This is a genomic window from bacterium (assembly GCA_022763185.1).
GTDB lineage: Bacteria > Bdellovibrionota_G > JALEGL01 > JALEGL01 > JALEGL01 > JALEGL01.
The window spans coordinates 1-57671 of the sequence record JALEGL010000005.1; the positions used below are offsets into that span (position 1 = coordinate 1).

The following is a 57671-nucleotide window of genomic DNA, read 5'->3' on the forward strand; positions in this document are numbered from 1 at the left end:
AATCGTCGTTTTTGTTTTATCATCCCCGTGACATCTCAACTCCACTTCCTATAAACCATCATCAATCTAAAACTGGCTAATTTTTACTTTTTAATCTAATAGTAATTTACTGATGATTAAGTTTTTTCAGTTGGCTGTTGGGGCTGTTGTTTTTGTTGTAGGCTTATGGCTGTTGCAACTTATTTATTTATCTCCTCGTCACAACAAAAGTCAAACTGTTATTGTTCCTAAAAATGCCTCTGCTAAAAGTATTAGCTACTTATTGGCTGAAAAAAACATTACAGCTTATCCAAAGCTATTGTATGCCTATCTACGTCTAAACAATGTTGCAACAAAGCTTAAACCCGGTGAATACGAGCTCAAAGAACGTGAAAGCTTTCAAAAACTAAAACTCACTTTACTAAAAGGCTCGGTAAAGCTTTACAGTGTAACCATTACAGAAGGTCTTAATATTTATGAAATTGCAGATATTTTAGAAAAAAAAGACATTGTTAATAAAAAAGATTTTTTAATGTCAGCTCTTGATCCTGATTTATGTAAAATCTTTTCCATCCCTGCTCAAAGTTTTGAAGGTTTCTTATTCCCAGACACCTATTTGTTTGAAAAACATACCCCTGTCAACAAAGTCCTGCATACCATGCATGAGCAATTTAAACTCAACTTACCCATACCTTCACAAGTTAAGGCCAAACGGCTGGGCTTATCACTTTTAGAATGGATTACCTTAGCCTCAATTATTGAAAAAGAATCCAGCAACATTCCTGAACAGCCCATCATTTCATCAGTTTTTCATAATCGGCTCAAAAAAGACATGCGTTTGCAAACTGATCCTACCGTCATCTATGGCATTAAGAATTTTGATGGTAACTTAACCCGAAAGCATTTAAGGACTTTAACCCCTTACAACACTTATATGATTAAAGGTTTACCTCCTGGTCCCATTGCCAACCCAGGGCTAACTGCCATCAAGGCCGCAGTGAACCCAGCAAAAACTGACTACCTGTACTTTGTAGCCATGGGCAATCAAAACCAGCACTATTTTTCAAAAACTTACCAACAACATCTTCAAGCTGTAAAATACTATCAACTGAAAAAAGGAGACCCTCCACCACCCCAACAGTACCCATAGGTATGACATACCTATAGGTACTAACTGTGAATAAGATATTTTGGTATACGGATTGCTTACATTATCTTTATGCCAAAAAGACCATTAATCAGAACAGATGTTTTCCCTTACCATATTTATGCTAGAAGCAATAATAAAGATCCTTTTCCTATCCCCCTCAACCAAGTATGGGAAATATGCTTAAAATATTTTGAAAAAACACATGAACAGTACAAACATAAGACTTATGCTTTTGTATTAATGCCCAATCACTTTCATTTACTAATAAAAACACCTTATGCAAACATAGATAAAATCATGCATTACTGGATGCGAGAAGTTAGTAAATCCATCACGTATCGTGCACAGAGAATCAACCATATTTTTGGTAGTTCATATAAGTGGTGTATTATTCAAGACAGTATTTATTATTCTAATATATATCGCTACATTTATAGAAATCCAGTCAAAGCAAATTTATGCCCCAATGTAGAAATGTATCCCTACTCTTCACTAAAATATCTCCTGGCTCCTGAAATAAAACCTCACTTTTACCTTTTTGATGATGAATATATTGAGCTGTCAGAAATAATACCTCGCAACATACAAAAAAGACTATCTTGGTTAAATACTTGTTTTTCAGCAAAGGAAAGTGAGTTAATTAAAAAAGGATTAAATAGAACTGTATTTGCTTATTCAAAAAGTAGGCGTTTTTATAAAGTAAGAGATCATTTAATTAAATACCCTTTGGGTTTATCTACAACTAAGTACCCAAAGGTATGACATACCTTTGGGTACTTATGCGTACAAATCGTATTCACTGACAGCTTCTACATCTACTTCTACAAAACTGCCAATAGGATGACGTTGGCTGACAAAAACTTCACCATCAATATCCAAAGCCTGGCTCTCTGCTCTGCCAACAGACAAATGCATGCTTTCTTGTGGTAAATGCTTGTCAATCAAGACTTTAACTGTTTTCCCCAGCATGGCTTCATTTTTTTTAGCTGAAATACCTTGTTGCAAAGTCATGAGTTGATGCTTGCGCTCTTGCTTGATGGCTTCATCTATTTGATTTTTCATTAAATAGGCGCCAGTATTTTCTTCTAAAGAATAAGTAAATACGCCCAAACGATCAAATTCAAACTCTTCTACAAAATCATACAGTTTTTGAAATTGAGCTTGAGTCTCACCAGGGAAGCCAACAATCAGGGTTGTTCTAAGTGTTAAATTGGGAATACGATCCTGCAACTTTTTAAGTAAATCACGCGTGGCTTGTTCATCCACTTTACGGCGCATGGTGGCCAGCAGCTCTGAATCAATGTGTTGCAAGGGCATATCCAAATAATTACAAATACGCTTTGAACCTGCAATTAAATCAATGAGCTCATCGGATATATGTTGAGGATAAGCGTACATTAGACGAATCCACTCTAAACCATCAATTTGATCCAACTCTTTAAGTAAACCATACAAACTGGTTCCATCATTTCTATCAATGCCATAGGCCGTGAGATCCTGCGCTAAGAGATGAATTTCTTTGGTTCCTCGTTCTACCAAGCCTTGAACTTCTTTTACCACTGAATCAATAGAACGGCTTTGTCCAGGGCCACGAAGCCTTGGAATAATACAGAAACTGCAGGTGCGTGAACAGCCTTCAGCAATTTTCACATATGCCGTATGCTTGGGTAAAACTGCAACCCTGGGGGTTGCATAATCATAGGTAAATTTTGGTTTTGTGACCAAAGATCTGGCCATGGGCAACTCATCATCAGTGGACTTTATTTTTTGGGCGGAACCCACAAAGCTGGCAATACTTTCAAACTCGCCAGTGCCTAAAAAGTGATCCACCTCTGGCATACTTTGCTCAAGGTCTTTGGCATAACGTTGTGACAAACAGCCAGCAACCACCAACTTTTTGAGCTTTCCTTTTTCTTTCAGTTGCGCAACATCTAAAATGGTGTCAATGGATTCTTGTTTGGAATCTTCAATAAACGAACAGGTGTTGACCACCATGACATCAGCGTCATCTTGATTATCGGTGATTTCCCAACCCTGATTTTTTAGATGCCCTAACATGACTTCTGAATCCACAAGATTCTTTGGGCAACCCAAGCTGATCATGCCTACTTTTTTAGTCTCTTTACTCACAGCTCGCTTCTACTTGATTTAAAAGACATTTGCAATGCTTGTTTGTATGCATAAATTACAGTGAGAAATTATCTGTACTGACAATTTTTGCATTTTTGGGTTTTTTAAATTTAAAAACGCTAGCACTGAGTTTTATATTGTTTTTTATATTGTTAAAGCGCAGGGTGTTTTCTCCACCAAAAACATCAATCACTTTACTTTCTTTAATGCTGTACACTGAAGCTTTTTCCAAAACCATCTGGATTTGCTCAATATTAGGAACAGCCTCTTTGGGTGTTAATTTTAAAGTGACCGTTTTTTTATCTTCTTTAACCATTTCTATATGAAACATGCTGCTGGCTTTTTTTTGCCCAAAAAGCAGAGCTAAACCAATGGGGGCTTGATCAGGGCTGGCTTGATCACTTTGCATCACCTGGCCAAAAGCCGGGTCATACAAACTTAAATGCTCACCGTCCGCTAAAAAAAACTTACCTTTTGGGCTGGCATAGTCCCATTTCATTTTTCCAGGTCGGGATATGTATACTTTTCCTTTGGCTGACTTTTCTTTTAAACCGGCAATGTATTCTTGTACAAAGTCAGCTTGCATGGTTTTAACTTGACTGTAGGCTTGATCCAGTTTTTTTGCATAGAATATGTCTTTCTGATTTTGTTGCTTATTCACTGACGCTTGCGGCTTTTTATCTGTTGTTTTATCAGCTGTTTTTTTTTGAAGCCCACCACTTTTAATCAACAACTCTGTTTTCTTTTTTTGAGTTTCTTCATCTTCACTACATTGCACTTGTTTAGAGTCAATAGAGCATTTGGGCAGCTGTTCAGCTCCAGCCAACATCACAAAAACAACACTGCTTAGCAACACACAAAAAATACATCTTAAAACCATTGTTTCATTCCTTTTCTTTGTTTAATATTCTTCCAAACCATACGATCTAACTTAATCATCAAACCATTCCTTCAAAGCGGTTCATGTTCAATTCTTTGGGTTTGCCCGTGTCACCGGCAATCAAATACCCTTCATCTTCCATACGTTCCACCAAACGAGCCGCTCTATTGTAGCCTATTCTTAAGCGCCTTTGTATCATAGAGATTGAACCTGAACCGTGCCTTAATACCAGCTCCAAGGCTTTGGGATACAATTCATCATCTGGATCACTGCCTTCATTTTCTGACTGCATCACACTTTCTTCAGCCGCTTGCAAGATCTCTTCTTTGTATTGAGGTTGTGCTTGCGCTTTCCAAAAATTGGTAACACGTTCCACTTCTTTATCTGAAACAAACGCACCATGAATCCGCTCCAATTTGGATGTCCCAGGTGGCAAATACAACATGTCGCCAGCGCCCAACAACATCTCAGCACCGTTGGTATCAATGATGGTTCTTGAATCAATCTTTGAAGACACTTGAAAGGATATGCGTGATGGCATGTTGGCCTTGATCACCCCGGTAATCACATCAACAGACGGACGTTGGGTGGCCAGTAACAGGTGAATCCCGGCAGCACGCGCCATCTGTGCCAAACGTATAATAGACTCTTCCACTTCACGGCTGGATACCATCATCAAATCTGCAAGTTCATCAATAACAATCACAATAAAGGGCAAAGTCCCAGTGTGCTCTTGTTCTTTTTTTTCATAAACATTGTGATTGCTTTCATCTGCATCTTGATAGGCTTGTTTTTCTTGTTCAATCCGTTTTTGCTCTTCAATCACATCCCAAACCTTTGCATTGTAACCTTCTAGGTTACGCACACCAATATCGGCCATGAGTCTGTAGCGCCTTTCCATTTCGGCTACCGCCCAACGTAAGGCGGCTGAAGCTTTCCTTGGATCGGTCACCACCGGCAACAACAAGTGTGGAATTTTATCGTACAAAGACAACTCCAGCATTTTTGGATCCACCAAGATCATTCTTACTTGGTCTGGCGTTGCTTTATACAATATAGAGGTAATCATAGAGTTAACGGCAACAGATTTACCTGAGCCGGTGGCGCCGGCCACCAACAAGTGCGGCATTTTTCTTAAATCTGCGGTAAATGCATTCCCGGAAATATCTTTACCCAAGGTCATGGTGAGCAAACTTTTATTTTTTTGAAAAACATCTTCTTTAACAATGTCTTTTAAATAGACGGTTTGTCTTTTGGCATTGGCCACTTCAATCCCAACCGCAGCTTTGCCTGGTAGCATTGTGATTCTTACGGAAAGCGCTTTTAAGGCTAGAGTGAGATCATCATTCAAGCGAACAATTTGATTCACCTTAACCCCTGGCGCTGGCTCAAATTCATACATGGTCACCACAGGACCAGGCTGAACCTCAATCACTTTACCCTTAACACCAAAGTCATTGAGCTTTGCTTCTAGCACTTTGGCATTGTTTAATAGTTCTTGTTTATCAATAACCAGCTCTTGATCCTCATCTTTAGGTGCCTCAAGTAAATCAAGTTCTGGCAAGGTGTATTGAATAGGGTCTTCCGTTGCTTTAAACATAACCGTCCCTTTATCACCAAACACATCTTCTTCACTCGTCTCTTGATCTTTTGTTTGCTCTGCATCTTGATTGAATTGTTTAATAACAATAGGAATATCTTCATCTAAAGCATTCGTATCAGTTTCAGCAGGCTGGTTTGCAACATCCTTTAAAGTAACTTTTTTGCCCATTAATTTATTTTGGTCAAAACGCTCTTTGTATTGAGGTTTTTGTTTCAACTTTTGCTGCCCACTTTTAAAAAGCCTCCCTAAGCTAGACAAAGACTTTTGTACCGCCGACATCGTTGTCTGGACTAAAACAATAAGCCCAGCCCTGCATTGCATGAAAAACTGTCTCACACTGAGTCCAGTCATAAAAAACAGAGATGCAAAAAAGACAACACCCACCAACAAAGCAGTACCGGCAACTCCCAACCAAGATTGTCCATACTGTGCTGCCCAAAAGCCTAAAGCCCCGCCCCATGATGACGGGTAGCTCACATTTTGATCAAAAAGACTTAAACATACTGCTATGGCTAACAACAAACCACAAGCAGAAAAAAACCTTCTTTTTTGAACAACTTTTTTCTCAGAAAACACCAACAACACTGCTGCTGTTAAGAGTAAGGCTATTAAGACATACGATGCATAACCCAAGGCCTGAACATATAAATCAGCCAAATAACTACCAAGCAAGCCTCCAAAGTTATGGATACGATGCTGACCTTCAACGATTGTTGTAAATGAAGGGTCAACTGGATTGTAACTAATCAATGCTAAAAAAGAAAAAACTGCAAATGTGAATAAAATAAAGGCCCAAAATTCTCTTACCGCCCACTGATGCGCTTGATCATCTTTGGTCACTGATTTTACCGTTTTAATCTTAGTATTCTTGGTCTTTTTCTTGGGCATATCCGTGCAAGTATAGCGTGTGATTCGCAATGCAGCAAGCCATGTTTTGATAAATAAAAAAAGCTTACATTTAATCTAAGTAAAAACTTTTTGATTTCTGTACATTTTTCAAAATAGTGTTTACTTTATTGAAGTGGACCATAATAGAATAAGAAAAAAACTCAAAATTTTAGCTGATGCCGCCAAGTATGATGCTTCTTGCGCCAGCAGTGGTTCAAATAGAGCTAAAAAACCTGATAAAAATGCTATTGGTGATACGCAAAGCATGGGCATTTGTCATAGCTATACCCCAGATGGTCGCTGTATTTCTTTATTGAAAATTTTAATGACCAACTACTGTATTTATGACTGTAAGTTTTGCATCAATAGAGTTTCCAGCAATGTTCAACGAGCTCGATTTACCCCCCAAGAAGTTGTGGACCTCACTCTATCCTTTTACAAACGCAACTACATTGAAGGGCTTTTTTTAAGCTCTGGCATTATTAGAAGTTCAGATTACACCATGGAATGTTTACTTAACATTGTCAAAGCTTTACGCACCCAGCACCACTTCAATGGCTATATTCACCTTAAAGTTATTCCTGAAGCTTCACAAACTTTAATTCATCAAGCTGGACTTTATGCAGACCGACTTAGTGCCAACATTGAGCTTCCCAGCAAACAAGACATCAAACAATTGGCCCCTGAAAAAAGTATTACAACATTAAAAAGTCAAATGCTGGGGATACGCAATGATATCATTGAATCTAAACACGATTACAAAACCAAAAAAAAATACAAACTTCCCATGTTTGCTCCGGGTGGCCAAAGCACACAAATGATTGTTGGCGCAACTCAAAGCCATGATCGATCCATACTCAAAACTTCTTCTTCCATGTATAAAAATTATAATATGCGAAGAGTGTATTACTCTGCCTTTAGTCCTATTCCGGATGCGCATAGTCTATTAAGTTTAAAAAAGCCTCCCCTGATACGTGAACATAGGCTATACCAAGCCGACTGGTTATTGCGGTTTTATGGTTTTGATGTGGATGAAATTGTCCCAGAAGATGTCCCTGATTTAGACCTTAATCTTGACCCAAAAACGGCTTGGGCTTTAAATCGAAGGGATCTATTTCCTATTGATATCAACACGGCTGACAAAGAACTTTTGCTTAGAATTCCAGGCATTGGTTTAAGAAGTGTCCAAAAGATCCTACATATTCGTAAGTATCATCAACTTCAACACCATGATTTAAAAAAGCTTGGCCTTGCTTACAATAGAGCAAAACACTTTATCAAAGCAAAAGACCACCTAAAGTCTAGCTTGCTTGACCATGAGCAGCTCAAACAACACTTGAGTTCAGAGTCTAAGCAAATGGAGCTTTGGTAAGATGTATTATGTTGATACCATTGAAAGTTTTGAACATTGGCAAAAACTTGCTCGTAGCTTCATATTCAATCAAATTTCTCCCCGCGATATTCTATGGAATCACAATGGGCAACAATCGCTGTGGGCCAATTCAAACTTATTGGAACCAGCACAAAAAATTTCAGTCTCCAGACAGTTTATTCACTTAGCCAAGACGGTTGCTTGTCATCAAGATAATGAAAAGTGGGAACTGTTGTATCGTGTACTCTACCGCATTCAATTTGAAAAAAAACACCTTTTACACATGCACCATGACCCAGATGTAAAAAAGCTTCTTCTTATGAGCAAGGCTATTGCTAGGGACTGTCATAAAATGAAGGCTTTTGTAAGGTTTAAAGAAGTCAAAAAAAAATCCGATTGTTTCATCAGCTGGTACGAACCGGATCATTGTATTTTAGATCGTGTGACACCTTTTTTTAAAAACCGCTTTGCTAGTATGCATTGGGTAATTTTAACACCTTATAAAAGTGTTGCCTGGAACACAAAAACTCTTACTTGGGGAGGTCCAGGAAACTCATCTATATATACTCAATTGACTGACCAAACAGAGGAGCTGTGGGATATTTTTTACTGTTCTATTTTTAACCCCAACAGACTAAAAGTAAAAATGATGAAATCAGAAATGCCAGTACGATTTTGGAAAAATCTACCTGAAAGTAAAAATATTCAGTCTCTTATCCGTAACGCTCAACATGAAAGTTTTAAAATGCTTGAGCAATCAAAAAAAACCAAAACTTAAGCCAATTTAATTTATCCCATCAGACCTGCAAAATTATAGGGATGACCTGAGGTTTTCTGCCCAGATTTAAGTCTACAAATTTTCTGGCTGCTCTTTCTATACTTTGCATACCATTGAATCGTTTTTGTTTTTTTAAATCATCAAAGTAGCGATTCTCGATATAAACGGCCATTTTAGATAGCATCTCTTTTTCTTGTTCTTTAAAAAAGACACCTGGAGCCTGAATATCCAAATCACTTTTCCACATCCAATTTTTTTGATCCACCACCAAGGACAAGACAATCATTCCGCAATAGGCCATTTTACGCCGTGTTCTACAAAAACTTTCTCCCACTTGACTGAGCTGTTTATTCATAACCACAATAGGCTCTAATGACTCTATCCTCTCAACATGACCCTTATCTTGCGTAACATGCGCACACTCACCGTTTTCTACAAGCAAGACACTTTTAACGCCTTGTTCATTGGCCAAGTCAGCATGTTTGAGCAAATGTCTATACTCCCCATGAATGGGAATAAAATGTTGCGGTTTAATCAAATCAAGGGCCAAACGTAAATCTTCTTTATAGGCATGTCCAGAAACATGAATGTCTGAACCTTGATTGGTATAGACCTTGGCACCGGTTCTGTGCAACTCATTGATAATTTGATAAATCGCTTTTTCATTACCTGGAATAAAACGAGAAGACATCACCACATCATCTTTTTCTTGTAAAAGATAACTTCGATGTTCATCATAAGCCATTCTTGCCAATGCTGCTCTGGGTTCACCTTGTGTTCCAGTCGATAGTAAGGTCAATTTTTTTCGAGGCAAAAGAACCGCTTCATCTTCATCAATCAAAGTATTGTCTTCAAACTGCAAATAACCTAAGTCTTTAGCCAAATGCACATTATGCACCATAGACCTGCCCATAACGGCAACCTTGCGACCATGTTTTTCGCTTAGGTCAATAACTTGCTGTATCCTTGGAATATGCGAAGCAAAAGAAGCCACAACAAACCAGCCTTCACACTCTTGCATCAAGCTACCTAAGCCGTCTTTAACACTACTCTCCGACTTGCTCTTTCCAGGAACTTCTACATTGGTGCTGTCCGATAGCATGAGTAAAACATTGTCTTTACCCAGCTGCCCAAAACGTTCAATATTGGTTTTTGACCGAGGGTCTGATTCATCAATTTTAAAATCACCTGTATGAACAACCTTGCCTATGGGAGTATCAATGGCCAGAGCAAAGGCATCAACAATAGAGTGACTGACTTCAATAAACTCAATATTGAACGGGCCCAAATCATAAAACTCGCCATTTTTGACCTGATGCAGCTTGTGTTGTTTTAAATCTAAACCGTGCTCAAGATATTTTTTCTTAAGTAACTCTAATGTAAAACGAGATCCAATAACGGGTAAATTGATATTTTTCTGAACATAAGGAATGGCTCCAATGTGATCTTCATGACCATGGGTTGCAATAATACCATGCACTTTAACATCACTTTTAAACAAGGGTAAAAACGGGGGTAAAATCAAATCTATTCCGGGGTAATATTCATCAGGGAACATAACTCCAGCATCAATAATAATTGCATCTTGCTCATGCTGTAAAACCAGCATGTTCATACCAATTTGCCCTAAGCCGCCTAAAGCATAAATCTGAATTGCTGATGATCTTTTATTTTTTTTCATTGTTGTGCCTTCATGCATCGAGTCCAATGGTTTTTATTCAGTAAAATTTTCTGCATGTCGTAACTTAAACATTCTGGTGTACTCTCTTTACATCGATCATAAAAACGGCAATGCTCTGGATAATCTTTTAAGGAAGGAACTGTACCAGAAATAAAGGGAAGTTTCTTGCCTTTATGTTCATTCTCTAAGTTTAATACAGAAGCAATCAACGCTTGGGTATAAGGATGCTTAGGGGTTTTCATTATGGTTTGAATATCTGCATACTCAACCATTTGACCAGCATACATCACAGCAACATCATCAGCCATCTCACAAACAACTCCAAAATCATGGGTAATAAACAATATGGCCATGCCATGTTCTTTTTGCATTGCTTTTAACAAATCTAAAATTTGCGCTTGGATGGTAACATCTAAGGCTGTCGTAGGTTCATCTGCTATAAGCACATCCGGCTCACATATCAATGCATGAGCAATTAACACCCTTTGCAACATACCTCCACTTAACTCATGAGGGTATGCATCGTAACGTTTCTCAGGTGCAGATAAACCTACTTTTTCAAAAAAACTGATGACACGCTCTTTAGCCTTAAGTTTATTTTGTGGAAAATGCAAAAGATACGCTTCTTCTACTTGTTTCCCTACTTTAAGAACAGGGTTCAGTGCCTCAAAGGGGTCTTGAGGGATAAAGCCAATATGTTTACCCCTAATTTTAGATTTATCTTGATCACTTAAGCTTAGTATATTTTTATTTTTAAAAAAAACTTCTCCTGATCCATACTTAAACTGTGCCAATTTTTGCTGAGCAAGAATACTTTGAGCAGTTACGGATTTACCTGAACCGGACTCACCCACCAAACATAATGTTTTGTTAGGTCTCAACTCAAAATCAATATTCTCACAAGCAAGTTGAAACACTCGGCTTACATTGAAGCCTACACTTAAATTTTTAATCTCCAAAACATGGTCTTTTTGCATATTCTCTCCAATTAAAAGGATTCAATAACTCAAATATACACAAAACGAATTTGATTTACGCCTTTAATTCTTACATGAATTGTCATTCAATTGACATAGGTTTTTTTTCTAATGTTTTTAAAAAACTTTTCTTAAATTTTTCCCATTTTTTATCATTCAATGCTTGTTCAAAAACTTGATTAAGAGTCAGCTGCACCTTTTTATCTTGATAATTAAGATCAATTAACTTTGGCAACATTTTTTTTGACGGTAATTTTATATATTTTTTTATATGTATAACCAAGTCATCTTTGTATATTTCTGACTGATACAAAGCACATGTTTTTTTTGAGACCCAATGCTTTACTGAGCCAACTTCAAATGAAATATATTTTCTATGGTCATAAATATTGGATACCTCTTCACTATCCCAATCTATGTAAAAAAACTGCACTATATCCTTCATGCTCAAGGGCACCGTCAAAATTTGCCCAAGCCCTTCTGAAACCAAACCTTGCCAAAAATTCTGTTGTTTAGACTGCCAAAGATACATATACTCTTGGTTGATAATAGCCAAAGCAATATTAAAGCCTAGTTTATCTACACTCAACATCATTTTACCCTGCTGATTGAGTTGAAAACCTGCTAACAAATTAATTTTTTCATTGTCCTGCGTCGGTAAACTGACTTTTAATTCACCGTGTAGATCAGAATATTTTTTTTGTGAGTTTAAGGCATGTGCAATACATTGCTGCTGACTAAAATTCTTATAAGGGTTTATTTTTTTTGAACACCCATACAAGAATAAGCTAATAAGGCCTGCCCATAAAAAACTACAGCTCTGCCAATTTACTTTCAATTCTTTTCTGATCTTCTGCATTTGGATTCATTTTAAGTATTTTTTTATACCATACCTTAGCTTTAGATTTTTGCTCCATCTTGGCATAAGTATCTGCAATATGTTCTTTAATGATTGACTCATCTGATCTATTACCATGCGCCATTTTTAAATATTTCATTGCCTGTGTATATTCACCTTTTTTATAATACGCCCAACCTAAACTATCCATAATATAAGCATTATCAGGAGCTATACGGTGTGCTCTTTGAACATAAACAAAAGCATCTTCAATGTTTCTATCTCTTTCTAACATAGAATAACCAAGGTAGTTCAATGCTCTAGCATGATCTGGGTTTTTTTCTATCACTGAATATAAAATTTTTTCCATTTCATTGAATTTTTTTTGCTCTTCTAAAACCTGAGCATAACTGAACAAATACTGTATGTTATCGCCTTCTTTAGATAAATGCTTTTTTAAAACTTCTTCAGCTTCTTCAATCTTACCTTCACTGATGTAAAACCTTCCTAATGCTCTAATAAAACGGTCACTATAATGTTTTTTATTTACTTCTTGCAGATGTTGTTCTGCTTTTTTCTTTTTATCCTGATCAAATAAAATTTGTGCCAAGACCAAATTTGCATCAACATAATATTCATTTTTTTCTTTTACTTTTGAAAAACTTATTAATGCTTGGTCATATTCACGGGTTTTTTCTTGTAGCAAACCAAGATAATAATAAGCAACATCATACTGGGGGTGGTGCTTAAGCAATTCATTCAAGTAAGATTTACTTTGATCATACTCATCTAAGTAATAATGATTGATTGACAACTTACTCAAGTATGTTGCATTTTTATTTTCTTTTTCATAGAGCTTGAAAAAATGTTTTTTTGATTTTTTGTATTGTTTTTTATTCAAATAAAGTTCAGCTAAATGCAAACGCATCAAATCATCATCCTTATCTAGCTTTAAAACTTTTTCATAATGTTTGTAGGCTTGATCATAATTGCCTTCATACTCTTCCAAATAACCCAAAGCTTTTATATTGGGTAAATACTTAGGATTATATTTCTTTGCTTTAACAAAATATGTTCTAGCCTTAGCATAATCTTGCTGCTCAGAGTATACCCGTGCTTTGTAAAAATAAATAATATGTTTTTCTTTAAATTGTTTCTGGGCACTATCTAAAACATACAAAGCTTCTGGATAGTTTTTTTCTAACATATAAACATGACTCAGAGACATGGCATCTTCAATGGTTGCTGTATCTTTCTGATCAAAAAGTTCTTTGTATATTTTTATAGATTTATCTGTATTACCTTTAGATAAATATAAGCTTGCCAGTAACCTTTTTGCAGTATCATTTTTAGTTTCAAGCTTATCTATTTGTTCCAGTTTTTTTTGTGCTTGATCTATTTTTTGTGCTTGAAGATATAAAATAGCCTGTTTCAACATCACTGTATCATCTGTTTTATCTTTTTTATGCTCTTGGGCATAGTGTTCTTGCGCTTTTTTAATATCTCCAGAAAATTTTTCATTTACTTCATCGATTAAACTCGCTTGTAGAATTGCTATTGTATTTGGTTTTTTTTCATGTTTTTTTACAGAAAAATCACCCCGCTTTTTACCTGCACAGGCTCCTATTGCTAAGGTTAGCATTAATGCAATTATATGTAGTCTGTTTTGTTTGTTTAACATAGCTTCCTTATCTCTTGATTCATTACAAAAAAATGTTCGATAGGTTTCATTGGCTCTTTATAACACTTAATTCAATACCAATTTGGCCATTCTAGTACAGTTTTCTAATTTATTCTATAACTTAATCCTCACCACTCAAGATAAGCTAATGATTAATGAGCTTCTTTTATCATCCAAAGTCACAAAAAGTTAAAGCTTGCGCTGCCGCTACAATTGCGGCTGTCTCTGCCCTCAAAACATTAGGCCCTAAAGATACTGACTCAAAATCATGTTGCAGAAACAGCTCTTTTTCAGATACATCCCAGGAAGCTTCAGGTCCAACAGATATTATAACTCTTTGCCTACTATTCAATTTAGGTAAGAACATACTGTTCTTTGTCTCATTTTCATTGAGGAAAACTTTTTTTTCTGCTTTTTGAGAATTCTTTAATAAACTTAATAAATTGTCTTGAAAATAAATATTAGGCAAATAAGGGTTCCCACACTGTTTTATTGACTCTATTGCCTTAACATGCAGTTTTTCATGGTGCTTTTTTTTATCTAATATTTTATGACTTCTTTTACTTTTTACAAAGTAAATAGACGACACACCTATTTCTGTTAATTTTTCTACAATTAATTTTGCTTTATCTAAAGACAGCATGGCAATATAAAATTCAATCGTACATATTTTTTTTAATTCTTGCTTAAAAGCAATGACTTCGCATTTATCTTTACACAACTTAACTTGTGCAACACCACCCGTGCCATTGAGTGCCGTAAAAACATCACCATCTTTTTTTCTTAAGACTCGCTTGAGCCAATGACTTTGGTTTTTATCCAGTACCAAGTCAGAGCTGTTCTCATTCAAACTTTCAAAAAACAATCTAAAAACCTGTGCATCCATATAGCTGCTATATGTTTCTTTGACTGACAATATTCACCCGCTCTCGCTTACAAGCCTCTTGTAAAAAACCAAAAGCATTATTCAGCATTGAAGCCGAGTCATATATACAATCATTTTGAGTGCTGCTGATCCCTAAATTAATACGGATAGGAGCATCACCGTACTGTTTAAAATTATTTTGCAATCGATGCGCAAAGATTAAGGCATTATCCAAAGCTGTATTTTTTAATAGTATACAGAAAATATTATCTTGATAACGACACAAAATATCGTAACGTCTTGAACTTTTTTTTATTAACTCTACATGGTGTTTGGTGTCTTTTTGAGCTGATTCGGTCTCAACACTTAACATAACACAGCTCAAACTTTGTCCTGTCTTTTGGGCATAGTCCAACTCTTTGCTAAAGCGTTGTTCAAAAAAATCTTTCTTCAACACCCCATAAGAGTCCAACATGTTTTTCTTAAAATTAAACTCATTTAAACTAAGTTCATCGTAACTTTTATAAACAAACTTTAGTTGAAGCTCACCAATTTGAATACAGTCATTTTCCTTAATGCTAGTTTGATAAATACTCTGACCATTAATCATCGTAGGATAAACTTTAGAGTAATGACTGATTGTAATGTTTTTTTTATCCACAATATCTAAACGTGCGTGCAACTCATCAATACCTTGCCCACGTAAAGCAATAGCATTATTTTTTGTTGAACCCATATTCATGGATTGTTGATCTATATGAATCATTGATCCAGCATCAAATCCATTCAATACGAGTAAGCACGGTTGTAGATCAAAGTCTGCCTTACGTTGAGGTGATTTTTTACTTTTATTTAACACTGTTTTTTGCATTTATCGACATAGTATAGCATGTTCTATACGCGAATGAAGTCTTTTGTAACAATTGGATTAATGTCTGGAACCTCAATGGACGGAATGGATGCTGTTTTATTTTCCTATCAAAGCAATGAAGAAAACAGTTCTCCCCATTTAGAAATCATAGCCTCACACCAAGTACCTTATAGTCAAGCATTTAGACAGCGTTTATTGGATTGCATTGATGCACGTAATTTAGAAGAAAGCTGTGAATTAAGCTCTTACTGGGCACAGCTGGCTATTGAAACCATCCATGACCTTTTAAAAAAATCCAAACGCCGTCCGCATGATGTTGATGTTATCGCGAGCCATGGACAGACTCTGCTTCATCACCCCTCAAAATTACCACATCTTAATTTTGGCTATACTTTACAAATTGGCTCACCCAGCTTTATTGCTCAACACACTGGAATTACCTGTGTTGGCAATTTTAGACAAAGCGATATAGCCCAAGGGGGTCAAGGAGCACCACTTTTACCTACAGGTCACGCTATATTGTTTAAGCCGGATTCAGGATACAGAAGCATTCATAATTTAGGAGGGATCAGTAACTTAACTTTACTCTCAAACAAAGGGGTTATCATGGCCTATGATACTGGCCCAGCCAATATGTGGATAGATGCTGCCTGCAGACATTACAGTAAAAATGAATACAGTTATGACCCGCATGGACAACTGGCCCAAAAAGGAACCGTTAACCCAAACATGGTCAAAGCCTTACTCAAACACCCTTACTTTAAAGAAAAAGCCCCAAAATCTACTGGTTATGAAACATTTGGAAAACATCACCTTGAAGCAATCTTTAAAAAATTTAATGCTTTAAGCTTAGAAGATGCTTTGGCCAGTGTCACCGATGCCACCGCAATCAGCATTGCTCAAGCCTACCAAAAAGATATATTTCCTAATTTTGACCCTCTTCATGAAATTGTATTCAGTGGTGGTGGCTGTTACAATTTTAGTTTAATTAAAAATATACAGCGTCATTTAGGTAAAAAAGTAACTCTCCAGTCTACTCAAGATTATGGCTGTGCACCTAATTTAACTGAAGCTGTTGGCTTTGGGGTCTTGGCAGTTGAATTTTTACGAGGCAAGCCCAACATTGACCAAGTCGTAACTGGGGCACAAAAAAACTCGATCGGCGGCGAGCTGGCTTGGGGATCTGATCCAAAACATATTGACAGATTAAAAAACAAGTTGTTAATCTAATACTTGCATTGACATGATTGAATATCCCCATGTTTAAAGAACTCATCACGCAAATAAAAAAAAGAAAATTGGTCGGTATTTTTATTGTCGGTGTTTTTTTATTGTTATGCTTTACGCGGTTTTATCAATTGGGAGACAAACCCTACCACCACGATGAATCACTGTATGCAAAATACTCTTATGATTATGCCACACAAAATTTTTACCGCTTTAACCCTATTCTTCATGGACCCATGCTTTTTACAGTACAAGCTTTGTGCTTCAAAGTTTTTGGCGACTCAGATTTTACCGGCAGACTTGGCAGTGCCTTATCAGGAATAATCCTGATTTATTTATCGTGTTTTTTATTGTTTTTACTTTTTAAAAGCCTCAAGCCAGTTTTGGCTTTTCTGACCTTAACAACACTCTCTCCTACCCTAAGTTATTTTTCCAGGTTTTTAGGCATGGATATGCTGCTGAGTATGTTGTTTGTTGCCTGCCTTGCAGCTCTTTATCAGTTTTTACACAGCAAAAAATCGTTTTATCTATTCAACAGCTTTATCTTTGCCTCATTCATGGTTTGCACAAAACTCAACTACTTATTTTATTTTTTCTTTTTATTCAGTTTTCTTCTTGTTTTATACTGCTACAAACGTGAAAGTTTCAGCAATATTCATCAGACTCTGAAATCTTATTTTACTGAGCACAGGTATATTAAAATAAGCTTTCTCATTGCCATACCGATTGTGATTTTTTCCCTCCTTTACTCTGGTTTTGGTCAACACTGGCCAGGTGTTTTAGATGGGCTTTACCGAGAAATGCTACCATACTGGATCAATCAACATAAAATTCAACGTATTCGAGGCCCCTTTCATTACTACCTACCTTTGCTTTTACAATACGAATTGCCTGTTGTTTTGGGAATGGTGTACTATTTTATCAAAATCATCACTTCTTCTAAAGCCTCTATACGTCAAAGTCTTTGGGTTTTTCTGATTTGCAGCATTGTTTTCGTTTTAATTAAGGTGTTTTGGGAAACAACTTTTTCTTCTCTTTTGAGTATCTTTCACTTTAGTCAAGCCTACCATTTTCTTATTTTAGCTTTTTATATTTTTGCTGGGTTTTCCATGACCCTTTACCACTTAAAAAACAAGCAACACTTTTATGCGTTTTGTATCTTTTGGTTTTGGGTTTCTTTAAGCCTATACAGTTACGCAGGAGAAAAAGTGCCTTGGCTGCTGGTTCATATTCTTGTTCCAGGATTTTTATACCTAGCTCCACAGATCAGCAAGACTGTTAACAACAGCTTAAACCATGTTCTTCAAAAAAGACTCTTAGGCTTAGGTCTGGTTATCCTTATCAGTTGGCAATTGTTTAATGTATATCGAGCTAATTTTATTTTTAGCGCGCACCCAAAAAATTTACTGGCCTTTACCCATACCTCCTGGGAAACTAAAACCATGGTCAACAAACTGTTGGCGTGCAAAAAAACCAATCCAGATATAAAAATTGAAACCCTAAATGCCGCATCAAGTATATGGCCCTTATCTTGGTATCTAAGACATTATCATGGCTGGTATACGGTCAATCAAAATCCAAGTTTGGATAGCCGTATTTTTATTCAAGACTGGAGCAGACGAGAAACCCTTCAACATCCACAATTGAGTCAATATACACCCTATCGATATAAACTTAGAGAATGGATGGTCCCTCATCAAACCTACAGTGACTTCAGTGCATATTTAAAGTATCTGTTTTTTTGGCAAGCCAAAGACCCAGAAGGTTCACTGGATAGCGTTGTTTATGTTCACCCCAATGCTTTAGACTGTTGGATTAACCATGGCAAACAACGCTGAGCCCTTAAGTATTTATATTCATATTCCTTTTTGTCGATACAAATGCCCTTATTGCGACTTTTTTGTTCTAGCCAACAAAACAGAAGATCATCATCACAACTATATTCACTCTATTGAAAAAGAAATTAAACTTTACCGACTATTACCTTTTAGCGAATCGCCTTCTATCCAAAGCGTTTATTTTGGCGGTGGAACACCAAGCTTAATTGACCCTCAATTGATCCATCGCTTATTAAAATCATTGCATCATCAATTTAAATTTGATTTTGAAAACGTTGAAATTTCTCTAGAAGCCAACCCAGAAGACATCACCTTGGACAAAGCCAAAGCTTGGAAAACAATGGGCATTAACCGAATAACTTTAGGTGTTCAGAGTTTAAAAGCTCAAGAACTCACCTTCCTAGGTCGAGAACATCAATGCCAACAAGCTCTAAACGCAATAGATCTTCTTAATCAAGTTGGTCTTAACAATATTGGAATTGACTTGATCTATCAATTGCCCCAGCAAAGTTTAAATGATTTCAAAAGCACTCTTGATTTATTATTTAGCCACCAATTCACTCACCTATCTTTGTATGGCCTAACCATAGAGCCTAAAACCCCCTTTGCAAAACAGGTCAATGCAAAACAATGGCTGCCCTTAGCCGAAGAGCCGTGCGAACAATTATTTTTTCTAGCCAAAGACTATTTATCCAAAAAAAAATTTCAACAGTATGAGATTTCTAATTTTGCGCAAGTTGGTTACAGGTCAAAACACAATCAATGTTACTGGCAGCATCAAGCATACTGGGGACTAGGAGCATCGGCTCATTCATATATACCCAAAAACAATCAAACTCATCAATCCGCCAAACGTTGGTGGAACCCAAAAAATTTAACACAGTATTATCAAGCCGTTGATCAGCAACATTACCCCTACGAACATGAAATTCTAAATGAAAAGCAAAACTTAATAGAATATATTTATACCCACTTAAGAACCCGTGGAATTGAGCTTATTTATATCAAGCAATATCTAAATACAAATCAACAACAGGCCGCTTGGCAAAGCCTTGTTCAAGATTTGATCAAGCAACATTACGCTGAACAAAACGCAAGCCATTTATTCCTAACTGCACAGGGTCAAATTCGCTCAGATTGGATTTGCCAAGAGCTTATTAGTATCTTAACTTAAGATAATTAATCTGATTAATATTTTTCTAAAAATAATTTATTTAAATAATTTTTAATCGCATGTTATGCAAATTTTATGTTGGGGAGAAGTTTACTGTTCATTGCTGTTTCACTGTATTTTTTTTCTAACTTTGCTCATGCCCAAACTGACTACAATCACTATCCAAGTTATCTAGAAGATATCGATACTGATGGGAGTGTCAAGCGCTGCTTTGATGTCCTTCCAATCCAAGATTCCTCTCCCCAGCAAGCTCGTATTTTAGATTTTTCATGCCCCAAAGAACTGCACTGCTATGAATGTTCTTTTGAAGGAGCTTTATTTGGTATTGAGTCACTGGCTTATTACAATGGGTACAGTAAGACTATTTCTTATCTCGATGGTGAATTACGCATGAATAAGGAAGGTTTTTGGGACTACGTTATTTTACCACCCTACGATGATGAGCCTATGTATTACGATCCTACATATCAAGAAGAGTACAGCAAAAATTTCTATCGAAGTCGACATTGACTGTTGAACCCAAAAAAGGTTTAAAAACCATAGCTGTATTTTTTTTAAGCATAATTTTAAATAATGTTGAGGTTAAAAATGTTAATTTTTACGCGCTGCAAAACAGTGTTATTGTCGATGCATGTTAAATACCAATAAAAAACTGCAACTGTTGTTTACGCTTACTTTTTTATACGCCCACTGGGCTTGTGCACAACAAAGATCAGCCTACCAAGAGTATCTTAAGGATGTTCGGATAGCTTCAGGTATGTCTGAAAAAAGCTCTCCCAAGCGTTGTTTTGACATTGAAGAGTTAGAGGCCAATACAGGATCAAATAAGGTAGTAATGATTTACGATTACTATTGCCCGCTGATTAATTCATGTTTACAAGAATGCAGTAGAGACCATGCACTAGAACTATTTAGTTCAATGTTTGAAGTAAACGCTTCTGACTATCCTAAGGATTATAAAACACTGCGTATTCCATATTTCTTCTCTGGGACCTTATATTATTCATATGTTTCAAACCAATGGCATTTAGAAAAAAATAATGCCGCAGCAAGCTTTAGTTATAAGGATTACAATTAGTCCCATTTATTTCTAAAAAAATTTAGTGAACAGTGCTAATCAAGCGTATCAATTGCAAAAAAACTGACTTAAATTGACTTAATGTATATAATTGGAGCCATGCTTTTAAAAATTGACCCAAAAATTATTGCTCTGGCTGTGTTTGCCATATTCATTGTGACCGTGTATTCCTTGATCAATAGATTCTTCCCCATTTTTTAGACATGAAAAAAGCCAAAGAAAAACGCAGTAAACCCCGCATAGAAGCCAAAGTACAAGTTATTTTGCAAGGGGAAGATCACATTCACACCGTAACTGGCGATTTGAGTAAAACGGGTATTTTTCTAAAAACCTTATTTCCTTTTGCCAAAGTGGGAGAAAAATTAAGCTTAAAGATAGCTCTTGCTGATGATGATCATTTCTTTAAACTTAAAGGTAGCGTTGTTAGAGTCAACCCCATGAATCAAGTAGATAAGCCAGCAGGATTAGCGGTTGCATTCAATAAGATTGATCCCCGTTACTCTAGAAACTTTGAAAATATGCTCTTACAGCTCTTTAAAGGCAAAGGCCTGGGCTGTCGCAAGTATCCCAGAGCACAAGTTGACCTAGACATTGAACTGAGTTCAAAGGATCACTCTCACCAAGCTTTAACCCATAATATTAGTATGGGAGGCTTATTTATAAAAACAGAACACCTCAATGATTTCAAATTGGGAGATAAGGTAAAAATCAATATCATCCACCCCTCTACCAAAAGAAAATTTTTGGTTCATGGTGAAGTTGTCCATCTCAAGCAGTCTGAGCACTTAAAAGGGGTAGGTATAAAGCTGGTTAAATTGTCGAATAAGCGCAAAGAAGATTTACTGATCTATTTTAAGAGTATTCTTAGTTATCAAAAAAGAAAATAGTTCAAAGCATCTCAGCAAAAAAGTTATCTTTGGGCGGTGTCAATCATGTTTTTTTGTGGTACATAGCCCATCATGGCTTTACGAGAAGTATTAACCTTTCCTAACCCTATTTTATTAAAACGCTCACAAGATGTTGAGGTTTTTGATGATGACCTACAAACCCTTGTAGAAGACATGCATGAGACTATGCTCCATGAAAATGGTATTGGTCTGGCAGCTCCGCAAATTGGTATTTTGAAACGACTTATTGTTATTCAAATCCCCGAAAGCGAAGACGATGAGGGAGAGTTTTTTGCTTTTTGCAATCCCGTCATCAAAGAAAAACGTGGAGAGGCTAAAATAGAAGAAGGCTGCCTGAGTTTACCTGAATTTTATGTTGAAGTTGATCGAGCCAAAGAAATCACGCTTGAAGCTTATACGCCAAAAGGTAAAAAAATCAGGCTTGAAGCCGATGGGCTGTTAGCCATTTGTATTCAACATGAAATTGATCACTTGGATGGTAAACTTTTGGTCAATTATGTCAGCTCGATGAAACGTGACCTCTACAAAAAACAAGTTTCCCATAAGGTATAGTTTTCTTTGCACCCTAAAACTCAACGCATTGTATTTTTTGGAACGCCTGAGTTTGCAGTACCCTGCCTACAAGCCATTATTGACTCTGGTAGAGATGTTGTTCAGGTCATTACCCAGCCTGACAAACCCAAAGGTAGAGGTAAGCAATTGGCAGCTCCAGCAGTTAAAATATATTGCCAACAACAAAACATCCCTTATCTTCAACCCAAAAAAATAAAAACCGAAGCTTTTTACACTCAATTGGAGCAATTCAGTGCTGACATCTTTGTTGTGGTTGCTTTTGGCAGAATTTTTACACCTCGTCATTTAAACATTTGTCCTTATACACTGAATGTTCATGCCTCTTTATTACCCAAATGGCGCGGGGCTTCCCCTATTCAGAGATCTTTACAATATGGCGACAAACAGACTGGCATCTCTATCATGCAATTGGTAGAAGAATTGGATGCCGGAGATGTTATGTACCAAGCTGCAATAAACATCACCCCCAACATGCGTTTTGAAGATTTATCACAGAAGCTATCCTTACTAGGTGCAGATTCCATCGTTAAAGCGTTAGATTTGATTGATCAAGACAAATCACACTTTAAACAACAGGATCATGATCAAGCCAGCTTTTGCCCGCCTATCAAGGTGGAAGAAGCACATATTGATTGGCAACAAAACAGTTTGGACATTCACAACCTCATTCGCGCTTTCCATCTTTGGCCCGGTGCTTTTTGCTTTGATGGCCAGAATAGAATTAAAATCTTACACAGTCAGTTATCTGACCCACCTGAGCATTGGCGAAATGAAAATAATTACAGCTGCGGTCAACTTGTTTATGGGAAAAAGCAACTTTGGGTCAAAACGGCTGATGCTTGGTTAGAAGTCTTGGAAGTTCAAATGCCCGGTAAAAAGCAAGTGCCTACACCGGCCTTTCTTGCTGGATATAAAAATAAAAATATCCAGTCTTGGCAATGATTCTTTCCTTTAGAATGCTTGGCTATGGGGAAAGCTTTTGTTTTTTTCAGCTTCGTAGTATGTATGGCCCATGTCAAAAAATGTTCTTATAGCTCCCTCTATATTATCTGCTGATTTTTCAATTCTTGGCCAAGAAATTAAAGCCGTGGAACAAGCTGGCGCTGATTGGCTGCATATCGATGTGATGGATGGCCACTTTGTACCTAATTTAACCATGGGCCCCATGATTCTTGATTCCATTAAACAATGCAGTGACCTGTATTTGGATGTGCATTTGATGGTCAGCCATCCTGAACAGTGGCTTGAACCTTTTGCTAAAGCCGGGGCCAGTGGACTCACCATCCATGCTGAAGCTACTCCTCATATTCAACGTTGTTTAAGTGCCATTAAAGACCTGGGCCTAAAAGCTGGCCTGTCCTTAACACCGTCTACACCTTTATCTTTTATTGAGCACATTATGGATGATTTAGATTTACTGTTATTGATGACGGTTAATCCTGGCTTTGGTGGTCAGAGTTACATTTCTGCCATGACTCAAAAAATTGCAGCTGCCGCCGAGCGAATACAACACAGTGGTAAAAATATTATTTTACAAGTTGATGGTGGTGTGAACCGTGAAACGGTTGATGCAATAAAAAAAGCCGGCGCCCGATGTCTGGTAGCCGGCTCAGCTGTGTTTAAAAGTGATAATTACACATCCATTATTAAACAATTAAAACAATAAACAACAGTATCGACCGTTTTAAGCTCTAGGACCTTTTGTGCAAAGCAAAGTATCTAAGTTTTGAGATATAGAGCTTAAATTCATAAAATCTTGTTGATCTATTTCATATTCAGGGAATGCTTGGCCACCATTAATATGATTGCCAACTTCATGCGTATCATCCATCACAACCGATACCTTTTTAGATCCCATCTTTACAAATAAAGCATCTTGTCCATATGCAGCACTTAATGGAATTTCATTTTCTAAAACAAAATAAATCGCTTTTTTTTCAGACTCAGTTTTTTGCATATTGTTAAGAGAGTTAACACTGTTTTGTAAACATTTATCCAAAGTTGCTATTTGTAAACTATAAAACTGAGAAGCATCATTTTTCATAATATTTTTTGCTCTTCGTAAAATATGGTTTACACCTCCAGAACAGTAATACTCAACTCCTGCATCAAAATTGTGTTTATCAATCGCATCCTGAAGATTGTATTCATAAATCAAGCTCTGATTGCATTCACTATAATTCTGGGCTTGAGCAAAACTCACACAAAACACCCCTAAAAAAAACACTAAATATTTAAATTTATTCATTTTTCCCCTTTCACTCCATCGTTATACAATTTTTATTCGATGCTTACAAGTCGCAACTTTTAATCTAGAACCGCTGTTTAAAGCCTATATAATAGATAGAACGATCGTAATTCAACTGTTGTGAGCTTAAGTCATTGGAAAAACTGGTGTATTTTAGCTCTAAATGCTGTTTAGGCGACATGTGGTAACTGACTTTGGCCGCATAGGAGTTAAAGGTTTGCCCCTCTGACTCTGTGAGTAGAAAACGTTGGCCTTCATCATCAAAGTCAAAAACACTGGGAAATTTGTTCCATTGAACAGTACCAGACAGGTAAATACTGACATAGGGAATTCCACTGGGACGTTCACCTAAATCATAAAACAAACGAAACATCATTTGATGTTTCACAAAGGAAAAACGGTCAATGGAAGAGTTTGAATCGGCATAGGTATAGCTTAATCTAACATTGGGCTTAAATGGGTAAGCAATAAAAAAGCCAATGTCATGATTGCTATCCTGACGGTTAACATCTAAAAACTGCTCCAATGAAAAAATATAGTTGGCTCCTAATTCAAGGTATTGATTTAAACGATGTTCTACGGCAAACCGCAACCATTCACTGATATTGCTAAAATCATCGTTGGCATAAAACTGAAAAAGTCTAAGGCCTGGTTCAAAAATATAACGGGTATTGTTGTGTTTATACATCGCTCGCATATGTAAGGCTGGCATGACATAGTTTTCTTCAATATCAAAATTGCTCGATAATTCTGATTTACGCTCAATTAAGACTTTTAATGAAGGCCGCCATTCAAACGTGAACTTATTTTTTTTGTATTGTGTTGATAAACTGAAAGATTGTATGAGCTGATCCTGGTTGTTTTCCTGAATAAATTTTTTAACCCCTTGCTGATAATGGAAGTAGCCTTGAAAGTTTTCTTTATTGAAAACTTGTTTTTTAGACATGTAATGCCCTCTTAAAACAAAGTCATCCTTTTTTGTTCCAAAATTTTTATAGACATTGGAGTCGTATTCAATGCCAAGCTGAACAAACTGCTCTTGAGCTACACCATTGCTTTGCCAGATAAAAAAGCTTAAACAGTAAATACCCCAGAAAATGTATTTTGTTTTATTGTTGATTAAGCTCATTAAGAATTTTCAAACGTTCTGCTTGTAAAAAAATCAACCTGGCTTCTAGGGTTTCAATGCTTTGATCCAATAAAGCTTCGTTCTGAGAAAAGCTTTGTTTTTGTGCGATCCGCTTTGCTTCAATGCTACTGATATCTCTTTGCGCATTCTCACCCAACAGTCTGTCTGTAGTTTCAGGAATGTTATCCCCAGGGTTTTGTTGATTATTACCGGAACCATTCAACGCATTCACAGCAAAGTCATCTGATCGATTACGGTTGCCTGAATGAATGAATTGACTTTCTGAAAAAAAAGACTCTTCTTCCAGTGTATCCATCAGAGATGTATTGATAAATTGTTTTCGGCGAATATTTTTTAAGCTACTTTCAACCATGGCAATTTTCTTGTTCATGCCTGCCAATAAATCTTCAAGCGCTAAAATAGTTTCTGGATCTAGGTCTTTAGGGATGGCAATTGGCTCTTCCTGCTTAATACTAAAGTCACTTCTACTATAACGCTCATAAAGTGCTGTTAACGCTTTTACTTGTGGCTTTGATAAAGCTTTAGTTTTTATTGAAGCATTTTTTGTATTACTGAGTTGCTCATCAATACTTTGTAACAACACCTCATTTTGTTCTTCTACAGCTCGCTTTGCTAATTTCTTTTTATTCCTCAATCGCTCTAAATTCTTAGCTTGGGCTTGAAATATTTGATATTGGTGATTGAGCTTGATGGTAGATACAATATCTTGTGCATCTTTAAGTTTTTTAATCTCTCGATGATAGTGTTTAAATACTTTTTCTTCATCCTCCAAAACCAGAAGATGCTGCTCATATTTTTTCTGTTTCGCGTCTAATGCGGCTAACTCAACTTTAACCGACTGAGGAAGGTGTTCCATAACAACAGTATCACCTTGTGCCAAAGCAAGTGTGATGGCAAAAATACTCGTCCATAAGGTGATTTTGTAAAAGTGAAACATATGCTTAATTCCTACTTGTATTTTACCATAAAAAAGCCTAAAGCTACAGGTTCATTCGCATTAAACATAAATTGAAAAAAATAAATATTTTCAATATTTTAGAGTTATTTTTGTGTGTACTCGAGCGCCTTTTCACGTAAAAGTTTGGGTGTAAAGGGCTTAGGAATAAAATCATAAGCCCCTTTTTTAATACATTCTACAGCAAGCTCAATATTGCCAAAAGCAGTAATAAATACAAACTTTGCCTTACTTTGAATACTTTGATGTTCTGCCAACACCTCAAGACCGCTGATATCTGTTAAGCGCATATCACAAAATATTAAATCATAGTGGCTGCGCTTAAGTAAGGTTATTCCCTGTTGCCCTTTATACGCCAAGTCTACAACATACCCTTCTTTTTGCAGAATTTCTAACATGCCTTCACCCATGGTGGCATTGTCTTCTATAATTAATATCTTAGCCATATTTAGGTAACCCCACCTTTACAACAGTGCCCTCTTCATAAACAGACTGCACCTCTATAATGCCACCATGCTTTTCAACAATTTTTTTACAAAAAGCTAACCCTAAGCCCATACCTTGGGCCTTACTGGTGTAAAAAGCTTTGTATATTTCTTTCATATTTTGCTTCAAAATCCCTTGTCCATTGTCTTCAATAATAAAATAAAGCATGTTTTTTTCTACTCTGTAATCAATCTCAATTTTACCTTTCTCAGCTTCAACCGCATCAATGGCATTTCTCATTAAATTTAACACCACGCGCTTGATATAATGCTCATCAAAAGTCCATTTTTGCTCATGTGACTTAACTTGCATGATCACTTTTTTTTCTTTTAACTCACGTTCAAAAGACTCGCTGCATCTGAGCAAAAAATCATCAACATCATGCTCTGCCACATCCAAAACAATGCCTCTGGCAAAATCTAAAAACTCATCTACGACGCGTTTCATGGCCGCTGTTTCTTTACCTATTTTTTCCACGGACTTTAAATTATCTGCGTTTTTTAGATCGCTGGATAAAATATCGACATACAAATCAATACCGCCTATGGGATTTTTAATTTCATGTGCAATACCTTTGAGCATCATATCTCTTTCTTGATCTCTTTGTTTTATTTTACAGCGCATGTCTTCTAAGGCATTGGCTAAATACTGTAACTCGCCATCAGCTTTTATTTTAATTGGGTTACTCAATATACCTTCACCAATTTCCTTCGCCTTTTTAACCAGAGCTTCAATAGGTTTAACAATACTGGATGAAATAACTGTGCTAACCACAATAATTAGCAACAAACAAACCATTGCAAAATAACTTAAACTTCGTCTTAAATTATTTAAACTTGCAAAAAACAAGGCATCTGCCTTGAGTACGATCACTGACTGAACAACATTTTGATTCAAAACAGGAACAAAGGCATATTTTTGCATGGTTCCCAATTCAGAAACGTATAAATTTTCAGTCCTGGCTTGTCCAGCCATGGCCTGGAACAAGCTCTTTTGAAAAATATCCAGACCTGCATATTTTACTCCTGGCTTATAGCCCAACCTTGAATCAACCAAACTATTGCCTTGGACATCTACAATATACATATATGCCAGATCATTGCTTTTTACGATTCGCTCTAATCTTTTCTGCAGGCGAATGTATGTTTTACTACTTTCCCCTAAGTCTTTTAAAGCCTTAATCTGCAAGGCATCAAGCTGTTGAGCAAAAGTCTCTCCCAAATGAATTAAACGCACATTCATCTCAGAATCTAAGCTTTTTTTGGCGACACTGTAAAAATACCAAGATGAGCCTGTTAATAAAACAGCAATAGGAACCAGATAGTAAATAAACAGCCTAGCTCTCAAAGTTTTGGTTATAAGTGTTCGCATTGTTTTTATGCTTACAATAGTCTCAAAAAAAAGCCAATTCAGTTATATTTGAAGTGTTTTTTTAGTTTTTTTCTCAGGTGATACTATAGAAAACATGGCTGTTGTTATGCCTGGAATTTTGCTTAAAATTTTTTTTGTTCAGAGTTCAGGGACAAATGAAACAATTAAAACCTGCTTTAAAATCGTATTATTTTGATATGTCGGGCAATTTTTCCTGCTGCATGTCTTCAAAACCTCACACAAGACACTCAATAAACCCAAGTTAGCACTATAAGAACTGAACTCATGAACACCTTATATATTTGGTAATCAGCGTCTAGTTTTTGAAAATCGCTTGCGTTAATAGGCTTATTTCGCTATATGGGGTTGATGCATCTTCTGGAAAGACTGAAAAAATTCACGTACTCGGATACGATGAAAGAAGCAGGCATATATCCTTATTTTAGACCCGTTAATAAAAGTGACGGCCTTCATGTGGAAGTCAATGGTGAAAAAAAACTTTTGGCCTGCTCTAATGACTATGTTTCCTTGTCGACCGATCCTCGTGTTATTGAAGCCTCTGATCAAGCTTTAAAAAAGTATGGAACTTCTTGCAGTGGCTCACGCTTTCTCAACGGTAATACAATAATCCATGATGAACTGGAAGAAACATTGGCTGACTTTCTTGGCTATGAAAGTTGTGTGGTTTTTAGTACTGGTTTTTTTGCCAACTTGGGTAGTTTGACCGCCTTATCTACTAAGAAGACCGTTATTTTCAGTGACAAAGAAAATCATGCCAGTATTGTTGATGGCAACAACCTTTCCTTGGCTAAAGTGTGCCGGTACCACCACAATGACATTGAACGCTTAGAATCCTTATTAAAAAAATACGAAGATACCGAAGAAAAAATTATCGTTTCTGATGGTGTATTTAGTATGACTGGTGAATATGCTCGTCTTCCTGAACTCGTTGAACTCTCCAAAAAATACAAGGCTTTTTTATACATTGACGATGCACATGGCATTGGCGCTGCTGGGAAAGAAGGTAAAGGCACAGAACAACATTTTAATATGACTGATAGTGTTGACCTTAACATGGGGACATTCAGTAAATCTTTAGCATCTATTGGAGGTTATGTCGCCAGCAATAGGACTGTGATTAATTACATCAGACATCATGCTAGGGCCTTAATTTTTAGTGCCAGCATCCCTCCTGCCAGCGCAGCTGCAGCTCTTAAATCTTTACAAATCATTCGTGATGAGCCTGAACGTGTTAGTCGTTTGCATAAAAATACAGAGTATGCGCGCCAACTATTTAATGAATATGGCTTTAAAGTTCCTGAACATGGCGGACCCATTATCCCAATCATTCTTGAAGGCGACAATGACATGAACTTCACCTTTAAGTTCAACCAGGCACTTTTTGATCATGGTATCTTTTGTGCTCCCGTTCTCCCACCTGCTGTACCCATGGGGACAACGCTCATCAGAACAAGCTACATGCATAACCACACACCTGAACAAATTGAGTTCATTGTAGAATGTTTTAGAAAAGCCGCTAAAGACCTAGGTGTCTTTTAATTTTTTTCTTTTCAATGATCTGATCAAAAGTACGCCAGCTCCATTAATCATATAAATATAGTAGGTAAAAAATCGCCATAAAAATAAACTTAAAGCCATGTTATGAGCAGGTATTTTATTTTCATAAATCAGTACAAAGGCAGCTTCAAAAGATCCTCCGCTAATCGGCAAGGGTGTTAAATGCAAAGAGTTAAACATCAGAAACTGTGGAACATAGATATCAACAGGCAATAATGAATAGCCTAACATGCATGCAATCAACCACAATATACTGAAACGATTAAACCACCACACAAAAGTTATGCCTACATAGATAAAAAATCGTAACTTGCCATAATTGAGTATATTTAAAAAATAAGCTCGAGCTTGAATGTATTTTTTAGCCAAATTAATTTTTTTAAATTTTCTCTGTACGCCAACCAAAAAAGAATACGTAAATTTTTTACTAAAAACCATCAAAAATAAAATAATACAAAAAACTATAAAAAACACTTTGATCAAACCCGATAACTTATCTTGCAATTGATCATATTGAGTTTGAGAAAAGTACAGGATCAGTGAAATTGAACTGATTAAATAAACAAGATCAATGGTATTTTCTATACCTATGATTGAAGCTGCTTTGACCTTTGGAATATTAAATTTTTGTAAATAATACCAACGGCTGGGCTCACCTGCCATTCTTGAAGGTGTAATACTGGAATAAAAATCTCCCAAACTTGCTACCTGAAAGGTTTTAAATACGGCTACTTTTTCTTTCAACAAAGAAGCCACCTGTTTCAGCCTGAAAGCACGCAGCCATAAATCTAGTGTAGACAATGCCAATAATAAAAAAAGATACCGCCAGTTCAACTCAGATAATGCTTGCTGATCAATAGGAAACTTGCGAAACACATAAATCGTTATGGCAAGCAAGCTGACCGCTGCAAAAATATATTGAACTACTGTAAAAAAACGCTTCATTGATACTTGATTAGCAGCTACCCGTATAAATGCGGTGAGTTTTATAATGCACTCCCTTAGAACTTTCAATGGTTCCTAAAATAAGTTGATTATCTTCATGAACCCAACCCACTTCGCAGGCTGAAAAGCCGCAGCCACTTAATTTTTGTTGAGCATGGGATAATAGGGCTGCTTCTAAACCCTTTTTACGAAATTTTTTTCGAACCCCAAAAGCCATCAATCGTGCACTTTTAATACTCTTCTTCTTAAATAAAAGATTCAATACTCTATAGATATCACTTTGGCCAAAATAACCCTGCTCTACTTTTAACAGCTCGTTAGCATTTGGAATTAAGCCTGAGACCCCAATAGGTACACCTTCTTTTTCAGCAAACAAAAACATTTCCGGAATAATAATAGGCTTAATACTATCTGCTATAATGTCTGCTTCTTCCTCACTCAATGGAACAAAGGTCCATAAATCTTCCCAAGCTTCATTGTATATATCTACAAACGTTCTGATATCCTGCTTAAAGTTTTTTAACGATACTGGCCTAATACTGATTTGATTTCTTTTTAAAATTCTTTGTGCTAGCTTTGAGTAACGTGCTTCTCTGGATTGCTCTTCAACAGGTACATAAAATGAGAGCAAGTCTTTGGCTTTTTCAAGGCCAACTGAATGCAACAAGTTATCATAATAATCGAAATTGTATGTCATTTCAATATAGGGACTTAGATCAAAGCCTTTGACCAAGACACCACAAGTGTGATTGTAAGTAAAGTTATAGGGCCCTATAAAAGATAGTACCCCTTTTGTTTTTAACCATGCTTTTGCATGGTCAAACAGTTGTTGTGCAACTTCTGCATTGTTGACACACTCAAAAAACCCAAAAAAGCCAACTTTTTGCTGTTGATACTTATTGTAAGCATGATTGATAGAAACCGTCATGGTTGCCAAAACCTGATCTTCTTGTTTAACCATCAAAAAAACTGTTTCTGCATCTTGATGAAAAGGAAACTTTTCTTCAAACATACCAACTTTTCCAAGCAGACTTGCACCCAAGTAGTCCATTTTAAGTTTAGGTACCCATTGCTTTTCACCTTGGTACAACTTAAATGGAAACTCTACAAAGTCTCTGAGCAAAGTTTTATCTTCTAGTCTGAACTCAATAACACGCATTATTTTAACAACCCCTGTTTCTTATACCATTGTATGGTTTTATCAAACCCTGTTTGCAGGTCATACTGACACTCAAAACTATGTTGATGCTTTATCTTGTTGGGAGAACACGTCCATGCTGCTGCCAACATCTCTTTGTATTTATCTGAATTATATGGCTGAGGTTTTGAAAAGGTATTTGCAATCCAATCTGCTACTATGGCAACAAATTTAAAAAAAACTTTGGGTAGTTTTATAACTCTGATTTTTTTGACCTTTGCAGCCTTTTGAAATTGATTGATGATGTCTTGCATGCTGTACAATTGTGGGTCTGAGACATAAAAAATAGTTTCTTTCCCTACTTTTTGAGCATCAAGCATGCATTGAATTGCTCTACAAAAATCTTCGACAAAAACCATACTGTAATACTTTTCTTTGCCCTTCATTTTTAAAGCCAAGCCTTTACTTAACAGCTTAAATAAATCCAACAATTGATAGTCATACGGTCCATAAACAATTGGTGGCCTTAAAATGACTTTTTCACCAGAGTAAGCATGCTCTAAAAAAGCTTTTTCTGAACGATGTTTGCTTTCTCCATAAAGGCTAATCGGTTGATTAATTTGGCTTTCATGCTTACATTCTGCCACATCCCCAGATTGTGTAGGCCCAGCAGCAGCCAAGGATGAAATTAAAATAAAGCGCTTTAAATTTGGATTATGCGCAAGCACGGCATCCAACAATTTTTTTGTTCCTTCTACGTTGACTCGATCAAAAGCCGCTTGATCCTTAGCTTTGACACAGCCCGCCAGATGCACAACCATATCCTGTTCAACAACAGCTTGTTTTAAAGCTTTCTTATCATGCAAATCACCAAGAATTTGCTTGATAGACGTATGGTCGAGCTTTTTTTGTTTACGATTAAGAACGGTAATTTGATATTGAGCCGGATCAAGGTGCTTTAATAAGTTTTGCCCAATAAAACCGGTACTGCCTGTAATCAAGATCTTCACATAAGGCTTATAGCCAAATTAACACAAAAAACCATGTTTTTCTGACCTAAAAATGATATTGCTCTAGCATGCAAGTCATGATTTTTATTAAAAAATCAATCTGTTTTTTGATTGTTCTGTTCATGATCAAACCTAACGCTGTTAAAGCCGAGTCTTTTAAAGGCGGTAGAGACATTGCCATGATCACAGCCGGCGTTATCAACCTTTCTTTATTGGTTATGGTGATCCACCAATCAAGTAAAAAAAACAGGAAAAACTCAATAAAAAAACCTATCCCCCTCAACTCAAATACTGAACCAAGCACAAAGCATAGCCCATGAAAAAAGCAACATTATTATACCCACTATTTTTTTTAACTTATTTTTTCCTCGTAAGCAGTAGCCATGGACAAAGTTTTCTAGCCAATAACGACTTCAGATACATTCTCATAAAAAAATACGCCGATACGCATACCCTACCTGGCTTTAACTTAAGAGGCCAACACAGCTATAGCCAACAAACCCTTAACAAGCTCATCAAAGACTCATCGCCAGATGCCAACGCTTATGTTTTTTCACCTCAAAACTATTCTTCAAAAATTGATGCACAATTTTCTTTAAACAGCGGACTATTTTATAACTCAATACCGGATAGAGCTATTATCGATATTGATGCCACAAAAAATTACCTGCTGGATAACTCATCCTTTTTTGATCAGGACAAAAAACTTCAAGATGACAGTACAGTATTTTTTGACCCCTATGTTCATTTAAGCTTTAACAATTCAATCGAAATCAATGCAGGAGCATTTTTCAATATAAATGAGCAATCCAGAGATTTAAATATGGATCTCTACAACGCTAATATACTGCTAAAGTTCTCCAAACTGCGTATTTTGTTAGGAAAAAGCTCCATTCAATGGAACCTAGCAAGAATTCACAGCTTTAATTTATCCAACAACACGCCTCCCTTATGGGCTATTCGCATTTTCAATGATGAAGAAATTGAGTTTTCAAATTTTTTAAAGTTCTTGGGCCCCGTCAAGTACGAAACATTTGTATCTGTGCTTGATGCCAATCGTAATCGTGAAAACTCTGTTTTGGTTGGGCATAAATTGTCATTTGCGCCAAATAAACGCTTGGAACTGGGCATGAGTTATACCGTTCAATTTGCCGGTAAAAATACTCAAGACCAAACCCCTCTAATCTATTTTGGTGATGTTTTTTCTGACTTTTCCGGTGTCAGCAACCGCAACTTTATTTTTGATGCTCGTTATCAACTGTTCCCCAGACAAGTGGAAGCATATGCTGAGTTTCTGGTTGAGGATTGTTGCGACAATATGCCTATCAACTCTAGAGACTTTCAGAGTCTACTTGGACTGCATTTTCATCAACTTTTTGGAACACTCAAGATGGATGCTAGTTTTGAATTTGCCAAAACCAGTTACATTGCTTACAGACATGGAAATTTTAAGTCCGGCTTCATCAATCAAAACAAAGTCTTGGGTCATCCCATTGGACCGGATGGTCTTGGAACCTATGCCAGAATAAATTATTTTTGGTCAAAAAAATTGTGGTGTTCCGTATTAGCTGGTTTTGAATCAAGCGGCACGGCTGATTTTAAAAATAAGTTTTATGGCAATACAGACCCTAATGTTGAAAGCTCCGAGCACTCTTATCAAGCCGGTCTAAATTGTTTTTGGAATCGCCAAAACACTTCTACACAAAATATATTTTCTCTTAATGGCAATATCACTTATCAACACATCCAAAACTTCAACTACATTGAAAATAGCAGCAGAGATGATGTATTTGTAGGTCTCAGTGGAAAATATGTTTTTTAAACGATTATCAGCTGCTTTAATGATATAAAAGTTTTATAGCTAGGTTACACCTACTAAAAAACTAAAATAAAAAACAAAACCTATTCAAAAAAATTTTCTTCTCACTCTATGGTTTAAAACATGCCTTTAAACATGAACATAGCCTAAAAATTGAGTTATTTTTTGCTGTTCTTTTGCTGGTATTTTTTATTTATTTTCAAGCCGCTGTTCTATGGTTAGTTGTAGGATTGCTTGCTTCTTGCATGATATTATCTATTGAATTGATCAACTCTGCTTTTGAAACCTATCTCGATCATTTTCATCCGGAATTTGATCAAATTGTTGGCCTTGTTAAAGATATATTATCGGCCTCGGTTTTTGTTAGCCAGGTAACAACATTTATTGTTTTTGTAATGTTTATAGTATCTCACATTATTTAATTATAATTTAACGGATCTTCATGTATAGCTTACGTCTGTATTCAGCATAACAATACAAACATATTATTTATAAGTCTCGGTACAAAGCGTCTATTTAAGTTTTAGTTTTTTTAAGATAAAAACGCTGTAAAACAAAAAATTAACCAGCTTGTTCAATGCAGCTATCATTATGAAAATAGCCATAATTTCAGCTTGGGAAACAGCATATATTTTTGCTACATTTGCATATACCCCTAACAAGACAATATCTTGACTTGGTAAGAAAGGAATTCTAGTAAAAATAATTTTTACGGCTAAAAATGTAAACCATATACTGTATGGTATTTCTGGTAGAACCACCACACATTGTAAAACTGATAAAGAATAAACAATAATTAGCCTAAACATGTGAATGAAAAAAACTTTTACTGTTGTGTTACTATCAAAATTGATAATTTTTTTACGAAAAAAAATAAAGCTAAGTAAAATTAATCCTACAAAACCAATAATCGATAGCCAGGTCGTTTGACTAATATTAAAAAAGCTTAAAAAACCAATTTGTTCAAAATGCACTAATGTGACCAGAAGAACTAAAGCTGTAATAAATGATGAAAATGATGAAATAATATTGTTATCTTTTATGATTCTAAATAATTCTAATTTATTTTTTCCCCAGTGTTTAACACCATAATTGAACAAGTAAGCTTCGCCTGAATACGAAATTAAATCAAAATTTAAAATTTTCTTGACTAAAAAAACTCTAATCCCTCCCCAAAAAGGAATATTTACAAAACAACTATAAATTAGCTGTTCCGAGAGTGGTAAGGCAATATAGGTGATTAAAAATAAAATATAAAAGTAAGGTGTTATTGGTAACGATGCCAATACAGATTTCCAACCAATTTTACTGATTTCAAAAAAAAGATATATTGATATTGCAACAGTAAAAATTATTTTTAAACTTTTCAGTAAAGTTCCCCCAAAAGGGGTATTCCTAAATTGAGAAAATTTTTCAAAATTTTTCTGAATTTTTGTAATATTGATCATTTCTAAATATTTTTTCGACTAATATTGAATTATCATGTCTTACTATTTCTCCATCAGTTTTTTATAGTAAGGAAGCATTTTGTTATATACTTTATTAGGACGCATACTTGAAAAGTGCCTACATAATTTTCCACCATTTCGACTCACAACCCAAGTTTCTAGATAACCTACCATTTTGTTCAGTTCATCTTGATTTAACATTTCAAAGTTTAAAACATTCTGATTTCTAGGAGGAATAGTGGCCAAAGGACTGGTCTGAGCCCTGTCAATCCACTCTGCAAAAAACGCTTTAACTTTTTCACTGTTTTTCATGACAATAAAACCAGCATTAGGCATTGTTCTTTTTTTAAGTTTCCATGCAGCAGAAAAATTATGCGGGAAATAAAAGTATTTAAGTTTATGTGACCCATCTTTTTGAAATAAAATTTCTATATGATCATACATGAATTCATCTAGCAAGCTCTCTATTGAAACATCTAAGGATGTAGGGATAGTATCAGCATCTACTAAAACAATAGTATCTGCGTTGGATTGATTTATATGGACTTTAACACTGTTAATTTTTGACCAAGCAATATGTAAGTTGTCATAATAAGGCTCTTTGTAATGAAAAAAATTATACCCATAATTGGCTGCATATTTTTTCCATCCTTTGATAGATAAATCTGTGTAAATTTTCAAATTATCTGTTGCAAACATGATAATATCTGTGGTCATATTTGGCTTGTATGCTTTTTGATTGAATATTGCAAACTCAAGATTAAAGTTTATTATTCTATTCACATATTTCGTATCAACTGAACGACTTAGTTATGTATTCTTAGAAAGCTGTGCTTAAAGCTTTTTAGCTTACAATAATTGTCTACCTACTCCTTAAAACAAAACCTATTATTTGCACAAAAAGTGAAAAAATAGATTTACTGTATGAATATCTATATTGCCCTCGATACTATAATTTTTTAAACTTGTTTTGCTACAACAAAAAATCTGGACTCTCACAAGTATCAAAAGTTATTTTACATTGGCAAAAAAACCATTAAAAAAGCTTTTATCTTGACTTTTTATTTTCATAATTTAATTAATGCAAAAAGCTTCCCAATTATCAGAGATTTGCCACCGATTGTTTATAAAAATATGTGCCGTCTTAATCGAATCCATACATTTTCTTGACAGGCATCAATATAAACAAATAGAAGAAAATATTTCAGAATGAAAAAAATTTTAACTTTGACTTTATTAAAAAAATTTTACCAAAAAGGTATTGTATTTCCTTTGAGCTGGTTATTTTGGAAAGCTAAGTTTTTATTATTCACTCTATTTAAAATAAAAAAAATAACTTCAAAATATAAAGTTAAACTTTATTCAAATTACTCAGATTCAACTTTTCATTACTATTTCTGTGGTAGCTATGGAGTTTTTCTAAGTGATTTATTAAGCTCTATAGACAAAAAGTTTTCATTTATAGACGTCGGCGCAAATCAAGGTTTGTATTCAATACTTTCAGCAAAAAATCCTCAATGCAAAAAGGTAGTGGCTTTTGAGCCTGTTGATCAAACATTTCATTATTTAAATAAGAACATTTTACTCAATAATGTTGAGCAAAAGTGTTTCACCTACAATAAAGCCGTTGATAAAGCTCCTGGAACAAAAAATATATACTATGACTCATCCCATACTGGTGTTGCATCACTTGCTATAACAAATAACTCTAAAGGCTCACCAAAAAAAATTGAAACAATCAACTTTAATTTTCTCAATCAAGCCTTTTCTGACTTGTATGAAAATATATATCTAAAAGTTGATGTTGAAGGTCATGAGCTGACCGTTTTGCAGGAAATATTCAAAACAGACAAGTCATACCTGATACAAGGGATTTTTTATGAAGTAGATACAAGGTGGGTTGATCCTACAAAATTAAAAAAACTACTTAGTACCAATGGCTTTTCAAATTTTCAAAAAATTGGAAACTCCAATTCACACTATGATGTATTCGCCACGAAATGAACAATAAATTCAATTGAAAATTGAATTTATAATGTTAAATTATTCTAGAAAACTATGATTTTTCATTAATTATTTCACAACAATAAAATACTTCACCTAACCATTTAAATTAATACCTCAAATTAATTTTTCTAAATAAAATATAACTCAGAAAATATTTGATCAACTTCTCTTTATTGATGCTTTTAAAACAAAACTAATAATTCTCATCTTATAAATTATCCTCTAAAAACTTAGTTTTTATGATAAATGTGAGCCAGTGTGTTTATTCGACTCTATAAAAATAAATCTAGTCTAAGCTCTTCTTTTGCCAGGAATATATTTATTACCCTATTTGCTTTTATCACAAGCGCATATAGCCAAAATAACCCTACAAACAACTTCTCAAAAATCACTATTTATGAGACTTCGGCTGAAACAGCAGGTAAACATAAGTTTATCCTAGACGCACGTCAGAGGATTTATAATAATATTTCAAAAGTTGATGGTAAAGATACCCCTTTTTTTTTAGGTGCATCTATTACTTATGGCTTAAGTCAAAAAACAGACTTTCAATTGGGTGCGCAGGTATTTGATAGCTCATACCTGACAGACCTTGATGGGCGCATTAATAATGGCAATTATGAGTTCACCGTAGGGCTAAAACATAATTTTTTTACCGATATAAGCCGTCAGCACAAAGTCAGTGCTGGTTTTTGGCTTTCTGGCTATCAACGCGGGGCCACCTTTTTTTCTTTACCCCAGACTATTGTTGATGGGACCGGCATTATCCCCAAAATCAGTGTCCACTATTCATGGTTGAAAAAGCATTTAAGCTTTTCAGTAGCACCCACCCTTGTTTTGTATAAAAAAAACAGCGCCAGCTTCTTACCCAGCAACCCTTATAACTTTAAAGCTTTTGGCCCTTTATTTGGTCTAAGCTCTGCAGTCAACTTTAACATTCACAAAAAACTTGGTCTTTGGTTTAATGTTTTTCAACCCATACAGGGAAGCAATAGCCTCAACTTTAACCCTCATGAACCTAAAAAATCTTTGCGTTACGACTTGGGTTTGCAGTATCGAATCAATTCCCAGGTCAGCACAGACATTTTTTTAAGCAATGGCTTAGGCAATGTTGGCGCTTTGAGCCCTTTGGCTGAGTCGCGCATCAATGGCTTGGGCTTAGGGCTGACGGTATACCCTGATTTTCAAAAAAACCAGCTTAATCAAGCGCCCTTCTTTAAAACCCATCTTTTTTCAGTTACTTCCAGTATAGCCAGCAATTCAAGCTACCTCATGATAGATCAGCAGTTTGTTCAAGATTTGAGCATTTTCACCTACATCAACTATGTTTTTGGGCAAACCGATGAGTCAGAGCAGGGTGTTGGCGGCAAACTAACACTGTTTAAATTGACTGACCGTCGGCGTAGAGCACTGCAAATTAGTCTTATGCCAACCATGGCTAGAGGCAATAATTTGCTTGAAAACTTTAGACAAGGCAACAGAGAACTCTTTATGCTAAGCCCAGTTAAAAAAACAATTCCCTTTATATTAAGTGGTGACAATGACAACCCCGGAGACTTAAAAACCTTATGGATCATATCAAGTGCAATGCCTATAGATATTAACCTTTTAAACCGTAGTCATATTCAAATTGCACCTGCTGCAGCTTATGTTCAACGGCGTGGATTGGTTTTTTATGGCTTACAAAATGCTTTAGACTACTTTTTTATAGAAAATACTGCTATATTCTTTTCCAATACCATTGATTTCTCAAACAGTGAGAACGCCTTTGTTGGCTCTTCGCTAAAAAAGAAACTACCGATGGAGTTTGGTATAAAGAGAAATTTTATGTTTTCTAACCATACTCCTTTACAAAAGCTAAGTGCTTCTGTTTTTATTGGTAATACTTTGGGACCAACGACTTGGAATAGATTTAGAGTCAATGCAGAAAACAGGTTCTCTTTTGGACTAAGATTGAAAGCTAATTTTTAACTGTCATGATTTACAAAACAATTATAAACCAACTCTATAAGAAAAAAATTCTAAAATACATTTTAAGGCATCCTATAAAATATAGTGTCTGGCTCATGCTATGTTTAGTGCCAAGTTTAATTTTAGTTCAAAAACTTAAAATTAACAGCGATTTTAAATTTTTACTCCCCCAAGACAAACCAAGTGTTCTGGCTATGAACCTTTTAAAAACACGTAGACAAGAAAGTACGCAGCTTTTATCGATTATTCTTGAAAGCGATGATAAAGATCTCATTGTTAACACTATTGATACTTTAGTTCCTCAACTACAAAAAATAAACAAAACATTCATCAAAAAAGTTAACTATACCATATCGGATGCAAAAGACTTTTATGAAAACAACAAGTATCTTTACCTTGAGCTAGAAGACATAAAAACCATTCGTCAACGACTTAAAGCAAAAATCAAACATGAAAAACTTAAAAATAACCCTTTGTTCTTTGATATAGAAGATAAAAAAGTTGAATTTGATATTTCAGATATTGAAGAAAAGTACAAAAACAAAGATTCACAACAAAACAAATACTCCCCAGACCAGTTTTACAAAGGCTACTTTTTCTCTAAACAGCAAGACTATGCCATTATCATTGTTCAACCTGGCACTGCAATTAGCGGTATTGCCGGCAATGAACGCTTAATTAAAAAAGTAAAGCAAACCATAGAGCAAACCTTTCCCAAAGCAAAACGTCAAAACATAAACATTGAGCTGTCCGGCTCGCTTTATGAAACTGTCTATGAATATAAAACTCTTATTCAAGACATGCTTTCTACTCTCATTTTATGCTTGTCTTTGGTGTTTTTAATTTTATTTTTTTATTTTTTAAATTTTCGGATTGTCTTATTTTTAGTTGTTCCTTTGATATACTCTGTTTTAACTCTGATGGGAATTGCCTATTTTTGTTTTGATTATTTAACCTCTATCACTGTTTTTCTTATGAGCATTATTGTGGGTAATGGTGTTAATACAGGTATTTTGTTGTTATCAGCTTACTTCACTTTTTCTAAAGAGCATCAATCAAAATACAAAGCCTTTTTAAAAGCCACCGACAAAACTGTTTTTTCTACATTTTTTTCTGCCATCACCACCTCTTTGGCATTTTTATGTTTGTACTTTTCAGAAATCAATAGCTTACGACAGTTTGGTGTGGTTGGCTCAATCGGTATTTTTCTAGCTTGGATAGCCAACTTTATGATTTTACCTTTATTTATATTCAACAGTCCCGTTAGAAACATTCAAGGTAAAGTAAGAACTTTTTTCACCGGCATTGCCCACACCATCAGCGAGACCTTCGCTAGCTTTATTCAAAAAAGCTACCCTGCGCTTGCCCTACTGTTAACGCTTTTTCTTTTGTCAACCATCATTCCCATTACCAACTATATACCCAACTCATTAGAATATGATTTTTCAAAATTAAGAAATAAAGTCAGCAACCCAGTTTTCAAAAAAGCCAACAATATATTTAAAGAAGTTAATCCAAGCGTTGTACTTTTTGATCAAGATAATAAGGCTTTTTGCGATGATATAAGCAAAACCATTGATAAAAATGACCCCGACAATTTGCTCGACAGATGTGAAACAGTTTACTCTTTTCTTCCAGAGCAACAGGATCAAAAACTAACAGAGCTTAATAAAATAAAATCTTTACTCAATGATAAATCAATTAACTTTTTAAATAAAAGTGAAAAAAAAGACCTTGTTGAAATTAAAAAAAATCTAGCAAAGCTTGAAAAAATTTCAGCTGCCAATTTGCCAGAGTTAATCAAAAATAAATTTAAAGAAAATGAAACAACATACAATACCATTGCCTATCTTTATCCTGTTCGATCAAAATTAGCGCATAATTCAAAAAATCTTGTTTTATACACTCAAGATATTCAACAAAGAACCGCTAAAGTTGGGAATGCCGTTGTTGCAGGGCAAAGCTTCATTCTTGCGGATCTTATAGCCGCTATCAAAAAAGATGCCCCTAAAACTACACTCTTGTCTTTACTGATCATTTTATTGATTATCATCGTTTTTTTACCTCGGCATCTCATGCTGTATATGACCATTTCAGTTTTTTCATCGTTTCTTCTCATGCTCTTTGCCCAAGTAATTTTCAATATTAAATTTAACTTTATTAACTTTGTTGCTCTTCCTATTAGTTTTGGAATTGGTATTGACTATGCTATTAATTTTTTCTATCAACTCTCTAAACGGCAATCTAATTTAGCACACATCATTCAAAATACTGGCTCTGCCATCATTGTCTGTTCAATGACAACTGTCGTTAGCTACCTATCTTTAATTAGTGCCAATAGCCAAGCTTTGGCCTCTTTTGGTAAACTGGCTTTAATTGGAGAGTTTTCCAGCTTGTTTGTTGTTTTTATTGCTTTACCCTCGTACTATTTTCTCATGACAAAGAAAAAACAATAGCCAAGCGTCTGCTTCACCTCAAATAAGGTAAAAAAAATTTAGCTCTTGATTATCTTTTTAAAAACGTCCACATATTCAGAGGCCATATCTTGCCAAGATGAACAATGTTCATCAGTAAATTTTTTATAGTGTCGTGCTAGTGTTTCTCTTTGCTGATCATCTTTTAATAATTCAACAACTCTTGTTTTCCATTCATCAATATCTTTTGACATTAACAACTCACCATTTTTTTTATGGCTAATTGCTGAAGGAATCCCATCAACATTGGCTGCTAGACATATTGTTTTAGATGATGACGCTTCTAAAGTCACTAAGCCAAAACCTTCATAGTCCCCATGCACTTTTATATTAGGCATCACAAATAAATCTGCATACTGCAGAAGTATTTTAAGCTCTTTATTAGAAAGATTGCTCAAACGGATAATATTAGGATTATTTTTTTGTAAGTCTTTTATGTTTAAATCATCGGTTGGAACACCAAGAAGAAATATTTTTTGAATCAATTTTTTAAGAACAGGAATATTCAGTAAAGTTTTGTATAATTTTGGTTTTTCTAGCTTTGGCCCCACAATCACATAAGCTATAGAGCTGTCTAAAGATGGAACAATATTTTTTCCAAACCACGAAAAACCTTTGCGTACGACTGGTCTACCAATAGACAAAATCACTTTTTTATATTGCTTTAAACCAAACTTTTCTATCGTTTCATTAATATCTTCTTTAGAGAACTTTTGAATGGGTTCTAGAGAAACGCCGTTTTTGACTGGAAATATTTTTTCTTCCACAACTCCACGTTTCATCAACTCTTCCCCAGTTTGAAAACTAACTGGAATAACCGCACTTAATTTTTTTAAATTATTCTTAAGCCAGCGTTGGTAGAAGGTATTGGGATAAACAACATCAAGACCATGTACGGTGACCACAATAGGAGTGGTTATTTTTTTCAAAACAGGAGTAAGAAACAACAGCATGATGAGATCATTGATATAGATCAACTCTATATCCGGATGACGCTTTAATAAACCCAGTACTTTTTTTCCAGCTGTCAAAAAGAACCATAGCTTGCTACCTACACTTTGATAAATATGTTTGTGAACAGTATGCTCTTTTTCTAAGCGTGAAACCAACTCGTAACATTGTTTTTGCATGCCTCCTGTAGAAGGTGGGTACTGATGCGCAAGCACTAAGATTTCCATGCTCATGTGCTTATCATAAATAAAAATGTTGTCCCAGATCTTCTTACGACCAGGAGCACAAACAAAAAATAAGTTTAATCTTACATCTATTTATTTGCCCGGCCGTAAACATCTTCAAGGCGAACAATATCATCTTCACCAAGGTATCTTCCATATTGAACTTCTATCAAATGCAAAGCTTCCTTCCCTGTATTTTCAAGACGATGAGATGCTTCTTTAGGAATATATACTGATTCATTTTCTTTTAAGATTTTTTCTTCATTGTCAATGGTAACCAACGCAGTTCCACTGACAACGGTCCAATGTTCTGAGCGGTGATGGTGATATTGAAGAGATAGCTTGTGGCCTGGGTTGACAATAATACGTTTGACTTGATGTTTCTCACCTTGATCAACACTTTCATACGATCCCCAAGGTCTATGGACTATTGCAGGTTTTTTATACTCATCTCTATCGGACTGCTTCAGTTGCTCAGCAATACTTTTAACCTTCTGAGCTTGACTTTTTGTTGCAACCAATAAGGCATCTTTGGTATCAATAACAATACTTTCTTCTAAGCCTATAACTGCAATTAAGCGATCATGCCCATGGACATAGGTGTTTTTGGTATCTTCTGTAAAAACATTGTTGTTGTTTTTAATATTTCCATCTTCATCTGCACGTGCTGTTGATAAGTCAGAGATCGCATTCCATTCACCGACATCGCTCCAGTCAAAGGCAGCTTTGATGACAATAGCATCAGATGTATTTTCCATAACAGCATAGTCAATTGAAATTGATGTACATTGAGAAAAACTATTTTGCTCAGGGTGAATAACCTTATTGTCTTGTTTAGCCTTATCCATAGCTTGTTTTGAGTTTTCAACAATGTCTGGGTGAAACTGTGCTAGCTCTTTTATATAACTGTTTGGTGTAAACATAAACATACCACTGTTCCAAACATAGTTATTGGTCTTTAAAAACTCTTCAGCCGTTTCTAAACTGGGCTTTTCTTTAAAGTTTTTGATCTTAAACCCATGATCTGTTTCAGAACATTGTTCCCCACACTCTATGTAACCATAACCTGTATGTGGAGATTTTGGCTCAATCCCCATGGTGACCAATTGATCTTTTTGAGCATAACTTACGCCTTCAAGGACTGTTTGATTAAAAAGTTCTTTTTGAATAATTTTATGATCAGATGGCATCACAAACATACAAGCGTCACTATCCTTATCCATTAAACTTTGTGCGGCCAGCGCAATAGCGGGCGCAGTATTTTTAGCTTCAGGCTCTAAAATGATCGCTGTATAATCCAAGCCTATGGCATGTATTTGACTTTTAAGAAGATGTTCAAACCTTTGATTAGAAATAATGATCGGTGGAGCATAGATTTCTCTATTGGAAGTAAGTTCAAGGGTTTCTTGCAACAAACTTTTATCAGAAAAAAAATTAATAAACTGCTTGGGCAAATCTTCTCTAGAAACCGGCCATAGACGCGTTCCTGAACCTCCGCATAAGATCACAGGATATATTTTACTTAACTTTGACATCAACGCTCTCTTTAAATGATTCTTTGTTCAACACTTTGACTTTTCCCCCATAGCAAAAGCTTTACTTAGCTGGTGTGCTTTTTTTGGCGTCCTCATTTTTTTTGTTGCTTGCTTCAGGCTTAATGCTCGACTCAAGCTTCTCTTCCTCTGCATTGGATACTAGCGATTTTTCTTCTTCCTTATTTTTAACTGGCTTTTTTTTAGGTTTTGTCGCCTCTTTTAATAAAATAAAATCATCATAATCCGCTATGGCATGACCTTTCTTGATGCGCTCTGAATCAGTTAAAATACCAAATGCCATGGGGCTTTTCACTTTATCGGTTTCAAAGTATTTTTGATAATCTGCCAATACATCTCTTTCTTCGGTAATCCACTCTCCCATACCATCTTTTCCTGATCGAATCACAATCAAAACCTGTGGATTTTTTCCGGTTTTATAAACATGCTCTCCTACAGGCTCATTTTCTGCCCAGACATATTTTATGGTTTGAAAACGCAATGGGATCAAACTTTTTCTAAAAATAATATAAACTGAAGCCGCACTGTTGTTGGGCTTTGATAATGGCTTACCGCCTTTTGGGTGCTGATGCACACGCCAACGCCAGGACATAATAGGTCTATATTTTAAACTCCAACCTTTAATTTTAAAGGCAGCCACTGCCTTTTTCTGACTGTCCGCATGCAAAAATAAATTGTTATCTTCTTTAACAATAGAGTAGATATCTTCAGCTTCACCTTTTATGTTAGAGACATGCCAACCATTAAAATCTACTTTGCCAACACTTTGTCTTTCAAAATCCTCTAAAATTATTTTTTCTTGCGCCCACGCGCTCACTGCTAGAAATAGGACTACTAAACTCTTTAAAATATGTATTTTTTTAAACATCATGCGTGATTATCCCAACTTTCTGTTTTTTTGCAAAGGAACAGTCAGATTTAGCAAATCTTTATATACGTCTATCACTACCTGATTGACCTGATCCCATTGCTTGGTTTTAGCATAAGCCAATGCTTTTTCTTTTAAGTTTTGCCTTTTGTTTAAGTTTACAACAAGTTCCTGAATACTAGCTGAATAGGCTTGGATATCATCTTGAGAAAAAATATAGCCGGCTTGTGATGCTTTAACAATTTCCTGACATCCTCCCTGATTTGAAACCATTGCAGGGCAACCACTGGCCAAAGCTTCTTGGACAACTTGACCAAAGGTTTCCGTGGTGGAAGGAAAAAATAAAACATCCGCACTGGCATAATATTGCCCTATTTTTTCTGGCTTGATGCTGCCAAAAAAATGCGCTTTGGGCATTTGATTTTTTAAAGCCTCTTTAGCTGGACCATCGCCAACAAAACAAAATTTAATTTTTTTAAACAGTTCTGGCTTGTGTAAAGACAAATCATCGTAGACTTTTCTAATGCATTCAAGGTTTTTGTACCAAACCATGCGCCCGACGTATAAGACATAAAACTTATCATCCCCACCCCAGCTTTGTCTCAACGTAACATTTCTTTTATCCGGAGAAAATTGTTCCTCATCTATGCCTCTACTCCATATTTTTAAGGCATGATTTTCTTTGCTTTTGTCCAGTCCAGTAATACCGTGACTTAACAGTTCATCTTGAATAATTTTAGTAGGGGTAAAAACGGCGTGACATTGATTGTAATGCTGTCTTAGTTTTTTCCACAACCAGTTCTGTAAAAACCCTAACTTGTAATACGGCAAGTAAGATGGAAAATGCGTATGAAAAGATGCCAGTAAAGGAATATCATGCTTTTTGGCATATTTGGCTGCACCATGTCCGGTTAAATCAGGTGTAGATACATGAATAATATTAGGCTTAAATTGTTCTAAAGCTAAGCGTACTTTTTTAGAAAAAAAACCAACCTTGTACTCTGGATAGAAAAATATTGGAATAGATGTCACTTCAAATACGGAAAGGTGAGAAGAATCAAACTTATCCACACAAGGAGAAAAAACCATATGCTCAATACCTTGCTTACTGAGGCTTTTGGACAGTTGAATAAGAGAACGTGCACTCCCATCTGATTTTTCCTTAAACATGCCCGCAAAAATTGCAACTCTCGGTTTCATGAGCGTTTCATAACGTTTTTTTGCCCTGAATAACAGAAAAAAACCTCAACTTATCCACAACCGAGTACCCATAGGTATGTCATACCTATGGGTACTAGTACATAATCTCTTACCCTTTCCCATCACTGAAAGCTGATCAGTACGTAACACCTTTAAACCCCATTAATATTACTTATGGGCAAATTTATCTATCGACACAAAGCATTGTTTCTTGTAAATCCATTTAAATGAAATTATTAGTCACACAGTTTGTCTTATTTTTTGTTGTCTTGCTGCTTTCCTCTAACTTACTGGCTAACCCTAACATACAGACTGTAAGTTTATCTTGTTCAATAAAATTTGATGATAAATTTGACTTTGATATTGTTGGAGCCACAATGGTATTGGCCCATGGAATCGCAGTTGTTACTGAAGAAGGTAACGATTGTCCTTCTGATATCAAGTTTGAGATAATCAAAAATGACTATACATCAGGACAGTTAATCAATGGCAAAAACAGTGCTTGTCTCTATAAATTTGAAGCATTGTTAGCTTCACCAAGAGATCCTGAAAGTTCACTTAATTTCACAGGTACTCTCGAGTGCTCTGTTTTTTAGAATAAGAAAAGTTCAAGGTACAACGAACTAAAATTAAGTTTGTATTTTGAGTTGCATGGGAATGCCACTGACCATGGAACCGCCTATTTCTTCTTTCACCCTTGGTCCTGTTTGTTCAAAACCCATTTTTTTGTAAAAGCCTAAAGCCGTTAAAGATGAATCCAACTTAATGGCATTGATCCGATTCTCCTTGGAAATTTGTAGCATGGCCGCAATCATTTTTTTCCCAAAGCCCATCCCAATAATATCTGGATGAAAATACAATGCCGCTAGATCTGCGCATTTTTCTTTTTTGTTTAAGATCAAACAGCCTATACCTTTGATATCACGTGTGATTTGATCTTCTACAACCCAAACCCAATGCTTATCAATAGCATTAGACCATTTTTTATAATCAAAGGGTCTTTGTCCCCAGCCTGCAACTTCTTCTTTGCCATGCGCATGAATGCATACATTCATAATGGAATACATATGCACATCATGAATGGCTTGTTCATCACCATGCTTGGCCTTACGAATTTGATAATTTGCTGCATGCATACTTTTCGTCAATCACAGTCCATCCATATCGTCAATGGCATAGGCATAATGTTCAATACAAGACTGTTGATGTGGCTGATAAACCACTAAATCAAATTGCACCGTGTAATCACAATACTTTGGATGATGCATTAAAAAAAATTGCGCCAAGCGAATCAATTTTTGTTTCTTATGCCAGTTAAAATGAACTTTGGGTGATATGCTTGTGTGCGTTCCAGACTTTACTTCTACAATCAGGAGGGTCTTTGCCTTATGCATGATCAAATCAATTTCACCCAAAGGGCAGCGATAATTTTTATAGAGCAGCTTATACCCTTGTTTTTGCAAAAACTTCTGCGCTTGCTCTTCTCCCAGAGCACCTAAGGTTTTTCTATTTTGAATTTTAAACAAAAAGTATTCTGATCAACGTTTCAATTGAAAACTCTTTCTATGCAATGGGCTCATCCCGTGCTCTACAATGGCTTGCTTGTGCACAGTTGTAGCGTAGCCTTTGTGCTTAATAAAATCATAGAGGGGATACTCTTCATGATACTGACGCATCATTCTGTCTCGAGTTACTTTAGCAATAATGGATGCTGCGCCAATGGATATACAGCGGTCATCACCTTTGGTTAAGGTGTATTGCTTGATATCCGATTTAAAAGGAATATGCCCATCCACCAAACATAAATCTGCTTGTTGTTTTAAGTTGCTCACCGCAATCTGCATGGCATACAAACTGGCTTGTAAAATATTCATAGTATCTATGCTAGATGCATCAACAATGCCAACAGCATAATCAATGTAAGGTAAGGCAATTAAGGTATCAAATAGTGCTTCACGTTTTCTTTCGGCAATCTTCTTAGAGTCTTTGATATCATACAATAGCTCAAGAGGTTTTTGCTTAAAACACACTGCCGCAGCAACCACTGGCCCAGCCAAGGCACCTCTCCCCGCTTCATCCACACCGGTAATGTGACTGAAATTCATGGTTTGAAAATACTCCTCTAGAGCATAATACTTCTCTGGGCGGTGATGTTGTTGCTCAAATCTCATTCTTCTCTTTCATCTCAAAAGCTAAAATTTAGCTTTTGAAAGTACCTAAAGGTACCGGCTACCTTTAGGTACTTTCTGGGTTTATTTGGCTTTACGCACATGCAAATGCAACTCATCTAAGCTTTCTTGAGGCACTTGTGCTGGTGCTTCGCACATCAAGTCACTGGCATTTTGTGTTTTTGGAAATGCAATTACATCGCGGATGGCCTGAGTCTCCGATAAAATCATGGCCATGCGATCCAAACCGAAAGCAATACCACCATGGGGTGGCGTACCATACTTTAAAGCTTCTAAGAAAAAGCCAAATTTTAAGTTTGCCTCTTCTTCACTGATATTCAATACATCAAACACCTTGGCTTGCATTTCACTGTCATGAATACGAATCGAACCACCGCCAATTTCATAACCATTGAGTACCAAGTCATAAGCTTTGGCTTTAAGCGTATCCAAGGTTTTTTCAGACAACTCTTGTCCTGCTTCCAATTTTGGGTGCGTAAACGGATGGTGCATGGAAAAATAACGCCCGGCTTCTTGGTCGTATTCAAACATGGGAAAGTCTGTGATCCACACAAAAGCATGTTCTTTTTCTGGAGCAATCTCTAAACGAGCGATGCACTCTTTTTTAATCACACCCAAGACTCTGCGCGATACATCGGCTTTATCTGCAACCAGTAAACCTAAATCACCCTCTTTAAGCTCCAAGGCTTTGGCCATGCTCTGCATTTCTTCTGAACTTAAAAATTTTTCTACAGAGGAACTTAAGCCTTCTGGCTTTTGTCTGACCCACACCATGCCTTTGGCACCATGATCTTGTGCCATTTTAACCAATTGGTCGACCTGATTTCTGGATATGACATTGCCGCCTGGGATTCTTAGGCCCCTGATTTCACCTTGACTTGCAACAACTGATTTAAAAACATTAAACTCTGTCTGTTCAAATACTGAATTTAAATTTTTAAGCGGCATACGCCAGCGCAAATCTGGCTTATCTGATCCATACTCTTCCATGGCTTGTGCATAAGTCATACGCTCGAACTGTGCTTCTGGAATAGCCTTATTTAAAACGCTATCCCATACACACGCCATCATTTTTTCAATCAAATTAAAAATCAGGTCTTCATGGGCAAAACTGATTTCCATATCCAACTGAGTAAACTCGGGCTGTCTATCTGCCCGTAAATCTTCATCTCTAAAGCAGCGCGCAATTTGATAATAACGATCAAAACCTGAGACCATCAACAGTTGTTTGAACAACTGTGGCGACTGAGGCAAAGCATAAAAACTGCCCGGATGCACTCGACTGGGCACCAAATAGTCTCTGGCTCCTTCTGGTGTAGCTTTGGTTAAAATAGGGGTTTCTATCTCTAAAAAATATTCTTCATTTAAAAAATTTCTCAAAGCATGGTTTAATTTGTGACGGAGAACCAAATGCTTTTGCAAGCCGTCTCTACGCATATCCAAATAGCGGTACTTTAAACGCACACTCTCACTGACATCACTGTCTTCATTGATAGGAAACGGTGGTGTTTTGGCTTTGGATAAAATATTGAGCTCATGGGCATAAACCTCAATCTCACCGGTAGGCATATTTTTATTCACCATACCCTCTAAACGTAAAAAAACCTTACCTTGCACAGCAATCACATCCTCATGCCGTAAAGCCTCTGCTATACCATGCGCCTCTTTATTGTGTTCAGGGTTAAAAACCAACTGGGTAACACCATAACGATCTCGCAAATCAATAAAAATAACTCCGCCATGATCCCGACGTCTGTTAACCCAACCGGTTAAACACACCTCCTGATCTTTATCTTTTCCAGTCAATTGGCCACAATTATGGCTTCTATAGTTTTGCATCCATACCTACCTTATTTTCATCTTTTAAAACTTGTTCCCGTAAAAAGTCTATGCCCAAATTGTATTCAATTTCTTTTTGCTCTTTACTCATAAAATTTTTAAACAAAACCGTATCATTCTCTAACTCTTGATCACCCAGAATCAATACATACTGTGGATCCAGTTTAGCCACCGCCCTTAAACCTGACTTCATGCTTGTTTTATCAAATACAACATCAATTTTCATGGCTTTGGCCCAGTCCAATTGCCGCAAAGACCAAGCCAAATGATTGGCCTTAGCTTGCGCTTTCTCACTCAAGGGCAACACAACGCATTGTTTTTGTTTTTCTGATGCCGCCATTTGACTGATCATCAACAAACGTTCCATGCCCATGGCAAAACCAACGGCTGGGATGTCTTGCCCTGCAAAAGACTGAATTAAATTATTGTAGCGGCCGCCGCCGCCAACTGCGTTTTGGCTCCCCAAACCCTGAGCTATAACTTCAAAAGCGGTATGTGTGTAATAATCCAAGCCCCTAACAATCCGAGTATTGATCTCATAAGGAATTTGCATTTGACTCAGTTGCGCTTGAACTTGATCAAAATGAACTTTACACGCGTCCGTTAAATGGTCCAACATGACTGGAGCATCTTGCATGATGTCTTGGGTTTTTGTATCTTTAGAATCAAAAATCCGCATCGGGTTATCTTGCATTCTTTGCCGTGACGTCGCATCCAAATCTGCCTCATATTTTTGTAAATAATTGAGTAAGGCTTCTCTGTACTTTGGTCTACAGGTTTCATCACCAAGGCTATTGAGCATGATTTTAGGCGAAGGAATGTTAAGTTTTTGACAAATTTGATAAAGCATTGAGATCACTTCTGCATCAACGCCCGGTGCATGACTGCCAAAATACTCTACCCCCATTTGATGAAACTGCCGAAAGCGCCCTTTTTGTGGTCTTTCCCGTCTAAACATAGGGCCCATGTAATATACTTTTTGTGGGCTTTTTTGTGCCAAAAGCTTGTGCTGCATCAAAGCTCTTACCGTTCCCGGTGTTCCTTCTGGCCGTAAACTAATGGCGTCACCGTTTTTATCTTCAAAGCGGTAAAATTCTTTTTGTACAATATCGCTCTGTTCACCGGTAGACTTGATGAATAAATCTGCGTTTTCTAGAACAGGAGTTCTTATCTCACTATAGCCATAATTATGGGCAATATCTCGCAATACCTGCTCCAAACGTTGCCAATTTTCTACTTCACCAGGCAATACATCTGGCATGCCTTTTAAACTTTGAATCATCGTCGTACAGTCCTAACTAAAAACAATAAAATAAAACTATTACTCTGTCTCGGTAAGCTTACAAGAAAAAACCTCTTCAAAAGCACTTTTTGCTCGCTCAAAAGACGTTTTAAAATCCAAGTCCGCTCCAGTTTCTTTGGCCAAGGAGGTCATTTGTACACCATCCAAACCACAAGGCAACATCACATCAAAATGACCTAAGTCCGGATTAATGTTCAAGGAAAAACCATGCATGCTCACCATCTTACGCACATGAATCCCCACAGAACCCAATTTTTTTTGCTCATTGAGCCAAGCTCCGGGAAAGCCATCTTTTCTTTGCGCTTTAACGCCATATTGCTGACACACATGAAGCATGACTTTTTCTAAAGCACACACAAACTGTTTTACACCCATGGAAAAGTCTTTCATATTGACTATGGGGTACATAACCAACTGTCCAGGGCCATGGTAGGTGATTTTTCCGCCACGGTTAATTTGGGCCAACTCAAAGCCACGTTTTTCTAACCATGAAAAGCTATGTTTTAAATTTTCACCCTTTTCTGCTCGGCCAAAAGTAATACAGGGCTGGTGTTCAACCATTAAAATTCTTCCTGGACTGCCCTGATGGAGAAGGCCATCCCTGATTTGATTCTGTAGATCTAGAATTTCATTATAGCTTTTGTTTTGAATAATTTGATAGGTGTACGTTTGCATAACTTTAGCGCCTAGACATAACAAAACTTGACTATTTTGGCTATTGCCACAAAATAGTAAGTATGAAAAAATTATATTTATTACTTATTATACTAGGACTGGCTTTTAACTTTAATAGCATTGCTTTGGCAGATCACCATATGCCTGCTGCATGTGATTGCAACACTCAGGATGCAAGTGCTAAACCTTGCGAGGGGAAAACCTGTGATGCTAAAAACAAAAAAGACTGTAAAGGCTGCAAAGGCAAATACAAAAGACATCATTGGGCCAAGAAAAAAATGGACCATACCCAGTTTTATTTGAGTCATGCAAAAGAGCTAGAGCTAGATAAAAAACAAATTAAAACCTTGAAAAAACATCAAGCTGCTTATGAAAAAAAACAAGATCAACTGCATAAGCAATGGCAAGAGCTACATGAAGATTTTGCACAAAAAATCCATGATAAAAGCTTAACTGAAGCACAAATCAAAGAACACGCACAAAAAGTAGGCGCTTTAAAAGCAGAAAAAGTTGAACACAATTTAATGCACCAACACACTTCATCAAAAGTACTGACCGAAGCTCAAAACAAAAAAGTGTGGGAAATGCTAAAAAGCAAAACCCCAGAAAAAAAACATAAAAAATCTGGCAAAAAAAAGCGTAAGAAAAATAAAAAAAAGAAGTAACGTCACTGAATATTTCTCTTAAAAAGCCTGGCATGTGAGGACATGCCAGGCTTTTTTATTATTGTAAATCTTATTGATTGCCGCTTAGCATTATGCTAGCAATAGACGCATGTGGAAGTGGGTACAAAAAACAATTTTCTTTTTAATTATTCCTTTTCTTACAGCTTCTGCCAATGAGCTTTCACCGCAATGGGAAAGTTTTGATCCATACAGAATTCAATATGATACTAAAACTATTTTTGCTTCGGTAAAACTTTCTGATGGCAAAGAACAACTCATTTTTCTTCAAGTTAAGGATGAGACCGACACCTTATTTTGGGGCTTGGCTAAAAGAACTGAAAACAACTATAGCCCTATAGACTCTAATAGGACGTATGGTTTAACACCGTTTGAATTAATGCAAATTAGAGAGTCGGTGAGATATGATAGAATCATGTTTGATTTAATCGTGGGGCGCAACCTTTCCCATCTGCATGAAGTTAAACTTGATGAGGTCTACAAAAACCAAGCACTTTTTCTTTCTGGTGTGGAAAACTTTTTACTGTCTTACTGGTATCAGCAAATTGAATATCATATTCAACACACCTTGCATGATCGCTATCCAAACTTAATTGAAAAAATTCAATTGGGCTTCAGTTTTGAAGAACGCCCAATCAATGCCTATAAAATAGCTTGTCCTGACAATTTATCAGACATCAATCTTATTTGGCTATCCTTAGAGCATGCTAGAGAAAAGTCAACGGTACACGCCAACCTCTATGCTATGCATTATTTTTTGCAGCAATTAAAAGCCCATCCTAAACATTATTGTAACACTGCTATTTGGTTTATACCGATTTTAAACCCTGATGGCTTTGTTTATGCTAACACTTACAATGAAATGTGGAGAAAAAACAGACGCCCAGTATCGAATTCCTGGCAAAACGGAGAAAAAATTGAAAGTTTTGGTGTTGACATTGCTCGCAATTTTTATGACCCCATGTGTCCACAAGACTTTAGACTTAAAGGTGACCAAAGCTTTCCAGATGATGATAAGAGGTTTTATAAGGGAAAAGCTACTTTTTCAGACGATCCTGAATCCAATATATACAGAGGCACCCGCAACAGTGAAGCTGAAACGCGTGCATTAATCAGCTTGGTTGATGGCAACCATTCAAAAATCTCTTTTGATAATATTGTCACCCTACACTCTGCATACAAAGATGGAGGTATTTTTCATATTGATGATCAAGAACCCAGAACTTTGGCTGAATATATGAGTTATGCTCTTAATTCTTCCGGCTATAAAGGTTACGGCAGCTATAATCTATCTGAAATATACAATGATGATATTCCAGGAATTCCTGAACTATACATGCATAATAGAGGTATTCCCATGTTGACGATTGAGCTTAGATTAAACCAAACCCCTTTGTGTTATAACCCATTTGATCCGCCTTTAGAGCAGTATATAGAAGATCAACATACTATTAAACATGCCTTGTTTGCTAATATTCATTATTGGCAAAACTCTATCAACTCTAAATAGTTGCACTATATTCAAAACTCTTGCACCACCTAAAACTCTACAAGCTCACTGCTCTACTTTTTTTGATTAAACTCCCATAAAGCCGGCTTGTTAACTAAAGTTACCTTTATTCCTCTAACACTCCCTACAGGTGTTACGTTGTTTTATCTGTGCATAACACGGTATAATTATATCATGCACTCCCATAAAAATAGAGGTTTTACACTCATTGAACTCATGATTGCTGTTGCAATTCTTGGTATATTAGCTGCTGTTGCCGGCTCAGCATTTTACAGCCATCTTTTAAAATCAAAATCTGCCCAAGGTCCTGTGATTATTAGAAGTTATTATGATGCAGAGGTCGTTTTTGCTTCAAAGAATAGTATCTTGGTTAGAGATTCAAACTACGGTGATGTGGCTTGCAAGCCTGTTCCAACATTCATGAGTGTATGTACAAAAGGTCTTTTAGACAACAATCAAATTGTTGATTACCCTCCTACTAAAAAGCGAAGGTATGCAATTTATTTCAAAGATAAAAACTATTTTACCTACAATCCATCTAACAACACTTGCACCTTTGATGATTATGTCGGACACCCTCAATATTTAGGGTTTTCATACGGGGAAAGTCTTCGACAAAACGGTGATGAATCCTATGTCATTATGCCCACACCAAGTTATTTTCTGGTAAGGGCGCGCAAAGATATTTCTCTAGCCAATGAATACGGCGTTCACATTAATGATACATTGATGATTACAGCTGCAGCCGATCTAGATGGAGACTTTAATGACGGACGCTTATACTGTAGACAAGGCGGTGAAGTTTCTCCTTCACAAGTTTATTTTGCTGAGCCTCGTGTGAGCATTTATGCAAGAGGAATGTACAAGGATAGTAATGGAGATATTCAAGGCTCAGCTGCATTAATCAAAAAAAATGAACTTGAATAATCCCGACAAGCATTTCTCTAAGAAAAAACCATCTTAATATCTGGAGAGCTGTGACTTACAATCACCCTTAAAAAAAGAATTGACCCGAACTCTAAGCTTACCTAAAAATAATGTATTGCGTTATTATTTTTGCCGTTTTTAAAAACCAAGATTCTAAGATATTAATAATAAAGTATTTTTTTAAAAAAACAGTATTTGATTTTTCAACTCTTTTTTGTTTTAATGTTTCACATGGGGAGTTAAAGGAGCGAATATGAGCAAAAAAGTAGATAGTATAGAAAACGTTGATATCGAAAAACTAAAGGCAGAAAATTTACAATTGGATGATGCGGAAATTTATGAAAGTCCCACCCAACGCCAAAAAAACAAGCGTAACCCTTTCATTAAAGACCCTGCTGCCTACGCGGCTTACAGGAACCGTAGAATAAAAAACCGTTTAATCTAAAACCCACCAGAAAAACAATCAACAATTTGAACAAAGCCTAAACCTTAGAAAAGTTTAGGCTTTGCTGCTTACATTTTTTCAACGCGTGGAACACCTAAAAGTTTCAAGCTTGACTCTAAAACAATGGTTAAGCTCTTAACCAGACACAATCTAAAATACTTCTGGTGTTCTGGGGCATCCAGCACCCTACATTTTGCATAAAAACGATTAAAC

Annotated in this window: 53 protein-coding genes and 1 pseudogene (1 of these 54 running past the window's edge); 24 read left to right on the forward strand and 30 right to left on the reverse strand. The window is 36.1% G+C overall.

Annotated elements, in window-relative coordinates:
* Window positions 1-112 precede the first annotated feature (112 nt).
* Window positions 113-1129 carry an endolytic transglycosylase MltG gene (gene mltG / locus MRY82_01575; protein ID MCI5071617.1) on the forward strand — a complete coding sequence of 339 codons (1017 nt, stop codon included), beginning with the start codon at window positions 113-115 and terminating at the stop codon, window positions 1127-1129.
* A 69-nt stretch (window positions 1130-1198) separates the two neighbouring features.
* A complete protein-coding gene (locus tag MRY82_01580; protein ID MCI5071618.1) occupies window positions 1199-1891 on the forward strand; it encodes a transposase in 693 nt (230 codons plus the stop codon).
* A 15-nt stretch (window positions 1892-1906) separates the two neighbouring features.
* Here MRY82_01580 and rimO read toward each other — a convergent pair whose 3' ends face one another.
* From rimO to MRY82_01595, 3 genes are read right to left on the reverse strand one after another with little or no spacing between them, the layout of a single operon-like run.
* Complete coding sequence (gene rimO, locus MRY82_01585) at window positions 1907-3259, reverse strand: 30S ribosomal protein S12 methylthiotransferase RimO (GenBank protein MCI5071619.1); 1353 nt, start codon at window positions 3257-3259, stop codon at window positions 1907-1909.
* Between the two features lie 55 nt (window positions 3260-3314).
* Complete coding sequence (locus MRY82_01590; protein MCI5071620.1) at window positions 3315-4139, reverse strand: outer membrane lipoprotein carrier protein LolA; 825 nt, start codon at window positions 4137-4139, stop codon at window positions 3315-3317.
* 58 nt (window positions 4140-4197) lie between these two features.
* The gene (locus MRY82_01595; protein MCI5071621.1) at window positions 4198-6630 is read right to left on the reverse strand and encodes a DNA translocase FtsK 4TM domain-containing protein; all 2433 of its coding nucleotides are present in this window, start codon (window positions 6628-6630) and stop codon (window positions 4198-4200) included.
* 133 nt (window positions 6631-6763) lie between these two features.
* On the opposite strand from MRY82_01595, the gene MRY82_01600 reads away from it, so the two are divergent.
* Both MRY82_01600 and MRY82_01605 read left to right on the forward strand, forming a co-directional pair.
* Window positions 6764-8002, forward strand: a complete 1239-nt coding sequence (locus MRY82_01600; protein MCI5071622.1) for a putative DNA modification/repair radical SAM protein — start codon at window positions 6764-6766, stop codon at window positions 8000-8002.
* A gap of 1 nt (window position 8003) precedes the next feature.
* Complete coding sequence (locus MRY82_01605) at window positions 8004-8780, forward strand: TIGR03915 family putative DNA repair protein (protein MCI5071623.1); 777 nt, start codon at window positions 8004-8006, stop codon at window positions 8778-8780.
* A gap of 19 nt (window positions 8781-8799) precedes the next feature.
* Here the strand turns inward: MRY82_01605 and MRY82_01610 are convergent, their stop codons facing one another.
* From MRY82_01610 to MRY82_01635, 6 genes are all read right to left on the reverse strand, one after another.
* Window positions 8800-10461 (reverse strand): ribonuclease J, encoded by a 1662-nt coding sequence (locus MRY82_01610; GenBank protein MCI5071624.1) that lies wholly within the window; start codon window positions 10459-10461, stop codon window positions 8800-8802.
* On the reverse strand, window positions 10458-11438 hold the full coding sequence (locus tag MRY82_01615; protein ID MCI5071625.1) for an ABC transporter ATP-binding protein: 981 nt from the start codon (window positions 11436-11438) through the stop codon (window positions 10458-10460). Before MRY82_01615 ends, MRY82_01610 begins: the two co-directional genes overlap by 4 nt.
* An 82-nt stretch (window positions 11439-11520) precedes the next feature.
* Window positions 11521-12297: a hypothetical protein gene (locus MRY82_01620; protein MCI5071626.1), complete on the reverse strand. Its 777-nt coding sequence runs from the start codon at window positions 12295-12297 to the stop codon at window positions 11521-11523.
* The gene (locus tag MRY82_01625) at window positions 12251-13957 is read right to left on the reverse strand and encodes a tetratricopeptide repeat protein (GenBank protein MCI5071627.1); all 1707 of its coding nucleotides are present in this window, start codon (window positions 13955-13957) and stop codon (window positions 12251-12253) included. Before MRY82_01625 ends, MRY82_01620 begins: the two co-directional genes overlap by 47 nt.
* A gap of 169 nt (window positions 13958-14126) precedes the next feature.
* Window positions 14127-14843 (reverse strand): RsmE family RNA methyltransferase, encoded by a 717-nt coding sequence (locus tag MRY82_01630; GenBank protein MCI5071628.1) that lies wholly within the window; start codon window positions 14841-14843, stop codon window positions 14127-14129.
* A gap of 7 nt (window positions 14844-14850) precedes the next feature.
* Window positions 14851-15693 (reverse strand): diguanylate cyclase, encoded by an 843-nt coding sequence (locus tag MRY82_01635; GenBank protein MCI5071629.1) that lies wholly within the window; start codon window positions 15691-15693, stop codon window positions 14851-14853.
* Between the two features lie 60 nt (window positions 15694-15753).
* Here MRY82_01635 and MRY82_01640 point away from each other — a divergent pair, with 60 nt between their 5' ends.
* The 9 genes from MRY82_01640 to rpe all read left to right on the forward strand — a co-directional run bounded on the left by MRY82_01640 (window position 15754) and on the right by rpe (window position 24157).
* The gene (locus tag MRY82_01640) at window positions 15754-16923 is read left to right on the forward strand and encodes an anhydro-N-acetylmuramic acid kinase (GenBank protein MCI5071630.1); all 1170 of its coding nucleotides are present in this window, start codon (window positions 15754-15756) and stop codon (window positions 16921-16923) included.
* A 29-nt stretch (window positions 16924-16952) separates the two neighbouring features.
* Window positions 16953-18758 (forward strand): TIGR03663 family protein, encoded by a 1806-nt coding sequence (locus MRY82_01645; GenBank protein MCI5071631.1) that lies wholly within the window; start codon window positions 16953-16955, stop codon window positions 18756-18758.
* Window positions 18742-19932 carry a radical SAM family heme chaperone HemW gene (gene hemW, locus MRY82_01650; GenBank protein ID MCI5071632.1) on the forward strand — a complete coding sequence of 397 codons (1191 nt, stop codon included), beginning with the start codon at window positions 18742-18744 and terminating at the stop codon, window positions 19930-19932. Before MRY82_01645 ends, hemW begins: the two co-directional genes overlap by 17 nt.
* A gap of 75 nt (window positions 19933-20007) precedes the next feature.
* A complete protein-coding gene (locus MRY82_01655) occupies window positions 20008-20442 on the forward strand; it encodes a hypothetical protein (protein ID MCI5071633.1) in 435 nt (144 codons plus the stop codon).
* 121 nt (window positions 20443-20563) lie between these two features.
* Window positions 20564-21010 (forward strand): hypothetical protein, encoded by a 447-nt coding sequence (locus MRY82_01660; protein MCI5071634.1) that lies wholly within the window; start codon window positions 20564-20566, stop codon window positions 21008-21010.
* 203 nt (window positions 21011-21213) lie between these two features.
* A complete protein-coding gene (locus MRY82_01665; GenBank protein MCI5071635.1) occupies window positions 21214-21897 on the forward strand; it encodes a PilZ domain-containing protein in 684 nt (227 codons plus the stop codon).
* A 72-nt stretch (window positions 21898-21969) separates the two neighbouring features.
* Window positions 21970-22470 (forward strand): peptide deformylase, encoded by a 501-nt coding sequence (def, locus tag MRY82_01670; GenBank protein ID MCI5071636.1) that lies wholly within the window; start codon window positions 21970-21972, stop codon window positions 22468-22470.
* A 6-nt stretch (window positions 22471-22476) separates the two neighbouring features.
* A complete protein-coding gene (gene fmt / locus MRY82_01675; protein MCI5071637.1) occupies window positions 22477-23433 on the forward strand; it encodes a methionyl-tRNA formyltransferase in 957 nt (318 codons plus the stop codon).
* A gap of 70 nt (window positions 23434-23503) precedes the next feature.
* Window positions 23504-24157 carry a ribulose-phosphate 3-epimerase gene (gene rpe, locus MRY82_01680; protein ID MCI5071638.1) on the forward strand — a complete coding sequence of 218 codons (654 nt, stop codon included), beginning with the start codon at window positions 23504-23506 and terminating at the stop codon, window positions 24155-24157.
* Window positions 24158-24175: 18 nt separating this feature from the next.
* Here the strand turns inward: rpe and MRY82_01685 are convergent, their stop codons facing one another.
* The 5 genes from MRY82_01685 to MRY82_01705 form a co-directional block, all read right to left on the reverse strand.
* Complete coding sequence (locus MRY82_01685) at window positions 24176-24739, reverse strand: hypothetical protein (GenBank protein ID MCI5071639.1); 564 nt, start codon at window positions 24737-24739, stop codon at window positions 24176-24178.
* A 64-nt stretch (window positions 24740-24803) separates the two neighbouring features.
* A complete protein-coding gene (locus tag MRY82_01690) occupies window positions 24804-25868 on the reverse strand; it encodes a hypothetical protein (GenBank protein MCI5071640.1) in 1065 nt (354 codons plus the stop codon).
* Window positions 25849-26826 (reverse strand): hypothetical protein, encoded by a 978-nt coding sequence (locus MRY82_01695; protein ID MCI5071641.1) that lies wholly within the window; start codon window positions 26824-26826, stop codon window positions 25849-25851. The genes MRY82_01690 and MRY82_01695 overlap by 20 nt, the downstream gene beginning before the upstream one ends.
* Before the next feature lie 104 nt (window positions 26827-26930).
* Complete coding sequence (locus MRY82_01700; protein ID MCI5071642.1) at window positions 26931-27290, reverse strand: response regulator; 360 nt, start codon at window positions 27288-27290, stop codon at window positions 26931-26933.
* Complete coding sequence (locus tag MRY82_01705; protein MCI5071643.1) at window positions 27283-28701, reverse strand: HAMP domain-containing histidine kinase; 1419 nt, start codon at window positions 28699-28701, stop codon at window positions 27283-27285. Before MRY82_01705 ends, MRY82_01700 begins: the two co-directional genes overlap by 8 nt.
* Before the next feature lie 414 nt (window positions 28702-29115).
* Between MRY82_01705 and MRY82_01710 the strand changes: the two genes are divergently transcribed.
* On the forward strand, window positions 29116-30261 hold the full coding sequence (locus MRY82_01710) for a pyridoxal phosphate-dependent aminotransferase family protein (GenBank protein ID MCI5071644.1): 1146 nt from the start codon (window positions 29116-29118) through the stop codon (window positions 30259-30261).
* Here MRY82_01710 and MRY82_01715 read toward each other — a convergent pair.
* Genes MRY82_01715 through MRY82_01725 form a run of 3 tightly spaced genes read right to left on the reverse strand, consistent with a single transcriptional unit; the run spans window position 30247 to window position 33372 of the window.
* Window positions 30247-31224, reverse strand: coding sequence for a flippase-like domain-containing protein (locus MRY82_01715; protein MCI5071645.1), 978 nt, complete (start codon window positions 31222-31224; stop codon window positions 30247-30249). The two genes, MRY82_01710 and MRY82_01715, sit on opposite strands and share 15 nt — an antisense overlap.
* A 10-nt stretch (window positions 31225-31234) precedes the next feature.
* The gene (locus tag MRY82_01720; protein MCI5071646.1) at window positions 31235-32383 is read right to left on the reverse strand and encodes a GNAT family N-acetyltransferase; all 1149 of its coding nucleotides are present in this window, start codon (window positions 32381-32383) and stop codon (window positions 31235-31237) included.
* Complete coding sequence (locus MRY82_01725; protein MCI5071647.1) at window positions 32383-33372, reverse strand: NAD(P)-dependent oxidoreductase; 990 nt, start codon at window positions 33370-33372, stop codon at window positions 32383-32385. The genes MRY82_01720 and MRY82_01725 overlap by 1 nt, the downstream gene beginning before the upstream one ends.
* A gap of 122 nt (window positions 33373-33494) precedes the next feature.
* Here MRY82_01725 and MRY82_01730 point away from each other — a divergent pair, with 122 nt between their 5' ends.
* Window positions 33495-33692, forward strand: coding sequence for a hypothetical protein (locus tag MRY82_01730; protein MCI5071648.1), 198 nt, complete (start codon window positions 33495-33497; stop codon window positions 33690-33692).
* The gene (locus MRY82_01735) at window positions 33689-35194 is read left to right on the forward strand and encodes a capsule assembly Wzi family protein (GenBank protein ID MCI5071649.1); all 1506 of its coding nucleotides are present in this window, start codon (window positions 33689-33691) and stop codon (window positions 35192-35194) included. Before MRY82_01730 ends, MRY82_01735 begins: the two co-directional genes overlap by 4 nt.
* Before the next feature lie 509 nt (window positions 35195-35703).
* Here the strand turns inward: MRY82_01735 and MRY82_01740 are convergent.
* Complete coding sequence (locus MRY82_01740; protein ID MCI5071650.1) at window positions 35704-36639, reverse strand: hypothetical protein; 936 nt, start codon at window positions 36637-36639, stop codon at window positions 35704-35706.
* A gap of 42 nt (window positions 36640-36681) precedes the next feature.
* Window positions 36682-37422: a glycosyltransferase family 77 protein gene (locus MRY82_01745; protein MCI5071651.1), complete on the reverse strand. Its 741-nt coding sequence runs from the start codon at window positions 37420-37422 to the stop codon at window positions 36682-36684.
* A 426-nt stretch (window positions 37423-37848) separates the two neighbouring features.
* Here MRY82_01745 and MRY82_01750 point away from each other — a divergent pair, with 426 nt between their 5' ends.
* The 3 genes from MRY82_01750 (at window position 37849) to MRY82_01760 (ending at window position 43073) form a co-directional block, all read left to right on the forward strand.
* Window positions 37849-38643 (forward strand): FkbM family methyltransferase, encoded by a 795-nt coding sequence (locus MRY82_01750; protein ID MCI5071652.1) that lies wholly within the window; start codon window positions 37849-37851, stop codon window positions 38641-38643.
* 261 nt (window positions 38644-38904) lie between these two features.
* The gene (locus MRY82_01755) at window positions 38905-40617 is read left to right on the forward strand and encodes a hypothetical protein (GenBank protein MCI5071653.1); all 1713 of its coding nucleotides are present in this window, start codon (window positions 38905-38907) and stop codon (window positions 40615-40617) included.
* 95 nt (window positions 40618-40712) lie between these two features.
* Complete coding sequence (locus tag MRY82_01760) at window positions 40713-43073, forward strand: MMPL family transporter (GenBank protein ID MCI5071654.1); 2361 nt, start codon at window positions 40713-40715, stop codon at window positions 43071-43073.
* A 38-nt stretch (window positions 43074-43111) separates the two neighbouring features.
* On the opposite strand, the gene MRY82_01765 is transcribed toward MRY82_01760, so the two are convergent.
* The 4 genes from MRY82_01765 to MRY82_01780 form a co-directional block, all read right to left on the reverse strand.
* Entirely contained in the window at window positions 43112-44269 is a 1158-nt protein-coding gene (locus tag MRY82_01765) for a glycosyltransferase family 4 protein (protein ID MCI5071655.1), read from the reverse strand.
* A gap of 86 nt (window positions 44270-44355) precedes the next feature.
* Entirely contained in the window at window positions 44356-45801 is a 1446-nt protein-coding gene (locus tag MRY82_01770) for a mannose-1-phosphate guanylyltransferase/mannose-6-phosphate isomerase (protein MCI5071656.1), read from the reverse strand.
* A gap of 61 nt (window positions 45802-45862) precedes the next feature.
* Window positions 45863-46636 (reverse strand): DUF3047 domain-containing protein, encoded by a 774-nt coding sequence (locus tag MRY82_01775; protein MCI5071657.1) that lies wholly within the window; start codon window positions 46634-46636, stop codon window positions 45863-45865.
* Between the two features lie 60 nt (window positions 46637-46696).
* The gene (locus MRY82_01780; GenBank protein ID MCI5071658.1) at window positions 46697-47857 is read right to left on the reverse strand and encodes a glycosyltransferase family 1 protein; all 1161 of its coding nucleotides are present in this window, start codon (window positions 47855-47857) and stop codon (window positions 46697-46699) included.
* A 257-nt stretch (window positions 47858-48114) separates the two neighbouring features.
* Here MRY82_01780 and MRY82_01785 point away from each other — a divergent pair, with 257 nt between their 5' ends.
* Window positions 48115-48483: a hypothetical protein gene (locus tag MRY82_01785; protein MCI5071659.1), complete on the forward strand. Its 369-nt coding sequence runs from the start codon at window positions 48115-48117 to the stop codon at window positions 48481-48483.
* A gap of 33 nt (window positions 48484-48516) precedes the next feature.
* On the opposite strand, the gene MRY82_01790 is transcribed toward MRY82_01785, so the two are convergent.
* The 6 genes from MRY82_01790 to lipB form a co-directional block, all read right to left on the reverse strand.
* On the reverse strand, window positions 48517-49023 hold the full coding sequence (locus tag MRY82_01790) for a GNAT family N-acetyltransferase (GenBank protein ID MCI5071660.1): 507 nt from the start codon (window positions 49021-49023) through the stop codon (window positions 48517-48519).
* A gap of 12 nt (window positions 49024-49035) precedes the next feature.
* Window positions 49036-49413 (reverse strand): YraN family protein, encoded by a 378-nt coding sequence (locus MRY82_01795; protein ID MCI5071661.1) that lies wholly within the window; start codon window positions 49411-49413, stop codon window positions 49036-49038.
* A gap of 12 nt (window positions 49414-49425) precedes the next feature.
* Window positions 49426-50058 (reverse strand): ribonuclease HII, encoded by a 633-nt coding sequence (locus tag MRY82_01800; GenBank protein MCI5071662.1) that lies wholly within the window; start codon window positions 50056-50058, stop codon window positions 49426-49428.
* An 81-nt stretch (window positions 50059-50139) separates the two neighbouring features.
* Window positions 50140-51915 carry an aspartate--tRNA ligase gene (gene aspS, locus MRY82_01805; GenBank protein ID MCI5071663.1) on the reverse strand — a complete coding sequence of 592 codons (1776 nt, stop codon included), beginning with the start codon at window positions 51913-51915 and terminating at the stop codon, window positions 50140-50142.
* Window positions 51902-53197: a histidine--tRNA ligase gene (gene hisS, locus MRY82_01810; protein ID MCI5071664.1), complete on the reverse strand. Its 1296-nt coding sequence runs from the start codon at window positions 53195-53197 to the stop codon at window positions 51902-51904. The genes aspS and hisS overlap by 14 nt, the downstream gene beginning before the upstream one ends.
* 39 nt (window positions 53198-53236) lie before the next feature.
* On the reverse strand, window positions 53237-53893 hold the full coding sequence (gene lipB, locus MRY82_01815) for a lipoyl(octanoyl) transferase LipB (GenBank protein ID MCI5071665.1): 657 nt from the start codon (window positions 53891-53893) through the stop codon (window positions 53237-53239).
* Between the two features lie 62 nt (window positions 53894-53955).
* Between lipB and MRY82_01820 the strand changes: the two genes are divergently transcribed.
* From MRY82_01820 to MRY82_01835, 4 genes and pseudogenes are all read left to right on the forward strand, one after another.
* Window positions 53956-54558 (forward strand): hypothetical protein, encoded by a 603-nt coding sequence (locus tag MRY82_01820; GenBank protein ID MCI5071666.1) that lies wholly within the window; start codon window positions 53956-53958, stop codon window positions 54556-54558.
* Between the two features lie 109 nt (window positions 54559-54667).
* Window positions 54668-56086, forward strand: coding sequence for a hypothetical protein (locus MRY82_01825; protein ID MCI5071667.1), 1419 nt, complete (start codon window positions 54668-54670; stop codon window positions 56084-56086).
* Window positions 56087-56260: 174 nt separating this feature from the next.
* Window positions 56261-56344: pseudogene (locus tag MRY82_01830) on the forward strand (prepilin-type N-terminal cleavage/methylation domain-containing protein).
* Between the two features lie 922 nt (window positions 56345-57266).
* Window positions 57267-57458: a hypothetical protein gene (locus MRY82_01835; GenBank protein MCI5071668.1), complete on the forward strand. Its 192-nt coding sequence runs from the start codon at window positions 57267-57269 to the stop codon at window positions 57456-57458.
* Window positions 57459-57526: 68 nt separating this feature from the next.
* Here the strand turns inward: MRY82_01835 and argS are convergent, their stop codons facing one another.
* Window positions 57527-57671: the final stretch of an arginine--tRNA ligase gene (gene argS, locus MRY82_01840; protein MCI5071669.1), read on the reverse strand. 1562 nt of this gene lie beyond the right edge of the window; the window shows 145 of its 1707 coding nt (coding positions 1563-1707); the start codon falls outside the window, past its right edge; it ends in the stop codon at window positions 57527-57529.

Bases quoted from the DNA above. Each gene is read 5' to 3' on its own strand.
- mltG (MCI5071617.1), top strand. From the start codon at position 113: ATGATTAAGTTTTTTCAGTTGGCTGTTGGGGCTGTTGTTTTTGTTGTA.
- MRY82_01580 (MCI5071618.1), top strand. From the start codon at position 1,199: ATGCCAAAAAGACCATTAATCAGAACAGATGTTTTCCCTTACCATATT.
- MRY82_01590 (MCI5071620.1), bottom strand. From the start codon at position 4,139: ATGGTTTTAAGATGTATTTTTTGTGTGTTGCTAAGCAGTGTTGTTTTT.
- MRY82_01595 (MCI5071621.1), bottom strand. From the start codon at position 6,630: ATGCCCAAGAAAAAGACCAAGAATACTAAGATTAAAACGGTAAAATCA.
- MRY82_01605 (MCI5071623.1), top strand. From the start codon at position 8,004: ATGTATTATGTTGATACCATTGAAAGTTTTGAACATTGGCAAAAACTT.
- MRY82_01610 (MCI5071624.1), bottom strand. From the start codon at position 10,461: ATGAAAAAAAATAAAAGATCATCAGCAATTCAGATTTATGCTTTAGGC.
- MRY82_01615 (MCI5071625.1), bottom strand. From the start codon at position 11,438: ATGCAAAAAGACCATGTTTTGGAGATTAAAAATTTAAGTGTAGGCTTC.
- MRY82_01620 (MCI5071626.1), bottom strand. From the start codon at position 12,297: ATGCAGAAGATCAGAAAAGAATTGAAAGTAAATTGGCAGAGCTGTAGT.
- MRY82_01625 (MCI5071627.1), bottom strand. From the start codon at position 13,957: ATGTTAAACAAACAAAACAGACTACATATAATTGCATTAATGCTAACC.
- MRY82_01630 (MCI5071628.1), bottom strand. From the start codon at position 14,843: ATGGATGCACAGGTTTTTAGATTGTTTTTTGAAAGTTTGAATGAGAAC.
- MRY82_01635 (MCI5071629.1), bottom strand. From the start codon at position 15,693: ATGCAAAAAACAGTGTTAAATAAAAGTAAAAAATCACCTCAACGTAAG.
- MRY82_01640 (MCI5071630.1), top strand. From the start codon at position 15,754: ATGTCTGGAACCTCAATGGACGGAATGGATGCTGTTTTATTTTCCTAT.
- MRY82_01645 (MCI5071631.1), top strand. From the start codon at position 16,953: ATGTTTAAAGAACTCATCACGCAAATAAAAAAAAGAAAATTGGTCGGT.
- hemW (MCI5071632.1), top strand. From the start codon at position 18,742: ATGGCAAACAACGCTGAGCCCTTAAGTATTTATATTCATATTCCTTTT.
- MRY82_01655 (MCI5071633.1), top strand. From the start codon at position 20,008: ATGTTGGGGAGAAGTTTACTGTTCATTGCTGTTTCACTGTATTTTTTT.
- MRY82_01660 (MCI5071634.1), top strand. From the start codon at position 20,564: ATGTTAAATACCAATAAAAAACTGCAACTGTTGTTTACGCTTACTTTT.
- MRY82_01665 (MCI5071635.1), top strand. From the start codon at position 21,214: ATGAAAAAAGCCAAAGAAAAACGCAGTAAACCCCGCATAGAAGCCAAA.
- def (MCI5071636.1), top strand. From the start codon at position 21,970: ATGGCTTTACGAGAAGTATTAACCTTTCCTAACCCTATTTTATTAAAA.
- rpe (MCI5071638.1), top strand. From the start codon at position 23,504: ATGTCAAAAAATGTTCTTATAGCTCCCTCTATATTATCTGCTGATTTT.
- MRY82_01685 (MCI5071639.1), bottom strand. From the start codon at position 24,739: ATGAATAAATTTAAATATTTAGTGTTTTTTTTAGGGGTGTTTTGTGTG.
- MRY82_01690 (MCI5071640.1), bottom strand. From the start codon at position 25,868: ATGAGCTTAATCAACAATAAAACAAAATACATTTTCTGGGGTATTTAC.
- MRY82_01695 (MCI5071641.1), bottom strand. From the start codon at position 26,826: ATGTTTCACTTTTACAAAATCACCTTATGGACGAGTATTTTTGCCATC.
- MRY82_01700 (MCI5071642.1), bottom strand. From the start codon at position 27,290: ATGGCTAAGATATTAATTATAGAAGACAATGCCACCATGGGTGAAGGC.
- MRY82_01705 (MCI5071643.1), bottom strand. From the start codon at position 28,701: ATGCGAACACTTATAACCAAAACTTTGAGAGCTAGGCTGTTTATTTAC.
- MRY82_01710 (MCI5071644.1), top strand. From the start codon at position 29,116: ATGAAAGAAGCAGGCATATATCCTTATTTTAGACCCGTTAATAAAAGT.
- MRY82_01715 (MCI5071645.1), bottom strand. From the start codon at position 31,224: ATGAAGCGTTTTTTTACAGTAGTTCAATATATTTTTGCAGCGGTCAGC.
- MRY82_01720 (MCI5071646.1), bottom strand. From the start codon at position 32,383: ATGCGTGTTATTGAGTTCAGACTAGAAGATAAAACTTTGCTCAGAGAC.
- MRY82_01730 (MCI5071648.1), top strand. From the start codon at position 33,495: ATGATCAAACCTAACGCTGTTAAAGCCGAGTCTTTTAAAGGCGGTAGA.
- MRY82_01735 (MCI5071649.1), top strand. From the start codon at position 33,689: ATGAAAAAAGCAACATTATTATACCCACTATTTTTTTTAACTTATTTT.
- MRY82_01740 (MCI5071650.1), bottom strand. From the start codon at position 36,639: ATGATCAATATTACAAAAATTCAGAAAAATTTTGAAAAATTTTCTCAA.
- MRY82_01750 (MCI5071652.1), top strand. From the start codon at position 37,849: ATGAAAAAAATTTTAACTTTGACTTTATTAAAAAAATTTTACCAAAAA.
- MRY82_01760 (MCI5071654.1), top strand. From the start codon at position 40,713: ATGCTATGTTTAGTGCCAAGTTTAATTTTAGTTCAAAAACTTAAAATT.
- MRY82_01765 (MCI5071655.1), bottom strand. From the start codon at position 44,269: ATGGAAATCTTAGTGCTTGCGCATCAGTACCCACCTTCTACAGGAGGC.
- MRY82_01770 (MCI5071656.1), bottom strand. From the start codon at position 45,801: ATGTCAAAGTTAAGTAAAATATATCCTGTGATCTTATGCGGAGGTTCA.
- MRY82_01780 (MCI5071658.1), bottom strand. From the start codon at position 47,857: ATGTTTAAGGAAAAATCAGATGGGAGTGCACGTTCTCTTATTCAACTG.
- MRY82_01785 (MCI5071659.1), top strand. From the start codon at position 48,115: ATGAAATTATTAGTCACACAGTTTGTCTTATTTTTTGTTGTCTTGCTG.
- MRY82_01790 (MCI5071660.1), bottom strand. From the start codon at position 49,023: ATGCATGCAGCAAATTATCAAATTCGTAAGGCCAAGCATGGTGATGAA.
- MRY82_01800 (MCI5071662.1), bottom strand. From the start codon at position 50,058: ATGAGATTTGAGCAACAACATCACCGCCCAGAGAAGTATTATGCTCTA.
- aspS (MCI5071663.1), bottom strand. From the start codon at position 51,915: ATGCAAAACTATAGAAGCCATAATTGTGGCCAATTGACTGGAAAAGAT.
- hisS (MCI5071664.1), bottom strand. From the start codon at position 53,197: ATGATTCAAAGTTTAAAAGGCATGCCAGATGTATTGCCTGGTGAAGTA.
- lipB (MCI5071665.1), bottom strand. From the start codon at position 53,893: ATGCAAACGTACACCTATCAAATTATTCAAAACAAAAGCTATAATGAA.
- MRY82_01820 (MCI5071666.1), top strand. From the start codon at position 53,956: ATGAAAAAATTATATTTATTACTTATTATACTAGGACTGGCTTTTAAC.
- MRY82_01825 (MCI5071667.1), top strand. From the start codon at position 54,668: ATGTGGAAGTGGGTACAAAAAACAATTTTCTTTTTAATTATTCCTTTT.
- MRY82_01835 (MCI5071668.1), top strand. From the start codon at position 57,267: ATGAGCAAAAAAGTAGATAGTATAGAAAACGTTGATATCGAAAAACTA.